Annotated in this window: 53 protein-coding genes, 2 tRNA genes and 1 riboswitch (1 of these 56 cut by a window edge); of the genes, 34 read left to right on the top strand and 21 right to left on the bottom strand. The window is 58.2% G+C overall.

Translation table 11 applies throughout. The features are described from left to right. Together VGK48_04605 and ilvA are read right to left on the bottom strand one after the other, a co-directional pair. Positions 1–1,224, bottom strand: partial view of a sigma 54-interacting transcriptional regulator gene (locus tag VGK48_04605; GenBank protein HEY2380443.1) — the 5' portion only. The gene continues 819 nt to the left of window position 1, outside the view; only the first 1,224 of its 2,043 coding nucleotides appear in the window; it begins with the start codon at positions 1,222–1,224; its stop codon lies off the left edge, out of view. A gap of 9 nt (positions 1,225–1,233) precedes the next feature. Then, positions 1,234–2,757: a threonine ammonia-lyase, biosynthetic gene (gene ilvA, locus VGK48_04600; protein HEY2380442.1), complete on the bottom strand. Its 1,524-nt coding sequence runs from the start codon at positions 2,755–2,757 to the stop codon at positions 1,234–1,236. A 34-nt stretch (positions 2,758–2,791) separates the two neighbouring features. Between ilvA and VGK48_04595 the strand changes: the two genes are divergently transcribed. From VGK48_04595 to VGK48_04585, 3 genes are all read left to right on the top strand, one after another. Beyond that, the gene (locus tag VGK48_04595; GenBank protein HEY2380441.1) at positions 2,792–3,865 is read left to right on the top strand and encodes a hypothetical protein; all 1,074 of its coding nucleotides are present in this window, start codon (positions 2,792–2,794) and stop codon (positions 3,863–3,865) included. A 102-nt stretch (positions 3,866–3,967) separates the two neighbouring features. Then, positions 3,968–4,822 (top strand): toast rack family protein, encoded by an 855-nt coding sequence (locus VGK48_04590; GenBank protein ID HEY2380440.1) that lies wholly within the window; start codon positions 3,968–3,970, stop codon positions 4,820–4,822. A 201-nt stretch (positions 4,823–5,023) separates the two neighbouring features. Then, the gene (locus VGK48_04585) at positions 5,024–5,500 is read left to right on the top strand and encodes a CPBP family intramembrane glutamic endopeptidase (protein ID HEY2380439.1); all 477 of its coding nucleotides are present in this window, start codon (positions 5,024–5,026) and stop codon (positions 5,498–5,500) included. 5 nt (positions 5,501–5,505) lie between these two features. Here VGK48_04585 and VGK48_04580 read toward each other — a convergent pair whose 3' ends face one another. The 4 genes from VGK48_04580 to VGK48_04565 form a co-directional block, all read right to left on the bottom strand. Further along, positions 5,506–6,900, bottom strand: coding sequence for an ankyrin repeat domain-containing protein (locus VGK48_04580; protein ID HEY2380438.1), 1,395 nt, complete (start codon positions 6,898–6,900; stop codon positions 5,506–5,508). Further along, complete coding sequence (locus VGK48_04575; GenBank protein ID HEY2380437.1) at positions 6,897–8,222, bottom strand: DUF1552 domain-containing protein; 1,326 nt, start codon at positions 8,220–8,222, stop codon at positions 6,897–6,899. The genes VGK48_04580 and VGK48_04575 overlap by 4 nt, the downstream gene beginning before the upstream one ends. Before the next feature lie 10 nt (positions 8,223–8,232). Beyond that, complete coding sequence (locus VGK48_04570; GenBank protein HEY2380436.1) at positions 8,233–10,641, bottom strand: DUF1592 domain-containing protein; 2,409 nt, start codon at positions 10,639–10,641, stop codon at positions 8,233–8,235. Positions 10,642–10,857: 216 nt separating this feature from the next. Continuing rightward, positions 10,858–11,208, bottom strand: coding sequence for a VOC family protein (locus VGK48_04565; protein HEY2380435.1), 351 nt, complete (start codon positions 11,206–11,208; stop codon positions 10,858–10,860). Between the two features lie 19 nt (positions 11,209–11,227). On the opposite strand from VGK48_04565, the gene VGK48_04560 reads away from it, so the two are divergent. Then, the gene (locus VGK48_04560) at positions 11,228–12,106 is read left to right on the top strand and encodes a TIM barrel protein (GenBank protein HEY2380434.1); all 879 of its coding nucleotides are present in this window, start codon (positions 11,228–11,230) and stop codon (positions 12,104–12,106) included. Between the two features lie 5 nt (positions 12,107–12,111). Further along, entirely contained in the window at positions 12,112–12,582 is a 471-nt protein-coding gene (rnhA, locus tag VGK48_04555) for a ribonuclease HI (protein ID HEY2380433.1), read from the top strand. Positions 12,583–12,622: 40 nt separating this feature from the next. Here rnhA and VGK48_04550 read toward each other — a convergent pair whose 3' ends face one another. Further along, on the bottom strand, positions 12,623–14,170 hold the full coding sequence (locus VGK48_04550) for a hypothetical protein (protein HEY2380432.1): 1,548 nt from the start codon (positions 14,168–14,170) through the stop codon (positions 12,623–12,625). A gap of 68 nt (positions 14,171–14,238) precedes the next feature. Continuing rightward, positions 14,239–14,577, bottom strand: coding sequence for an ATP-dependent Clp protease adaptor ClpS (locus tag VGK48_04545; GenBank protein HEY2380431.1), 339 nt, complete (start codon positions 14,575–14,577; stop codon positions 14,239–14,241). A gap of 5 nt (positions 14,578–14,582) precedes the next feature. Here VGK48_04545 and VGK48_04540 point away from each other — a divergent pair, with 5 nt between their 5' ends. The 3 genes from VGK48_04540 to VGK48_04530 all read left to right on the top strand — a co-directional run bounded on the left by VGK48_04540 (position 14,583) and on the right by VGK48_04530 (position 16,904). Continuing rightward, positions 14,583–15,566 (top strand): D-2-hydroxyacid dehydrogenase, encoded by a 984-nt coding sequence (locus VGK48_04540; protein HEY2380430.1) that lies wholly within the window; start codon positions 14,583–14,585, stop codon positions 15,564–15,566. A 122-nt stretch (positions 15,567–15,688) separates the two neighbouring features. Next, the gene (locus VGK48_04535) at positions 15,689–15,982 is read left to right on the top strand and encodes an RNA-binding protein (GenBank protein ID HEY2380429.1); all 294 of its coding nucleotides are present in this window, start codon (positions 15,689–15,691) and stop codon (positions 15,980–15,982) included. Between the two features lie 151 nt (positions 15,983–16,133). Then, a complete protein-coding gene (locus tag VGK48_04530) occupies positions 16,134–16,904 on the top strand; it encodes a hypothetical protein (GenBank protein HEY2380428.1) in 771 nt (256 codons plus the stop codon). A gap of 2 nt (positions 16,905–16,906) precedes the next feature. Here VGK48_04530 and VGK48_04525 read toward each other — a convergent pair whose 3' ends face one another. Next, positions 16,907–17,542: a hypothetical protein gene (locus VGK48_04525; GenBank protein HEY2380427.1), complete on the bottom strand. Its 636-nt coding sequence runs from the start codon at positions 17,540–17,542 to the stop codon at positions 16,907–16,909. 51 nt (positions 17,543–17,593) lie between these two features. Here VGK48_04525 and VGK48_04520 point away from each other — a divergent pair, with 51 nt between their 5' ends. Then, positions 17,594–18,106 (top strand): hypothetical protein, encoded by a 513-nt coding sequence (locus VGK48_04520; GenBank protein HEY2380426.1) that lies wholly within the window; start codon positions 17,594–17,596, stop codon positions 18,104–18,106. On the opposite strand, the gene VGK48_04515 is transcribed toward VGK48_04520, so the two are convergent. Next, on the bottom strand, positions 18,094–19,110 hold the full coding sequence (locus VGK48_04515) for a hypothetical protein (GenBank protein HEY2380425.1): 1,017 nt from the start codon (positions 19,108–19,110) through the stop codon (positions 18,094–18,096). The genes VGK48_04520 and VGK48_04515 overlap by 13 nt on opposite strands. Positions 19,111–19,231: 121 nt before the next feature. On the opposite strand from VGK48_04515, the gene VGK48_04510 reads away from it, so the two are divergent. From VGK48_04510 to VGK48_04490, 5 genes are all read left to right on the top strand, one after another. Further along, positions 19,232–19,462, top strand: coding sequence for an AbrB/MazE/SpoVT family DNA-binding domain-containing protein (locus VGK48_04510; protein ID HEY2380424.1), 231 nt, complete (start codon positions 19,232–19,234; stop codon positions 19,460–19,462). Between the two features lie 204 nt (positions 19,463–19,666). Continuing rightward, entirely contained in the window at positions 19,667–20,068 is a 402-nt protein-coding gene (locus tag VGK48_04505) for a GntR family transcriptional regulator (GenBank protein HEY2380423.1), read from the top strand. Beyond that, on the top strand, positions 20,061–20,957 hold the full coding sequence (locus tag VGK48_04500) for an ABC transporter ATP-binding protein (GenBank protein HEY2380422.1): 897 nt from the start codon (positions 20,061–20,063) through the stop codon (positions 20,955–20,957). Before VGK48_04505 ends, VGK48_04500 begins: the two co-directional genes overlap by 8 nt. A 5-nt stretch (positions 20,958–20,962) precedes the next feature. After that, complete coding sequence (locus VGK48_04495) at positions 20,963–22,603, top strand: hypothetical protein (protein HEY2380421.1); 1,641 nt, start codon at positions 20,963–20,965, stop codon at positions 22,601–22,603. Positions 22,604–22,616: 13 nt separating this feature from the next. Continuing rightward, a complete protein-coding gene (locus VGK48_04490; GenBank protein ID HEY2380420.1) occupies positions 22,617–23,465 on the top strand; it encodes a TIGR03435 family protein in 849 nt (282 codons plus the stop codon). 54 nt (positions 23,466–23,519) lie between these two features. On the opposite strand, the gene VGK48_04485 is transcribed toward VGK48_04490, so the two are convergent. Further along, positions 23,520–24,161: a fibronectin type III domain-containing protein gene (locus tag VGK48_04485; protein HEY2380419.1), complete on the bottom strand. Its 642-nt coding sequence runs from the start codon at positions 24,159–24,161 to the stop codon at positions 23,520–23,522. Between the two features lie 685 nt (positions 24,162–24,846). Between VGK48_04485 and VGK48_04480 the strand changes: the two genes are divergently transcribed. The 4 genes from VGK48_04480 (at position 24,847) to VGK48_04465 (ending at position 28,497) form a co-directional block, all read left to right on the top strand. Further along, on the top strand, positions 24,847–25,920 hold the full coding sequence (locus VGK48_04480; protein HEY2380418.1) for an amidohydrolase family protein: 1,074 nt from the start codon (positions 24,847–24,849) through the stop codon (positions 25,918–25,920). 127 nt (positions 25,921–26,047) lie between these two features. Further along, positions 26,048–26,419: a DUF6152 family protein gene (locus VGK48_04475; protein HEY2380417.1), complete on the top strand. Its 372-nt coding sequence runs from the start codon at positions 26,048–26,050 to the stop codon at positions 26,417–26,419. 17 nt (positions 26,420–26,436) lie between these two features. Beyond that, on the top strand, positions 26,437–27,174 hold the full coding sequence (locus tag VGK48_04470) for a hypothetical protein (GenBank protein HEY2380416.1): 738 nt from the start codon (positions 26,437–26,439) through the stop codon (positions 27,172–27,174). Between the two features lie 6 nt (positions 27,175–27,180). Next, positions 27,181–28,497 (top strand): hypothetical protein, encoded by a 1,317-nt coding sequence (locus tag VGK48_04465; protein HEY2380415.1) that lies wholly within the window; start codon positions 27,181–27,183, stop codon positions 28,495–28,497. Between the two features lie 13 nt (positions 28,498–28,510). Here VGK48_04465 and VGK48_04460 read toward each other — a convergent pair whose 3' ends face one another. The 3 genes from VGK48_04460 to VGK48_04450 all read right to left on the bottom strand — a co-directional run bounded on the left by VGK48_04460 (position 28,511) and on the right by VGK48_04450 (position 30,649). After that, a complete protein-coding gene (locus VGK48_04460) occupies positions 28,511–29,011 on the bottom strand; it encodes a hypothetical protein (GenBank protein HEY2380414.1) in 501 nt (166 codons plus the stop codon). Positions 29,012–29,294: 283 nt separating this feature from the next. Next, positions 29,295–29,810 carry a TIGR03435 family protein gene (locus VGK48_04455; GenBank protein HEY2380413.1) on the bottom strand — a complete coding sequence of 172 codons (516 nt, stop codon included), beginning with the start codon at positions 29,808–29,810 and terminating at the stop codon, positions 29,295–29,297. A 146-nt stretch (positions 29,811–29,956) separates the two neighbouring features. Continuing rightward, positions 29,957–30,649, bottom strand: a complete 693-nt coding sequence (locus tag VGK48_04450) for a hypothetical protein (protein HEY2380412.1) — start codon at positions 30,647–30,649, stop codon at positions 29,957–29,959. A 168-nt stretch (positions 30,650–30,817) separates the two neighbouring features. On the opposite strand from VGK48_04450, the gene VGK48_04445 reads away from it, so the two are divergent. From VGK48_04445 to VGK48_04435, 3 genes are all read left to right on the top strand, one after another. Further along, a complete protein-coding gene (locus tag VGK48_04445; GenBank protein HEY2380411.1) occupies positions 30,818–32,218 on the top strand; it encodes a winged helix-turn-helix domain-containing protein in 1,401 nt (466 codons plus the stop codon). Between the two features lie 465 nt (positions 32,219–32,683). Continuing rightward, positions 32,684–33,808, top strand: a complete 1,125-nt coding sequence (locus VGK48_04440) for a hypothetical protein (GenBank protein ID HEY2380410.1) — start codon at positions 32,684–32,686, stop codon at positions 33,806–33,808. A 7-nt stretch (positions 33,809–33,815) separates the two neighbouring features. Next, positions 33,816–34,907 (top strand): hypothetical protein, encoded by a 1,092-nt coding sequence (locus tag VGK48_04435; protein HEY2380409.1) that lies wholly within the window; start codon positions 33,816–33,818, stop codon positions 34,905–34,907. Between the two features lie 124 nt (positions 34,908–35,031). On the opposite strand, the gene VGK48_04430 is transcribed toward VGK48_04435, so the two are convergent. Continuing rightward, positions 35,032–35,478, bottom strand: a complete 447-nt coding sequence (locus VGK48_04430; protein HEY2380408.1) for a retropepsin-like aspartic protease — start codon at positions 35,476–35,478, stop codon at positions 35,032–35,034. A gap of 141 nt (positions 35,479–35,619) precedes the next feature. Between VGK48_04430 and VGK48_04425 the strand changes: the two genes are divergently transcribed. Beyond that, entirely contained in the window at positions 35,620–37,056 is a 1,437-nt protein-coding gene (locus VGK48_04425; GenBank protein HEY2380407.1) for a PLP-dependent aminotransferase family protein, read from the top strand. A gap of 6 nt (positions 37,057–37,062) precedes the next feature. Here VGK48_04425 and VGK48_04420 read toward each other — a convergent pair whose 3' ends face one another. Next, a complete protein-coding gene (locus VGK48_04420; protein HEY2380406.1) occupies positions 37,063–38,163 on the bottom strand; it encodes a branched-chain amino acid aminotransferase in 1,101 nt (366 codons plus the stop codon). Between the two features lie 75 nt (positions 38,164–38,238). Here VGK48_04420 and VGK48_04415 point away from each other — a divergent pair, with 75 nt between their 5' ends. After that, entirely contained in the window at positions 38,239–41,877 is a 3,639-nt protein-coding gene (locus tag VGK48_04415; protein HEY2380405.1) for a TonB-dependent receptor, read from the top strand. 11 nt (positions 41,878–41,888) lie between these two features. Here the strand turns inward: VGK48_04415 and VGK48_04410 are convergent, their stop codons facing one another. Beyond that, entirely contained in the window at positions 41,889–44,099 is a 2,211-nt protein-coding gene (locus tag VGK48_04410; protein ID HEY2380404.1) for a sulfatase-like hydrolase/transferase, read from the bottom strand. 29 nt (positions 44,100–44,128) lie between these two features. Here VGK48_04410 and VGK48_04405 point away from each other — a divergent pair, with 29 nt between their 5' ends. After that, complete coding sequence (locus VGK48_04405; protein HEY2380403.1) at positions 44,129–44,332, top strand: hypothetical protein; 204 nt, start codon at positions 44,129–44,131, stop codon at positions 44,330–44,332. A gap of 9 nt (positions 44,333–44,341) precedes the next feature. On the opposite strand, the gene VGK48_04400 is transcribed toward VGK48_04405, so the two are convergent. Both VGK48_04400 and VGK48_04395 read right to left on the bottom strand, forming a co-directional pair. After that, a complete protein-coding gene (locus VGK48_04400; GenBank protein ID HEY2380402.1) occupies positions 44,342–44,551 on the bottom strand; it encodes a hypothetical protein in 210 nt (69 codons plus the stop codon). A 315-nt stretch (positions 44,552–44,866) separates the two neighbouring features. Next, positions 44,867–44,940 (bottom strand) — tRNA-Arg (locus VGK48_04395). A 568-nt stretch (positions 44,941–45,508) separates the two neighbouring features. On the opposite strand from VGK48_04395, the gene VGK48_04390 reads away from it, so the two are divergent. From VGK48_04390 to VGK48_04375, 4 genes are all read left to right on the top strand, one after another. Further along, positions 45,509–46,378: an energy transducer TonB gene (locus VGK48_04390; GenBank protein HEY2380401.1), complete on the top strand. Its 870-nt coding sequence runs from the start codon at positions 45,509–45,511 to the stop codon at positions 46,376–46,378. Positions 46,379–46,404: 26 nt separating this feature from the next. Next, on the top strand, positions 46,405–48,066 hold the full coding sequence (locus tag VGK48_04385; GenBank protein HEY2380400.1) for a M48 family metalloprotease: 1,662 nt from the start codon (positions 46,405–46,407) through the stop codon (positions 48,064–48,066). A 145-nt stretch (positions 48,067–48,211) separates the two neighbouring features. Next, positions 48,212–48,916, top strand: coding sequence for an MgtC/SapB family protein (locus tag VGK48_04380; protein HEY2380399.1), 705 nt, complete (start codon positions 48,212–48,214; stop codon positions 48,914–48,916). A gap of 95 nt (positions 48,917–49,011) precedes the next feature. Further along, the gene (locus VGK48_04375; GenBank protein HEY2380398.1) at positions 49,012–50,163 is read left to right on the top strand and encodes a serine/threonine-protein kinase; all 1,152 of its coding nucleotides are present in this window, start codon (positions 49,012–49,014) and stop codon (positions 50,161–50,163) included. A 6-nt stretch (positions 50,164–50,169) separates the two neighbouring features. On the opposite strand, the gene VGK48_04370 is transcribed toward VGK48_04375, so the two are convergent. Continuing rightward, positions 50,170–50,243, bottom strand: a tRNA-Arg gene (locus VGK48_04370). A gap of 100 nt (positions 50,244–50,343) precedes the next feature. Here VGK48_04370 and trxB point away from each other — a divergent pair. The 4 genes from trxB (at position 50,344) to VGK48_04350 (ending at position 54,284) form a co-directional block, all read left to right on the top strand. Then, positions 50,344–51,261 carry a thioredoxin-disulfide reductase gene (trxB, locus tag VGK48_04365; GenBank protein HEY2380397.1) on the top strand — a complete coding sequence of 306 codons (918 nt, stop codon included), beginning with the start codon at positions 50,344–50,346 and terminating at the stop codon, positions 51,259–51,261. Then, positions 51,258–51,653 carry a DUF2203 domain-containing protein gene (locus VGK48_04360; GenBank protein HEY2380396.1) on the top strand — a complete coding sequence of 132 codons (396 nt, stop codon included), beginning with the start codon at positions 51,258–51,260 and terminating at the stop codon, positions 51,651–51,653. The genes trxB and VGK48_04360 overlap by 4 nt, the downstream gene beginning before the upstream one ends. A gap of 7 nt (positions 51,654–51,660) precedes the next feature. Next, positions 51,661–52,017, top strand: coding sequence for a dihydroneopterin aldolase (gene folB / locus VGK48_04355; GenBank protein ID HEY2380395.1), 357 nt, complete (start codon positions 51,661–51,663; stop codon positions 52,015–52,017). A 236-nt stretch (positions 52,018–52,253) separates the two neighbouring features. After that, positions 52,254–54,284, top strand: coding sequence for a radical SAM protein (locus VGK48_04350; GenBank protein HEY2380394.1), 2,031 nt, complete (start codon positions 52,254–52,256; stop codon positions 54,282–54,284). A 104-nt stretch (positions 54,285–54,388) separates the two neighbouring features. Here VGK48_04350 and VGK48_04345 read toward each other — a convergent pair whose 3' ends face one another. Continuing rightward, positions 54,389–54,907: an iron-sulfur cluster assembly protein gene (locus tag VGK48_04345; protein HEY2380393.1), complete on the bottom strand. Its 519-nt coding sequence runs from the start codon at positions 54,905–54,907 to the stop codon at positions 54,389–54,391. A gap of 59 nt (positions 54,908–54,966) precedes the next feature. Here VGK48_04345 and erpA point away from each other — a divergent pair, with 59 nt between their 5' ends. Further along, positions 54,967–55,296, top strand: coding sequence for an iron-sulfur cluster insertion protein ErpA (erpA, locus tag VGK48_04340; protein ID HEY2380392.1), 330 nt, complete (start codon positions 54,967–54,969; stop codon positions 55,294–55,296). Between the two features lie 4 nt (positions 55,297–55,300). Then, a riboswitch (TPP riboswitch) is annotated at positions 55,301–55,401 on the top strand. Further along, positions 55,392–57,233: a phosphomethylpyrimidine synthase ThiC gene (thiC, locus tag VGK48_04335; GenBank protein HEY2380391.1), complete on the top strand. Its 1,842-nt coding sequence runs from the start codon at positions 55,392–55,394 to the stop codon at positions 57,231–57,233. It overlaps the preceding riboswitch by 10 nt. Positions 57,234–57,313 lie beyond the last annotated feature (80 nt).

The following is a 57,313-nucleotide window of genomic DNA, read 5'->3' as shown; positions in this document are numbered from 1 at the left end:
TTCTTTTCCGGTTCCGGTTTCACCGAGCACAAGCACCGTCGAATCCGTCGGTCCGACAGTCTTCACGTTCTCCAGAACCGCCTTGAGCGGCGCGCTCTCGCCGATGATCTCTTCGAAATTATGCGTCGACTGGATTTCTTCATTGAGATAAACCCGCTCTACGGCGAGGTGCTGGCGTGCCTCGTCGACTTGCGAGTAGCTCAACGCATTGTCGATTGCGAGCGCGATTTGCGCCGCTGCCTGTTTCAGGAAATCCAGATCCGATTCGTCGAACGCATCGTCCTGTGTGCTTCCTATATTGAGCGTTCCGACAACCCGCCGGCAGCTGATCAGAGGCAGGAAGCAGACCGAACGAAGTCCGATTTCGAGCAGTTGATTGTTCGGCGATTCCGATCTGGCCAGTCCCGCGCGATCCAGAAGAAGCGGCTCGCCCGTCTGCATGACCTCGGCCGAGAGGCTGTTTTTTGCCTGCAGCACAATTTCCTGCTGCGAGCGTTCCACCTCCGAGAAGTTCCGGGCATACACGCGCACCTGCTGCCCGCCGGGTTCCGGGATGGTCACGCTGGTGTAGTCGCAATGCCTCACGCCGCGTACGCCGTTGGATATGGCCCTCAGCAGCGGCCGCAATTCGAGGTTCGAAATCACATTGTTGTTCAGTTCAAGTAATAGCCGGAGGCGGTTTCGTTCCTGGGCAAGCTCCTGCTGGTAGCGCTGCGTTTCCGACTGGCTGAGCGCGTTGTCGACGGCGACAGCCACCTGCCGCGCGACCAGGCGGAAGAATTCGAGATCGGCTTTTCCGTAGGCGTCGTGGCGTTTATTTCCGAAAGCGAGACTGCCGAGACGGCGATGCGCCGTCGTCAGCGGCAAAATGCAGAAGGACTTGATTCCAGCCGAACGGAAGCTCGCCATGGCTTCGGGGAAGCGCTCGTCCTGTCCCGTATCCGCCACCACGAGCGGCTGCTGGGTCTCCCAGGCAAAGCCGCTGGGAGAATCTGCGACCATCCGCTCCACCACGTCGACCCGGGCACTCCCTTCCATCTCGACGATATGAACGCGCATGGTATTGCGTTCGGGATTGTGAAGGATAAGCGAAAGCGAATCGAAGCTCACCAGTCGCGGCAGCCGCTGGAACAGATCGTGGAACAGCGCCGGCAGATCGCTATGAAGGGTGATGGATTCGGAGACCTCAAGCAGAGCCTGATATTCCGAGGCAGGGATGCTCATATCCGGGCTTCAGCGTTCGACGGTCGGCTCGAGGAATCGGCTGTAGGCATCATTGGCGTCCTCGATCTGGAACCGGTAGCCGAGCTCGCGAAGGAACCGGTCGAACGCGTCGTCCTGATCGGGAGGCACCTCGAGGGCGGCCAGAACGCGGCCAAAGTCCGAACCATGATTGCGGTAATGAAACAGACTGATGTTCCATTTGCCGCCGATCGTGTCCAGAAATTGCAGCAGAGCGCCGGGACGCTCCGGAAATTCGAAACGGCAAAGCCGCTCTCGTTTGACGCCCAGTGCATGGCCGCCGACCATGTACCGGATGTGCAGCTTGGCGAGTTCATTGTCGGTGAGGTCCGCCGTCTCGTAACCCTGCTGGACGAGTTCCGTCTTCAACCGGGTTGCATCGTCGCGGCTGCCGACGCTCACACCGACAAACACATCGGCGCGCTGGCGATCGTTCAGCCGGTAGTTGAACTCTGTGATGACTCGCCGTCCCAGCGCTGCGCAGAATTGACGGAACGACCCTGGTCTCTCGGGGATCGTCACCGCAAAGAGCGCTTCCCTCGATTCACCCAACTCGGCCCGCTCCGCGACGAACCGCAGACGATCGAAATTCATGTTCGCGCCGCTGAGCAGTGCGACAAAGTCGTTGCCGCGGACTTGCTTGCGCGAGCTATATGATTTCATTCCTGCCACGGCCAGAGCGCCCGCAGGCTCTACGATCGTTCGGGTGTCGTCGAAAATGTCTTTGATCGCGGCGCAGATTTCGTCATTGTTGACGGTGACGATCTCGTCGACGGTCTGCTTGACGATCGAAAAAGTCTGATTGCCCACCTGGCGTACCGCCACGCCATCCGCAAACAAGCCCGGATTGTCCAGGCTGACGGGTTTTCCTGCTCTGAGCGCGCGGCTCATCGCATCGGAATCCACGGGTTCCACGCCAATCACTTTCACTTCGGGGACCACCGACTTCACATAAGCGCCGATGCCGGAGATCAGCCCTCCTCCACCGATCGGCACAAAGATCGCGGCAAGGTCGCGGGGATGCTGGCGCACGATCTCATCCGCGACGGTGCCCTGGCCCGCGATGACAAACGGATCGTCGAATGGATGCACGAAAGTCAGGCCGGTCTCTTCAGCCAGGCGGTCGCAATGGACCTGCGCTTCGGAGTAGTGATCGCCGGCCAGAACCACTTCGGCATCGAGGGCCTTAACCGCCTCGATTTTGATCTCCGGCGTCGTTTTCGGCATCACGATGACGGCGCGGATCCCGAGATGCTTCGCCGAAAGCGCGACGCCCTGCGCATGGTTTCCGGCGCTCGCTGTGATGACGCCGACGGCGCGCTCGGCCTGGGAGAGGCGCGCGATGCGGTTATAGGCGCCGCGGATTTTGAAGCTGAATACCGGCTGCTGGTCCTCGCGTTTCAGCCAGACGTTGTTGCCGACCCGTTTCGAAAGCCGGGGCGCCGCGTCGAGTGATGTTTCCCGCGCGACTTCGTAAACCCGGCTCGTCAAAATCGCCCGTAAGATCTGCTCCATTCACACATAACCATAGCAGATATAGAATACCCGCATGAATACGCGCCGTGAATTTCTGCAGTTTGCAGCTCTGCTGTTTCTTCGGCCCCAGGGCCCTCAACCTCGAATAAGCACGCTTCTGGGAATGGGCGCCAATGATCCCGCGAACAATCCATTCGGACTGGTCATCGGTCCGGACCGTGGGCTTTATTGGGCCGATTTTGGCAGCCACCGCGTCTTGCGTTATGACTTCGGCACCAAAGCGATTTCGGTGATCGCGGGAACGGGCAAGGCCGGATATTCCGGCGACGGCGGGCCGGCGGCCGCGGCGCAGATGAATGCCCCTCATGAGGTCCGCTTCGACAGTAAAGGCAACATCTTCGTGGCCGAACGGGATAACCACGTCGTGCGGTACATCGACATGAAGTCGAAAGTTATTTCGACCGCGGCCGGCACCGGGATGCGCGGATTCAGCGGCGATGGCGGACCGGCAAACCAGGCACAGCTCGCGCAGCCTCACAGTATTGCGCTCGATCGCGCCGACAATGTCTACATTTGCGACATCATGAATAACCGCGTACGGCGGATCGATCCGAAAGCCGGAACGATCAGCACATTCGCGGGCACCGGAGAACGCGGAAACGCGCCGGATGAGGCGCCGCTCGACGGCACGCCTGTCGCGGGCCCGCGCTCCATCGAGATCGCGCCCGACGGCACGATGTATCTCATCCTGCGCGAAGGCAACAAAGTATTCAGCATCGATGTGGCCCGCCGCCGTCTGAAACGGATTGCGGGCACCGGCGAACTGGGTTATTCCGGCGACGGCGGGCCGGCGTTAAATGCGAAATTTGGAGCGCCGGGAAACCCTCTCAACGGTCCGAAGGGCGTGGCGTTTTCGGACGGCATGCTTTATATCGCGGACACCGAGAATCACGTCATCCGCAGAATCGATCTCAAGCAGGGAACGATCACGACGATCGCCGGCACCGGCCAACGCGGCGACGGCCCGGACGGCGATCCCCTGATGTGCAAATTCGCCCGGCCGCATGGTGTGTTTATTCAGGGGAATACGCTTTACATCGGGGATAGCGAGAACCACAGAATTCGAACCCTGCAATTAAGAGGTTAGTGAGAACCAACTTTTCTGTTGCGTATGCGTCTTTGTCCTACCTATCCTGAAATCATCACATCAATTATATTCGGCTCTAGCGTGTAGCAAGGAGGCACTACAGTGTTCGAAGAGATTGGCAGATCCCTCGACAACTTGCTTCGCGTTGTCTCGACAAACCTCAGTTTCACTCAGATTGACCCGCGAACGGACGCGATATCCGCTGATTTCCCGACGATTGAGCCGATCAAGCTCCGGTTGGAAATCGGCATTGGTACGTTGATCGTTTCCGTTGGGAACGAAAAGCTTGTTGAAGGCACGGCGACCTACGATATTCAGGAATGGGCGCCCGCCATCAACGTCGAAGGCGGCACGGTCGTCGTGAGGCAACTTCACAATCTCCCGCTCGGGCCCATCGTCGCGGATCGCAGGAACGACTGGAACCTGAAATTGGGTACGGCGCGGCCGTATTCATTGAACGTCGCCAAAGGGATCGTAAGCGGAGAGTTGGCTCTTGGCGGTCTGCCGCTCACGAGCGCGCTGATCGAGAGCGGCAGCGGAAAAACGCAAGTCACCTTCGATGCACCGAACCCTCAGCGCGCCGACAAAGTGGAATTTCGATGTGGCTCCGGAGAAATACGTGTAAGTGGACTGTTAAACACGAACTCCGCCGCGCTCCGGCTGTCGGGAGGAACCGGCAGGGTGCACCTCGGCTTCAACGGCGAACCTCTGACGCAGGACATGGACGCCAATATTTCGCTCGGCGTCGGCGAATCCACCATCGTTGTAAAGCCGGGCATTCCGACGCGGATCAGGATCAGCCAGGGCATAGGCGGACTGCACATCCCCGGCAATTTCAAATCGACCGAGGGCGGAGCATACGCAAGCGCCGACTTTACAACCTCAATGGGCCCGAAGCTCGATTTGAAGATCACCTGCGGCGTCGGCAGCGTCAACATCATGATGGAGGGCGAATAGCTGGAAAGCCGCTCGTTCCTTCTCGTTCTCGCCCTCCTGTTGGTTCTCATTGTCGGGCCGCTTTTCGGTCCAGTCGGCGCCTATCTCGTTAAGACACGGGACATCCAGTCTGCCGCCGCCTTGGAAATGGGTCTTTTCCTGATTACTGTATCCGTAGTGTTTGGAATCGTCCGCATGTGGATGAGTCGGAATCATAGGACGATGGCCGACCTGGGTTGGGGAAAGACCTCGCGCCCCCTCGCGATTGTCCTCGGTACACTTCTTGGCGTCCTTTGGGGGGCGTTTGGCTCGTTCGGCTACCTGCAATTTGTCAAGGACGCAAACATTCTTGAGATGAGCCTGTTCCGCCTGTTCATGGCTGTAGCCGGAGCCCTGGTTGCCGTTTTGGAAGACTGCATAACGCGCGGCCTGGTTATGAACGAACTGCAGCGAATGGGCTCCTCGAAACTGGTCCAGGTGCTGGCCTCGAGTGTCCTGTTTTCTCTATATCACTCGATTTGGAGATTCAACATGATCAGTTTCACTGTGGGACTGATCTATGGATTGATGCTTAGCGGTTTATTCGTGCTGGGCCGGCGTAGTCTAACGCCGGTAATCCTGGGACATGGTCTCGCTTTGTTGCTCGGCGAGCCCTTCCTGACGATGTCGCTATTGCAGGCGATCAAGCTCGGCCGTTAGTCCGGCTATTGCCCCTGGAGCAGTTTTTCGATCAATGCGGCAGTTGAGGGGTGCGGAAGGCTCGAGCTTCCATCAAAGCCGACACCGCCTGCCAGGCCTTTTGCCGAGTCCAGCGGTGTCTTGCCTTGCCGATCCTTGACGTCAAGTTTCCCGCCGTGCGCCGCCAGGAACTGCACGACGTCGTCGAAGCCTTGAAATGCGGCGCCGTGGAGAGCGGTTTGTCCGCGGCTATCAGCGGCATTCACATCGATGCCGGCAGCGAGACACAACTTGATCGCTTCGATGGCGTCCGCCTGGGTTTTGCGGCGGCCGGTGGTGTCCTCTTCTTTCGTGCCGAGACCCGCAGCCGCCATCAGGGGATTGATCCCGTTCCGTGTCGTGAGCTTGGCGTCGGCGCCCTTGGCCAGCAGGATTTTCATGACCGCTACATCGCCGGCCTTTGCGGCACGCACCAGAGGCGTGGTACCGCTGGTCAGCATCGTGTCGTCGCCGCGATCGAGTTTTGTCCGGTAAGGCTGCTGTTGTTTCAATTGGACGTTGATGTTTGCGCCCTTGGCTACCAGTGTCTTGACGAGATCGAGACTGCCCGTCTCGTTGTCGATTTCTTTCGGCGATGGCCGATTCGACGCCGGCATGGTGTGGAAGTCGACGGCGGAATAAAGCGGCGTCCGGCCGGTCCGATCGGCCAGAGTCGGGTTCGCGCCGTTTTCCAGCAATACGTTCGCCACGTCGTAATGCCCGTTGATAATCGCGGACAACAGCGGAGTGATGGCGTCCTGATCCGGGGCATTCACGTCGGCGCCGCCTTGCACCAGTACGGGAACACATTCGACACAACCCTGGCGCGCCGCAAACTCGAGGACGCTCAACCCGCCCAGTGGCAGCCACTTCTCGCGCGGCTCTGCCGAGTTCTGCCGCTCCCACTTGTTTACAGTGGAGCGCGCGTTGACGTCCGCGCCTTTGGCGATGAGTTCGCGCGCAACGGCGGCATGCTTTTGCGATACCGCCCACATCAGCGCGGTTTCGCCATGCCAGTTCTCCTTCGCGTTGACGTCGGCTCCGTGGGCAAGCAGCACCTTCACCGCATCGACGTTACCTGTGTGCGAGGCGGTCATCAGCGCCGTTTCACCTTCCGTGCTGACGGCGTTCGCGTCTGCGCCGGCTTTCAAAAGCTTTTCAATCATCGCCGCATTGCCGTTAACGCAGGCCAGATAGAGCGGCGTGATCCCGTATCGATTCGCGGCTTTGACATTGGCTCCCGCTCGAATCAAGCGGTCTACCAGCGCGGCATCATCGCTTCGCACGGCATAGTGTAGTGAGGTTGTGCCGTCGAGGTCGGTTTTGTTGACCGCTGCGTTCTGTTGCAGCAACGCCAGAACGATGGCGAGGACGAAGCTCATAGGTCCGCCATTTTCCCGGTGCTGTCGCCGAGCGTTTCGATATTGACACCGGATTTATCCAGCACCGACAGGAGCAGATTCGTCATCGGTGTGTGATCGGGATAGCGCAGATGACGGTTTCCTTTGAGGCGGCCCGATGCGCCGCCCGTTACCAGATTCGGCAGCGGGAAGTGATTATGCGCGTTGCTGTTGCTCATATTGCTGCCATAGAGGATCACCGAATGGTCGAGCAGCGAACCGTCGCCGTCACGCGTGGTCCGCATCCTTTCGAGGAATTGCGCGAACAAACCGATGTGATAGGTCTGGATTTTGACGTTCTTGTCCATCTTTTCCGGACGGTTCTGGTGGTGCGAAATCGCATGATGGCCGTCGGGCACGCCGACCTGTGGATAAGTACGGTTGCTGATTTCCCGCGCCACCATAAAAGTGATGACCCGCGTGATATTCGCCTGATACGAAAGAACGAGCAGGTCGTACATCAGCTTTACGTGGTCGTCGTACGAATAAGGAATGCCCGCCGGCGCTGCGGGCACCGTGACATCCGTGTTCGTCTGCTCGACGCCGGTTCTTTCGATGCGGCGTTCGATTTCCCGTACGCTCTCAAGATAGTCGTTCACTGTCGCGCGGTCGCGTGGTCCGAGCTTCTTCTGAAGGGTTGCGGCCTGCTGCATGAAACCGTCCAGGATGCTGCGGTCCTGTTGCTTGCGCGTCAGGCGTTCCGCGGCGTTCGAGCCCTGGCCGAACATGCGCTCGAAAACCTTTCGCGGATTGATTTCCATCGGCAGCGGAGTCGTCGGAGTGCGCCACGAAAGGGTGTTCATATAGATGCAACCGTAATCGCGGTCGCACTCACCGATAAGCCCCGAATGATCCTCTGTAGCGAGTTCCAGCGACGGAAGCTGCGTGTCCTGGCCGATGGCTTGCGCCGCAATCTGGTCCGCCGTAACGCCGGCGTAAGCGTCCGGACCCTGCGTCGGCTTCGGACGAACACCGCTCAGCCACGTTGTCGGGCTGAGTGAATGCACGGCTGTGGAATCCGCGGCCTTATGGCCCAGTCCGCTCACGACATTGACGTACTGCCGGTACGGTTCGAGCGGTTTCAGGATCGGTGTGAATTCGAAGTCCGCGCCTTCCGTTTTGGGGGTCCAGCGGTCCATGATCGCGCCGTGCGGGACATAGACCAAAGCCAGGCGGGTCCCGGAGTTCGTTGCCGCTTGCGCGGTCATGGCTGGAATCATCGATTCCAGAAAAGGCAAAGCGAGCGTGGTTCCGGCGCCTTTCAAGAAGGTGCGCCGCGAAAGATGTCTCTTGCTGATGAACATATTCACGTCCTCAATTGAGTTCGGCTGCTGCTTGCGATTTCCTCATTTGAAATGGAGTGCTCTTCACGATATCGATAATGATCGAAGACAATCTGTAATCGTTTTTGGCCGAGTCATGCACGATGCTGCGCACGACCGGCATGTCGTAGTACTCGAGGCCGCGGCCCAGCGCGTACGTCATCATTTTTTCCGTGACGGTTCCGGCAAACTGCTCCGGGTGTTTCATCAAAGCCTGGCGCAGCGTTACCGGGCCTTCGACCTTGGTGCCGTCGGCCAGCTGGCCTGACGCATCGATCGGTCCCGACTGATCTTTTGTGCGCCACTCGCCGACGCCGTCGAAATTTTCGAGCGAAAAGCCGAGCGGATCCATCACGGCATGGCACCCGGCACAAGCCGGATTCCGGCGATGGTCTTCCATCAGTTCCCTCACCGACTTCGGTTTCGTGCCTTCTTCATTTTCCTTCAAAGGCGGGACATTCGGTGGCGGCGGTGGCGGCGGTGTGCCGAGAATGTTTTCCAGAATCCACTTTCCACGGAGCACCGGCGACGTTCGGTTTGGATATGACGTGACCGTCAGAACACTTCCCTGGCCGAGCAATCCCATTCGCGTCTGGTCCGTCAAGGTCACTCTGCGGAATTGCGTTCCATAGACATTCGGAATCCCGTAGTGCTTCGCAAGCCGCTCGTTGACGAAGGTGTAATTCGCATTGAGCAGGTCGAGAACGCTCCGATTTTCGCGCAGGACGCTGTCGAAAAACATTTCGGTTTCCTGGCGGAAAGCCTGCCTCAGATTGTCGTCGAAGTTGGGATACTCGTGACCGTCGGGCTTGGAACTCTGGAGATTTCTCAAAAAAAGCCATTGGCCGGCGAAGTTGCGAACGAGCTCTTTGGATTTCGGATCGGCGAGCATCCGCTTGACCTGCTGATCCAGGACTACCGGGTCTTTGAGCTTGCCCTGGCTCGCGACATTCAGAAGTTCGTCGTCTGGAATGCTGCTCCACAAGAAAAATGAGAGGCGCGATGCCAATTCGATGTCGCTGACGCGATAGGCCCCGCCTGCCGTGGCATTGGGCGGATCGGATTCCGTCCGGAACAGGAACTTGGGAGCCGTCAGAACGAACGCCAGAGCGTTCTCAATGCCGCTTTCGAATGTTCGATTCCTGCGGCCCAATTCATAGAACTTCATCAGGACGTCGCCATCGGCATCGCTGACCGGCTGGCGATAGGCTCGCCGCGCCAGCGCCGAGAGTATTTTTCTCGCGCACGCCGTTTCGGCGGCGGCGGCTGCAGTCGCAGGCCGGCAAATGAAGATGCGGCGGCGGCTTGGTGTATCGCCCGGGCCTGTGGGCTCCAGTGGACCGGTCATATCGACACGCTCGATGATCGGCGTTCCATTCATGTTCTGAAGGTCATGATCACGAGTGTGCGGCTCGAGCGGTTCGTCGTACTCCGCCGAATTCTTGCGCAGAAATGCGACGCCGACGTTGTGCGGTCCCGCCTTGACAGCAATGCGCGTTTTCAGTCGCGCATCGATCGTATCGGCGGCGGCCGCGAAGTTCGCGTCCGACATTTTGTTATCGTCTTCGCCGCCCACCGGCGCGATGAAGACGCGCTCGCCGTCGATGGTGATCTCGAGCTGGTGCGGCCACTCCAGGCCCTTCATGTAACCGACGATATTGCGAAGCAGGAACACCCGGAAGTCGTACTGCCCGTCGAGAGGGAAATTCTGATGGATCAACAGGCCGCCCCGCGTGCCGAGAGGCAGGCCTTCGACGTGTTCATCCTGCGCCAGATCCGGCGCTGTTCTGAAAACCTGAGTCACGGCCGGCTGGGCAGGATCGCCCACTGCCAGGCTGCTGATTTTTCGCGACGCCGTCAGATATTGTTCGAGCAGAGAGGGCGAAAGCTTCAAGACATCCGCTATGTTGTCGAAGCCGTTGCTTTCGTCGTCTGCCGGTAGCAGATCCGTGACGTCGACGTCCAGCGCAAGCAGATCGCGGATCGCATTGCCATACTCGGTCCGGTTCAGCCGATGGATGGCGGCCCGGCCGGGACTGGGTTTGTTCGCTTCGGCTCGGTCGAGGGACGTTTCCAGGTATGAGACCAGCTTGTAGACGTCGTCACTGGAAGGCCGGGGACGGCCCTGCGGAGGCATCATTCCGCCGCGGAGTTTGCGGATGACTTTTTCCCAGGTTTCCGCACCCACGCCGGGGTGGTCGACGTCCATTTTGTCGAGCATGAGACCGGCGGTCTTTGCGCGATCGTTATGGCAGGTGACGCAATACTGATCGAGCAGGGCGCGATAAGGCGCAGCCGCCGCGGCTGCAGCTGAAGACGAAGCCGGTGCCTGCTGCGGCATGGCTGACACAACGAGACAACACCCCAACACGACAAATAAGGACCGTATTATGAGTCTCATTTGCGCCTAAGCTTATCAAAGAGGGACCGGGCGCAAAAGCGGCAAAAACATCGATTTCACGATGGTGTGTGAGCGACCCCCTGCCCGGCTTGCGCCGGGCTGTCCCCCTGTATCAGGGGGACAGGTAGACTCTCCCCCTGATACAGGGGGAGAGCCGCCGAAGGCGGCAGGGGGTCGCTCGCACACCATCGTGAAATCGAGTTTTTGCCCAATGCCCTATTTCGGGCCGAAAAGCGTCAGCCAGTGCCCGTCCGGATCCGTAAACGTTGCGGCCCAGGAATCGCCCGTAACCGGCCGCGGTTCATTGATAAACGTGCAGCCCCGGTCGGTCAGTTCCTTATGTTTGGCCGTGACGCTTTCCGCCGCGATGACCAACTCCATGGCACCCGTGAGCGGGGCATTCGGCCTCCGCAACCCGCCCTTCAGCATCAGATTAATGGCACCCGCGCCGAAGAACGCAAACTGTTCCATCTGCCCCTGAAGGTCAAATCCGGCCTTTTCCCGGTAAAAAGCAACAGACCGGGCGACATCGCTAACGCCCAATGTAACCAGTGTGATTTTTGACATGTCTCAGTATAATGCGCACATGAAACGCAGAGAATTTCTCTCCACTGTGGCTGGCGCCAGCCTTGTTGCGGCGTCTCCGATCACGTTATCCGCCCAGGCCCCGGCAGCAACTGCCAGGCGTGGCCGTCTCAAGCAGAGCGTTATGAGTTCCGTCTGGGGTACCTCGAAACTGTCGTTTGAAGAACGCTGCAAAACGCTCGCTCGCATCGGCTTCAAGGGCGTGGATCTTCCGACGGCCCAGCAGATCTCGATCCTGCGGGATAACGGCTTGACGCCGGCGCTGATGACCGGCTCGGGGACGAATTTTCAGAATGGTCTGATCCGCAAAGAGATGCACGACCAGTTCGAAGCGGAGTTCCATAAAGGTATCGATTTGTGCGCCCAGGTCGGATGCCCGACCCTCATCGCGATTCCCGGTGAACGCCGCGGCATGTCCGCCGAAGAAGGCGCCGACAACGCCGTCGCGATTTTCAACCGCGTCAAGGGCTACGCCGAGCAGAAGAACGTCACTCTCTGCATGGAGATCACCAACGCCAAAGTCGCGGCGGATCAGCGCACCGACCAGATCTTCAACCACCTGGCCTGGGGGCTGGATGTTTGCAAAAAGGTGAATTCGCCGCGCGTGAAGATTCTGTTCGATTGCTACCACGTTCAGATCGCCGACGGCGACCTGACGCGCAACATCAAAGACAATTTCGACAAGATCTGCCACTTCCACGTCGCCGGCGTGCCCAGCCGCAACGAGATTGACGACAACCAGGAAGTCAACTACCGGTTCGTAGCGAACGCGATCGCGGATCTCGGATACAGCGGATTCATCGCCCATGAATTCAGGCCCACTGCCGGCCGCGATCCGATCAAGAGCCTGGAAGCCTGTTTCGAAATCCTGAACGTCTAGGCCCGATGAAAAAAGTAACGATATACACCGACGGCGGATGCTCCCCGAATCCCGGCCCCGGCGGTTACGGAATTGTTCTCGTTTACGGGGAACAACGCAGGGAATTCTCCGGCGGATTTCGTCACACAACAAATAATCGAATGGAACTCACCGCCGCGATTCAAGGATTACGGGCACTGAAGGAACCTTGCGACGTCACGCTGTTCAGCGACTCTCAATACGTCGTCAACGGAATCAGCAAGGGATGGGCCCGGCGGTGGAAATCGAAAGGCTGGATTCTCAGCAACAAACGCCCCGCCGAAAACGTCGATCTGTGGGAAGACCTGCTGAAGCTTTGCGACAACCACGCCGTGAAGTTCGAATGGATCCGCGGTCACAACGGCCATGCGGAGAACGAATGCTGCGATCGCCTCGCCGGCGAAGCGCTACGCGGGCAGGGCCTTCCGATCGACTCCATCTTTGAAAAAGGGAAGTAACCACAAGAATATTGGATCATTGCATCATTGGCGTAATAGATTACTTCCCCGCCGGCGCCCAAGGCATATTGCCGATTTCTTTGATGAAGCGCGCAAGCGCCCGCTCGAAGGGTTTCCCGTTTATCGATTCCTGGATGTGATCGGGCAGTTCCGTCCATGCAAATGGGACGACGACATGAGGTCGATAGCTATATAGAAGTCGGAGCTGCCGATCGTAGTAATCGAGATCACTGCTGGGTGGAGTGCCCGTTTGCAAAGGCATCGAGGGGTTATATTCCAGTACAGCCCAGTTGCGGCTTCTTTTGGCAAGCTGGGAGAATAGCAAGGGCGTGGCCGTTCTCAGGTGCCGTTTGCCGTCGAAGATGTTATAGGCCGTCACTCCGGAGCCGCCGAAGGGCGCGATGAATCCGCTTTCAGCCGGACTTGCGGAGGTGCGGAGCCGGATGTTGTCCGGCTGCTCGAACAGGTAGTCCGCCGGAATCTGGTGCGAATAATAACGGTCGGACGGAATCTTGAAGCCCGACGGGCTCGCCGCCGTCGTCACCCACTGCGCGAAGTCGCGAACATAATTGCTGACCATCTGTCGGCGGAACGCGATCCACGCTTTCCAGAAAGGATCGCCAGGGTTTGCCGAGCGCGGAGCATCGAATCCGCCGGCTTTGAAGTATGGAGCCGATATCGGCAGCTTGCTCGAAAGCGCGACATACGCTGCAAACGATATCGGACCGCTGTCGTTGAAATACTTCAGGTCCCAGGTTGTAAAGTGTTGCCGATAGTCGCTGTTGAGCGTGTGGCCATTGTGGTCGTCGTCGGTATCGGGCGTGTGATCGCCCGCATACTTGGGAAATCGGAGCGAATCCCTGAACTCCGCGACAGCAAAAGGACTGTAATCCGTGTACAGAACGTCGGTGGTGTTTTGCCCGACGGCGCCCTCTCCGAGATTCCGTTCCCAGCTCAGTTCCACTTCGCCATCGCCGCTGACGCTGACCAGCGTAGCGGGCGCCGCTTCCATCACACCCGCAAGATGGCTTGCCACGATGCGAACGCTTTCTTCCATCCGGCTGTGGAGCTCGCGCGCGTAGCGTGATGGAGTCAACCAGACGGAACGCGGGACAACTTCAGGATTGGTCAGCTCTGCCGGGCGGCCGATCCAGCCGTCCGCGAACCATTGCGCGTTGCGGACGTCCTGCCGGATCGCGGCCTCCCGCAATCCGTTCCAGCCGTGAAAGAAACCGGTCGTGAGGGCCACATGTGTGATCAGGCCGTTCTTCAAGGCTCGTTGCACCACAAGATCGGTTTCTCGGAGGGTCGGCGCGAGAATCGATTTGTCGATCGCTTGCCGGAGGTCGGGTTCGGCGTTGTATTCGAGAGACAGAAACGCGGAAAACCCAAGCAGCACGTGCGGCGCCTGGCCAAGATCGCGGCGTAATCGCTGGGCCTCGGCGGCAAACTTCTGATCCGAGACCTTCGCGTATTCGATGTACAGCGGCGCGATGACGATCGAGTCGCTATAGGATGCGCCGGGCGCCTGCGCCAACACCGGAACCAGCGCAAGGACCAACGCAACGACGATGAGCGCGGGACGCATGGACGACAGTATACGTGAGCTGTTAATCGTACTGCGTCGCGAGGACCCTGGCCTACAGGCCAAGCCGTTTAATCCGCGGGTTCAACCAGGGCCGCCACCGACCCGCGGCTGTTCGGCATGCGCCAGTCCGGGCCGTAGGCGTGAACCTGGTCCCGCTTCTGTTCGGCTTCCTCGAGGTTTGTGGTGAGGACGATCGCGCTGCCGGTCGTATCGGCTTCGGCGGTGCGTGCCATCGCCGTGCCGTAAGGCATGTTGAAAACGGCCTGCAGCATTTCGATAACGTAGTCGAAGCTGTGCTCGTCATCATTGAGAATGATGACGTGGTACATCTTGCCAAGTTCGTCTTTTGTCGTGTTCTCGAGTTCGGTATCTAGCGCTTCGCGGCCCATTTCCATTATTTTACTCATCGAGCATGAACGTTCTTGTATTTACAGTGTGGCCGGTTGAATTTTGGCGGGTTCCCGAGTCGCAGATCCGGCGTCTGCGGGAACGGTTTCCGGAATTCACGTTTACACATGCGCTGACCGACAACGACGCAGCAGAGGCGATTCAAACGGCAGACGTGGCTCTGGCTTCCCGGTTGTCGGCCGCGATGGTCGAGCGGGCGCCGCGATTGCGATGGGTTCATTCGACTGCCGCGGCGGTCGGTATCCTGCCGCTGCAGGAACTGGCCGCGCGTCGAATCGCCGTGAGCAACTCCCGAGGGATTCAGGCTGCGCCGATTGCGGAGCACGTGATGGGCGGCCTCCTTCTGCTTTCGCGCCGCTTCAATCTCATGTTGGAAGCCCAGCGTGAGCGCCGCTGGATTCAGAATGAGCTTTCGAGCGCCGCCTGGCCGTGGAGCTTGAAAGGCCGCAAGATGACGATCCTTGGCTTCGGCACCATCGGTCAGGAAGTGGCGCGACGGGCCCACGCCTTCGGCATGAGTGTGACGGGAATCCGCAGGCGTCTCGATCAGCCGGTCCCGCCGTTCGTGGATCGGATCGTGAGTGGAAAGCAACTGGACGAAGCTTTGCGCGGCTCGGATGTCCTGGTTATCTCGGCCCCATTCATTCGAGAGACGGACCGGATGATCCGGGCGGAACATCTCGCGCTGATGAATCCGGGCGCCATACTTATAAATGTGGCGCGGGCGAAGATCGTCGATGAATCCGCTATGATGACGGCCCTCCAGAGCGGCCGTCTCGGCGGCGCCGTCTTGGATGTTTTTGAGCGCGAGCCGCTGGATGCGGCCAGTCCGTTGTGGGACCTGCCTAACGTCATCGTTTCGCCGCATTCCTCTGGCCTCCGCCCGGACCACTGGGATGAGGTCATTGCTCTTTTCAGCGAGAATCTTCTGCGTTTTCAACGTGGTGAGCCGTTGGTGAATGAAGTGGATTGTAACGCTGGATATTGAAGTGGTAGTTGAGTTCCGCCCGCAGGTTCCTCTTTGGGGCACAGATTAAAAGTAGGTAAATCTCCCGGGTCATTAGTCCTACACGCATCTCGGAGGATGCTCGATACCCGATAAAACGTGAGGTGTTCATATTCAAATCTCATTGGAGGTGCGATTTGAACCGACTGTTTGTGGGCAACATACCTTTTAGCAAAACCGAGCAGGCGTTAGGCGAGTGGTTTGTTTCACAAGGATTCAGGACACGGTCTGTGGAGATTATCCAGGACCGCGCAACCAACAAACCACGCGGATTTGGTTTCGTCGAGCTCGAAGAAGACGGGCTTGCAGAGATGGCCGTACGGTCATTGAATGGAAGGGAATTCGCGGGCCGCGTCTTGACCATCAGTTGGGCTACCCCCGTTCGCCAAACGGCCTGAATGTGGCGTAGCGTGCCAAACGCCGAGTGCCGCGAGGCCACAAGTGGAATGAGCGTAACCGCTGATCTGTCTGCGGATTTTCAGATCCGCCTGAGATCAGCGGTTGCGGCTCCTCCTTTTCCTGGTATCCCGCGTGCTCGTTTCAGGCTTTATGTGGAAGCGGTTGGCGGCAATCGTTGGAGGTAGCGCGCTTACTCTGATGGGCTGGGCGTTTGCCGGCGTCATTGGATATCCAATCGAAGCGGATTCCATGCCGCAAATGCTCGCGAACGCGAGCGGCAAAACGCAGTTATTTTTGAGCGAGCTGTTGTCGCGCATGATGGCTCACCGCAAGTGGCAGGATACGTCGCTTAGGGAGTATCAGGCTCACCGGCTCTTCCATGCCACAAACACACGTTTCAATATCGACTCCACTCTCGAGGTCGAGACGACATTTCGTTCGCCTGGTCCGATGCAGTCGATCGTCGTCCGCCAGGACGGCTCCGCCTTCATTCGTGAGCACGTGTTCGAAAAGATTCTGCTGGCCGAGTCCGAGCTTTCTTCGAACGATCAAGCCGACCTTATCCCCCGGAACTATCAATTCACGCTGATCGGCTCCGACGCCTGCGACGGGCGTCCGTGCTGGCACATGTCTGTGAAACCGCGGCGCCCCGACAAGTTTCTGATCGAAGGCGATGTCTGGCTGGATGCCGAAGATTACGCTGTGAGCAGAGTTCACGGCATTCCTTCCAAACACGTCTCGATGTGGATTTCTCACGCCGAAGTCGACTGGCACTTCCGGCGCCTGAACGACGCCGGCGTTTGGTTGACGGATAAGGTCGAGTCTTCCAGCGATGTACGGCTGTTCGGAACCGTGGTGATGCAGATCCGCTACGACTACAACACCGTCGGTGTGGTCACCGTTGCCAAGTCCGGGCTGTAACGTTATTTCGGCTTCGACGTTGAAAAGACGAAGGGCCTCGCCCAAAGATCCCCGAGGTTGACGGTGAGCATGAACTTCTTTTTCTTCGGCGGATCGAAGTAAATCAGACCATCCTTTACGCTTCTCGGCGGAAGCGTGCCGCTCAGGAGAGCGTACCGGGCGACGTCCTCTTTGATCTGCTCCGCCGTTACCTTGTTGCCGGCTTTCCCGAACGAAATCCCTTTTAAGGTTTTACTCGCGATCGTAGGTTCTGTCGTGGCCACGCCTGCCATGATGCGGTTGAATGCTTCATCCGCAGTGAGAGGTGTGTAGGTTTTCCCCGTGTCATCGGTGCTGATGAATTTGCTGACGTCCAGCTTGAGCGGATTATCGGACTCGTTTTCGACTTTCAGCCACAACACCACCAGCCGCGTTTTCGTGCCCGGAATAAACCACGCCTTATCCATCGAGGGGTAACCGAACGTCAGCTTGTATTCGAACGATCTCTCGACAACGAACGCGTAGTGATCCTCCGTCAGCAGGGCCGGAGGATCGGAATTCGGCGGGATCGGATAGACGGTTTCCTGGGCCACTGTTGATATGCTTGTGGCCACAACGAAGAACACGAACACGATGGCGATAAATATTTTGGGCTTCATAGGTCGCACGAAGATTTTAGGCATAAAATGCCCCAAACGGATGTCAAAAGAATGCTGAATGGAATTGTTTCCTCTTTGATGGCCTCAACAACGCTGAGCGTTCTGTTTCTTGTACCGCAGTCTTCGCTGCAGCCCCGGCCGGCCACCGCGCCCGCCGTGGATGAGTTGATCTCGAAGGGATTCCCCCTCGGGCGCGAAATGACCCGAGCCGAGGCCGAAAAAGTCCTGGGGAAGCCGGTTTCCGTTTCAGAGAATCAGGTGAAAGGCCACCGCCTGACGACGCTCCGTTTTGCCGGCCTCGTCGTCGAATTACGTCAGGACACGGACGGCAGCCATAGCGTGATTTCCAGCATCGAACTCAGTGACAATCGTTGGCAGTTCCCCGCAAAATTACGGATCGGCAGCACTCGCGACGACATGCTCCGGCTTCTGGGCAAGCCGGATATCGATCGTCCCGCGGAATCCGTCTACGGGTGTTACGAGTGCGTGTACGACGACAAAATCCATGTCATGTTCGATGGCAACAAGATCAAGAGCATGAAGTGGGATTTTTATCTGGACTGAGTAAACCCCGCCTGGATTACGAATCCGTTCCTGTCTCCACCATATTGATTTACCGGCCGGCGATAGCCTCCGCTGACGATCATTCGCGGGACCACCTCGACACGAAATCCGAGCGTCAGGTCTACCGGATCCGCTGCGCCGAATGTTGTATTGGACGTGTGTTCTCCGATTAAGACCTCGGCTGTGGCTTCACCCACGAACTGAATTCGGCCGGTCCTTGGAACGTTCCAACCGAAGCCCAGTGGCGCCTCATCCGCGAGTTGAACCACGCTGTTGTGGACCGGCTGGTCGATATGCCGATATCCGAAATTCCAATACAAACCGGCGGCATCAGCCAGACGCCTGCTGAGAATGCCGTCGAAGCCGAACTGCAAGTCGGCGGTTCCGGCCGGGTGAGTCAGCAGGTAGTCGATGCCTTTGCGGATCGGAATATCCAGATGCGCATGCACCGCCAAGCCGAGCGGCGCGCCCGTGGCTTCAGAAAGCAGTCTCCACTTTCCGCCTGCTGTTATTTGGCCGACGCCGCTGCCTTCCCGCACGAAACCGGCAAACGGCAGCAGATCGTAGTATCCCGCCGCGCCCGTGAGCGGACCCTGCGTTGTTGCAGGTGAACGCAATTGCGGCATGCGGCTGCTTCCAGCGGCGCGTTCATTTGGAAGAGGCGGCGATCCAGGTGTCTGATCGCCGAAGAGGCCAAGCGCCTGCTGGCCAAAACTCAGTTGATCCTGCCGTCCGGCCAGGACGTGCTTGTTCACTTCGAATGCGGCTCCGGCTTCGAAGTTTCGTCCGATGCCCACCGCCGCCGAAAAACCGGTCGTGCTGATGGTCAGATCGCCGGGATTGCGATTGATTCGGTCGTACCAGGTTCCGAACGCTGCCTTGCCGGACGGCAGTGTGTCCGTCGTGAGGACCTTCCATAGCCCGGTGTTGCCGAGGATTCCCACCGTTTCCTGGGCGGATGCCACGGAGGGGAAAAGAAGGAATACAAGAAGCGCAAGACGCACGGAATTTGTTATACCATCACCCGCCGGACAAGGAGTTTTCCATGCAGGGCCGCCGGGTTTTCATTCATATTATTTTTCGGTAATCGGCGGAAACAATGGAAGACATTTGTTTTTTACTTCCGTGAAGACAACCATCTCTTCGAAAGGGCAAATCGTCCTGCCGGCTGAATACCGGCAGCAGGATGATGTTCAGGCGGGCCAGGAATTCGAAGTAGAGCGGCTGGACCGCGGGGAGTACAGGCTCGTGCGAACCACTCCAGTACCCAACGAGGGAATCGTGGATTGGCTCCTGGCATGTCCAGGAAAGGGCTTCTTTGTCGCGATCGAGTCCGAGACCACCGGTTCCCTGTGAAGTACCTTGTGGACAGCGATATCCTGGCGAACCGACAAAGCGCTCGCCGAACCGCGCGATAGCCCAAGCCGCGCAATGAATTTGCGCAATTATCCCAAGGCTCGGAAAGAATCGAGTAGGCGGTCCTCCCGCATACGCTGCAGTGAACTCTAAAAACAAGTCTCTTGACCCTCATCTGTATACTGTGTTATCTGAGCATACAGTATGAATCTGCAATTGAATCCCGCTTCGGGCGTACCGCTTTATCTCCAGTTGATGGAGCAGGTGAAGCATGCCATCGACACCGGCACGATACGGGCCGGAGAGCAGCTTCCGAGTGTCCGTCAGATGGCGGAAGACTTGTTGATCAATCCCAATACCGTCGCCCGGGCTTATCGGGAGCTGGAGCACGAGGGGATCATCGATCTGAAGCACGGTTCGGGCGCTTTCATTCAGGATTCGATGGTCGCCCGCGCGAAGCTCATGCAAAAGGCCCAAGGTGTGGTGGACTCCGCGATGGACCGGCTTGAATCCTTCCACCTCACTGAAGAGGAAATCCGCCGCCTGGTGGAGAACGCGCTGGGGTTCCGGCGGGCGCGCAAGCCGACCGGGAGGAAACGTGCCTGAATATCCGGTGTCGATTACAAATTTGTCCCGCAAGTTCGGAGCGAAGCCGGCCTTGAATCAGGTTTCATTCGATGTGCCTCGCGGCAGCGTGTTCGGCCTGGTCGGCGAAAACGGGGCAGGAAAGACGACTCTAATCAAGCACATTCTTGGTTTGCTTCGAGCGGAACACGGTACCGTGCGGGTGTTCGGCATGAATCCGGTGGCGGAACCCGTGCGAGTGCTCGGAAGCATTGGTTATCTGTCGGAGCAGCCGGACCTGCCCGATTGGATGCGCGTCGACGAGTTCGTCCGCTATATCCGGGCGTTTTATCCCAAATGGGATGACGGATACGCGGAAGAACTGCGCCGGCAATTCGGCCTCGATCCGGCTTCCCGTGTCCGGACGCTTTCGAAAGGCCAGCGCGCGAAACTCGGATTGCTTGCCGCTCAGGCCCATCGTCCCGACCTGCTTCTGTTGGACGAGCCGAGTTCCGGTCTGGATCCGATTGTCCGCAGCGACATTCTGGCGGCGATCATCCGCACCGTCAGCGATGAGGGCCGCACGGTGTTTTTCTCATCGCACTTACTTGAAGAAATCGAGCGGGTGTCCGACCACGTTGCGATGCTGCATCAGGGAAAGCTCGTTTTGTGCGGACGGCTCGACGATGTGAAAGCGCAGCACCACCGCATCGCGCTTCGTTTCGATAGGCAGCAGGCCGAACCGCCGGCCGTGCCGGGCGCGTGGAGCGTCACGGGAGCCGGCAGAGAATGGACGATCATCTGCGATCCGGCGCGCGTCGCACATCTCGGCGCGACCATCGTCGATGACGAAGCCGCTTCGTTGAACGAAATCTTCGTGGCGCATGCGGGCGTGCCCTTGCCGGCAACCGTGGCGGCGCTGCAGGGCTGAAAATCATGCGCTCACCGCTGACGGCATTGGCATGGGAAATCTGGCGGAAAAACCGCGGCTGGGCCTGGCTGATCATTGGGATGATTCTGTTCGGCCGGATCTGGATGGCTGTTGTTCCGAACGTGTATGTAAACGGCGGGGTCCCGACGCTGCTTTTCCTGATCTCCCACCTGTTTGTCTTCGGGCTACTCAACTACACCGAAACGAACCCGCAACGGCAAGCGGCCGGTTTTCCGGAGCGGCTGTATACATTGCCGGTTTCGTCGGCCGTATTGGTCGCCGTCCCGACGGTTTTCGCAGTCGTCTCGATTCTGCTGGTCCGCTTCGCATGGACCTCCTTCAATGGTTTCGAAGTGAACGGCTTCAATACCATGAAGCTCATTACGTTCGTGGTGCTGTATCAAGGCATACTCTGGGTTCTCGATTCATTCGGCGTGATGCGGATTGTCGTTCTCGGTATCGTGGCGATCTGGCTGATTGCTTTTGGGTTTCCTCTGGTGCCCGAGGCCAATGCTCAGGCACTCGAAAACGTTCGGATTGCCGAACTCCTGCTTGTAATGACCGCTGCTTTACTTGTTTCGTGGGGACACGTTGCTCGCCGGAGATCCAGGGCCGCCAACGCCGGTGAACTTCGGGAAAGAGAAGTGTTCGCGCGCCGATTTTCGGACCGGCGGCAGCGCCGGTCCACGCCTTTCGATTCGCCCGCGGCGGCTCAATTCTGGTTCGAATGGAGAAGGTCCGGCCGTGTGTTGCCGTTTTATGTAGGCCTGCTGCTCCTGCTCGTATTCGGGCCGATTGCGATCTACGCAGGCCGTGAGGCGGAGAGCACCTTGCGGATTCTGGCCGCGGCTCTGGCAATGCCGATCCTTCTGGCCCTCCCGATCGGAAAAGGATTTTCCAAACCCGACTTCTGGTCCAAAGACATGACGCTTACGTCTTTCCTGGCCGTGCGCCCGCTGACTACCCATGATCTGGTGATGATCAAGGCCAAAGTAGCCGCATGCAGCGCGTTAATTTCCTGGCTCCTGGTCTTCGTCTTTCTTTCGATCTGGATTCCTGCCGGGGCAAACATCGAGTCGTTGAAGCAGCTTCGGGTTCGTATATACGCGATAGCGGGGTCCGAATATTCCGGATCTGTAATTCTGGTCCTTTCGGTCGCTGCTGGATTGTTCCTCACGTGGAGATTTCTGGTGGACGGGCTTTGGCTGGGCCTCTGGGGCAACCGAATGTTTTATGCCTCGTCGGCGATACCTTATGCGGTATTGCCGGTCGTCGGGCTCATCGGTCTGGCCGTGATCGGACAGAATAAACAGTCTCTGTTCGCATGGATCTTCCAGAAACGCGAAGACGTTCTGACGGCCGGGTTGTGGATCGCCGTCGCAGCCCTGATCGTTAAATTCGGTTTGTCTGTTGTGGCCTGGCGCGGCGTGCCGGCGAAACAGCTCCGGCAATACCTGATCGTCTGGATTTGCGGCACGTGTTGCCTGATCGCCCTCGCCATCCTGATATGGAACGGGCTTCGGCCGCTGCTGCCTCCCGACGTGAATCGTCTTCGGCTTCTGCTGATTCTTGTCGCTGTTTCCACTATGCCGTTAGGCCGGCTGGGCCTGGCCTCGATGACGCTGGCCAGAAACCGGCATCGTTAGTCGGGAGATCTTCATGAAATTCATCATCGTTATGGTCGCTGCCGCAATTTCTGCGTTGTCGCAAACGGCCGCTCCAGCGAGGCCATCGTTTGAGATCGCATCCATCAAAGGCAATTCCACCGCGCGGCCACATGTTGGTGACGAGCCAGGCGGACGATTCGTCGCGACCGGCGTGCCGCTCACCGTCCTGATCGGATACGCCTATCCTGGAACGCGAGTCGACTTTTCGGCGAAGCCAGCCTGGGCCGATACGGACCTCTGGGACATCGAAGCAAAAGCTCCCGAAGGTTCTGTGCCGCCGCGAACAAAACTGCCGGATTTCACTAAACCGGACACGATCAATCTGATGGTCCAATCCCTGCTGGAGGACCGGTTCCAGATGAAGGTCCATCGAGAGATCCGCGAGGTGCCCATGTATGAGGTCACAGTTGCGAAGGGTGGACTGAAGATGAAGCTGTCCGAGGATCAAACGCCGCCTGCGCCTGGCGACGGACCGCCGCGCCCCGGAACTGCTCCCCGCGGAGGTATGCGAATGGCGCGAGGCGATTTTCAAGGCGCAGCGGTTTCGATGGAAAACGCCGTTTTGACGATTGGTCAGCTCGCGGGCAGACGGGCGATCGATAAAACCGGACTGCCGGGACTCTATGACTTCCATCTCCAGTGGACTCCCGACGTATTCAGCACTCCACTGCCGTTTGAACCGCGCGGCAATGCAGCGCCACCGCCTCCTCCGCCGGGCGATCCCGCCGGCCCTTCGCTCATCACTGCGATCGAGGAACAGCTCGGTTTGAAATTACAGTCCACGAAAGGGCCGGTGGAGATGCTCATCATCGACAGCCTTCAGAAACCTTCTGCAAACTGACTTTGCATGGGGGATGGAGGCACACTCCCTTCCCCCTGCAATGGTCAAACGGATCTAAGTGGCGATCCGCGTGACGGAGTCACTCCAGTCGGAATAACCGGCCTTCGTGACGGCACGAACCTGAAAAACGTAGGTCGTGCCCGGGATCAACCCGGCTACCAGCGCCGGCGGACGAGTGTTGCCCACCGGCTGCTCGATCCAGGTGCCGAGCGTTCCGCCCGCCGCGGCCGGAGCCCAGCGCAATACATAACTGAACGCGGCGGCCTGGGCCACGAGCGTCACCAGAATCTGGCCGCTGTTGCCGCCCGGAACGATCTTCCGGAAGGCTGCAGACAGCGGCACAGCCGGAGTACGCGTCGAAGAGACCGCGTTGTATCCGCTCTTCAGAAAGATCGTTATCTCGTCCTTGCAGTTCGCCTCGGCGTACTGTCCGATTTGACGCAAGGACTTGATGACAACGGCTTTCTGATGTTCCCGTTCGGCAATGGCTTTCTTGCCGCCGTCGAGCGCCGCCGAAATGCCGGCCGACAGTGCGTCGGCTTGCGATTTCAGTGTCGCCTGATCGATGGGCGGATTCGGGTAGTCGTCCGTATCCGTGAAAATCCCACCGAGGACCGCGTTCACACGCGCCAGAACATCCTTGGCTGAGTTTTTCTTGAAACCCAGCGTGGCTTTGATCGGTGTCGTCTGTGTCATAGCTTTCTCCTTTCTGCGGGCCGCAGCCCGCGATTGAATTCCAACGAACGGCATCCTAAGGGCACGGGCCGTACCAATCGCCCGTTCGAATGCCAGTCCTTGAAAATCAGCAACTTGCAAATGTCGACAAGAAGAGGCCCGGCGAAAAACGCAACCTATAGGTTGCGGTGCGCAACTTACAGGTTGCGGTCGCTCTGCTGTAGGCGCGATTTCGCTGCTGTGCAGGAAATGCCGGAGCAACACTGCTGAGTCCTTACCAGGACTGCTCCCGCCGGAATAGCACTGCTAAATCGTTTCCAACGCTGTTCCGGCGGGAGCAGTGCTGCTCACGCCTTTCCAGGACTGCTCCCGCCGCAGCAGTGCTGCTCCATCGTTTGCAAGACTGCTCCCACCGGAGCAACACTGCTAAATTGTTTCCAGCGCTGGAAACACCACAGCAGGACTGCTTAATCGATTCCAAGACTGGAGTTCAGACAGCAGCGCCGCTGATTCAACTCCAACGCTGCAACCGAAACAGCAGCACTGTTAACCGAATTCCAGCCTTGGAAGCGCCGAAGCAGCACTGCTGAATCGATTCCAGCGCTGGAGTCGCCAGAGCAGCACTGCAGCCTGATCCCGCTCAAACGCGACTACGTCGTCGCACGGAATTTGTTATACCATCAGCCCGCCGGACAAGGAGCCTTCCATGCAAAGCCGCCGGGATTTCATCCAAGTTGCCGCTCGCGTGATGTGCGGAGCTGTCTTCGCGCAGGGCCTTGCACCCGTGCGGCGGCAGGTGTCGGTCGGCAGGAAGCGTGTCAAGGTGGTCGATATCCACGGCCACTTCATTGCGCCTGAAGAATTGAATCTCATCAAGGATACGAAACTCGCTCCCAATATCACCGACAACATGAACGGGCCGCTGGTGCTGGGACCTCAGCGGCTGCAGGTTCTCGATCAGCAAGGGATCGACATTCAGGTTCTCAGTCATCAAGGCGCGTGGTGGTACGAAACAGACCGCGAGCTGGCGCGGCGGATCATCCAAACTCAGAACGGGAGACTCTCCGACTGGTGCAAAGCACACTCCGAGCGCTTTGCCGGTCTGGCATCCGTCGCCTTACAGCATCCCGATATGGCGGCGGAGCAACTGGATGAAGCGGTCACGAAGCTTGGGCTGCGCGGCGTCGGTATCGGCGGCCACGTGGCGGGCGAGATTCCGTCGTCGCCAAAATACGATCCTTTCTGGACAAAGGTGCAGGAACTCGGAGTTCTGGTCTTCGTCCACCCTCAGAATGCCGCAAATATCGTCAAAGACCGCGCGCTGGGCGATTTCGGAAATGTCATCGGCAATCCGCTCGAGACCACGTACTTCCTCTCCCGCATGATTTTCGATGGCGCTCTCGATCGCTTTCCCCGCGTGAAGATCTGCGCCGCCCACGCCGGCGGATACCTGACTTCATATCTGGGCCGCACCGATGTCGCGTGTGACGTCCAGCTGCCGGGAACCGGCCGAACTCAGATCGCCAATTGCGGGAATAAAAGACACCTGCGGGAGTACTTCAAACAGCAGATTCTCGTGGATTCCATGATTTTCAGCGATGAAGGCTTGCGGCATCTGGTTGCGGAAGTCGGATCGAGCCAGATTGTCTACGGAACCGATGTTCCCTACAACTGGCCCGCGCCGGTCGACCTGATTCTCCAGGCCACATATCTGAAAGACACTGAAAAGGAAGCGATCCTCGGCGGAAACCTGATCAAGCTTTTGCGGCTGGCTGGTTAGAGAAGGAAGCAAACGGAGAAATTATTGCAAGTTGCATCATTCGAGGTTTTTTCATTTTAAATTTGAAATGCAGAAACCTCTAATGATCCAACTTCCAATAGAATAAACGGCACGGAGGCATCCTTATATGAAAGCGAGACTTTCTTTTATCGCCGGCAGCCTTTTTTTGCTTCCTGCGTTCCTTCTGGCCCACCACTCGGCCGCGGCCTACGAAACCTCGAAGCAGATCACGGTGACCGGCAACGTGACGGAGTTCCATTTTGTGAATCCTCATGTGCTGATCTACATGACTGCTAAAGATGAGAGTGGCACGGTGCGGAAGTGGCAGGGCGAATTGACCAGCCCGAATCGTCTGGTTCGTGTCGGCTGGAACAAGGACATCATGAAGTCCGGAGATGCCATTTCGCTGACCGGTTATCCGGCTAAAGACGGCGGCAATGCGATCCGCATTACGAAAGTCGTTCTGAAGGGACAACCGTTGCCGAGCGATCTCGAATAACGGTAATGGAGTTGAATATGCGTCAACGGGCCATCGGGTTTGTATTCGTCATTGCTGCGGCGGCAGCCAGCGCCTTCGCCGCCGAGCCGGACATGTCGGGAGTCTGGTTTATCCGGAGCACGCCGGCCACGCGATATCTCAGTTCGACGTTCATGGCGCAGATACCTCCGATGACGCCGTGGGCTGTTGAAAAAATGAAAGGCAACAAGCCGTCGTTCGGACCCGACGGCGTCGCGGATTCCAATGACCCCGTCAATCCCACGACGGGTGACACGATCGGATGCTTCCCTCCCGGCGTTCCGCGCATCTACCTTCACCCGTTTCCGATGGAAATCATTCAGACGCCGGGACGCATCCTGATGGTCTACGAGTTCAATCACTTTGTCCGCCAGATCTTCACCGACGGAAGAAAACACTCCACCGACCTGGGGCCGACATGGATGGGAGACTCGATCGGTAAATGGGAAGGCGATACGCTCGTGGCCGACACCATCGGCTTCAACGACAAGACCTGGCTCGATCGCGCCGGCCATCCCCACAGCGAAGACATGCATGTTGTCGAGCGTTTCCGCCGCGTCGATGCGAACACCTTGAAGATCAATCTCACGATCGAAGACCCGAAGGCCTACACCAAGCCGTGGACTTCCGAGCTGACCTTTCAGTTGCGCAAGGGCTGGAACATTACCGAATTGATCTGCGAGGACAACGGCACCTTTAACGACTTCCTCAAGACCGAAGAGAAACCGGCAAAGTAGAAATCGATGACCCGCCGCGAGCAGATGAAAACAATGTTCGGTCTCGCGGCGTCTTTGTATCTTCCTCAGTCCGGACGTTCCGTGGAACAGACGCTGGTGCCTCCACAGGGGATCGGACGCGGCATCCGCCACATTTCGTACAGCGACATCAGCGGCAGGCCGGACAGCGTGCAGATCATGCTGAACCGGAATCATCTGTATGTCGGGCACATGTTCAGCAACGGCCTGACGACTCTCGATGCGAGCGACCCACGGCATCTCAAGCCCGTCGGTTTTTTCACCGGCGGCGATTACACGCGTACCCACCATTTGCAGGTTGCGGAAGATCTCTTGCTGCTGGCGAACGGCGCCAATATTGTCGCCATGCAGTCGTACGACAATCTGCGCGGCTATTTTGAAAATGCGCTCGCGGACAGCATTACGAACCGGAAGAAATTCCGCTCCGGCTTGAGCATTCACAATATCTCTCGACCGCCTGCGATGAAGGAGATCGCCTTCCTGGAGATGCCCGGCCTCGGCATCAACAGACTGTGGTGGCCGGGAGGGCGTTACGCCTACGTCGCGGCACATTTCGACGGTTTCACGGATCACATCCTATGCATCGTGGATCTTCAGAACATCACGAAGCCGGAAATTGTTTCGCGCTGGTGGCTGCCGGGAATGAACCGGGCCGCGGGAGAGGCCTCGACGCTGGCGCCCGGAAAGCGTGTCGCGCTGCATCACATGCTGACCGCGGGGAACCGTGGCTACGGAGCCTGGCGCGACGGCGGGCTGACCGTGCACGATCTGACTGATAAGGCGAATCCGAAACTGCTCGGCCGGGTCAACTGGTCGCCGCCGTTTCCCGGGGGCACGCACACGGCGCTGCCGCTGCCGGGCCGCGACCTGGTCATCGTCGCGGATGAAGCCAATGCCGAGATGTGCGCCAAAGGACTGTTTTATACGTTCGTGGTGGACGTTCGCGCACCGGAAAATCCGGTTCCTATTGCCACGATGCCGACGCCTAAGGAACGAGACTTCTGCGCACTGGGCACCTTCGGCCCGCACAATCTTCATGAAAACCGCCCCGGCAGTTACCAAAGCGAGCAGACGATCTTTGCGACGTACAACAATGCCGGCGTTCGCGTCTTCGATATCAAGGATCAGTTCGCTCCGAAAGAGATCGCATCCTGGATCCCTCCGGCGCCGAAGAAGTTGATTGATCCCCGCCCGAATGTCGCCCTCGCCGCCAAAGCCGCGGATATATATGTCACGACCGACGGTTTAATCTACGTCAGCGACTGGAACGCCGGTCTGAATGTTTTGCAGTACGATGGTGGCTGAGCTCGCCAGGCTGTCAAACGTCAAATGTCCCATGTCGAATGTCAGATGTACTTGTCAAACGACCAGACGACCAGATTACCCAATTGAATTTGGTCATTTGCCTCGCCGTCGACTTCCGTGAAGGCAAGATCTCGATTGGCTCCGGGCGCATGGCGCCGACGTCAATGGCCGCGCCAACGTTGATGCCGACGGTTTCGGCGGCCACACAGCACTGTTCAATGGTTTCCGGCCCCTGGCGGATAACGGCATAACCGCCACCCTGTTGCAACACGGCGCCGCGAAAGATGTGCGCGCGAACCTGCGAAAATTCCTGGACTGGATCGAAAAACCTCATTGGCACGAGGTTCGCCGTGTAAGTCCCCCCGAATGGGCGCGTGGATTCCCTGATCAGGGTTGGGTGAACGCCGAAGCTCTCCGGCTTCTCGACTAAGGATTTCATGGGTTCGGAGTCACGTTGGAAAATCTCAGCTGCGCTGCAGGACGGGATTGCTTCCTGAACGTTGAAAACTGCCAACTGCAGGGCCGCATTGCAACCTGAAACTTGGAAACTGTCAGCTGCACGACCGGATTGCAACCTGAAACTTGAAAACCGTCAGCTGCACGGCCGGATTGCAGCCTGAAACTTGGCAACTGTCAGCTGCACGGCGGGATTACAAGCTGAAACTTGAAAACCGTCAGCTGCACGACCGCATTGCAACCTGAAACTTGGAAACTGTCAGCTGCACGGCCGGATTGCAACCTGAAACTTGAAAACCGTTAGCTGCATGGCCGCGTTGCAATCTGAAACTTGGCAACTGTCAGCCGCACGACCTCATTGCAACCTGAAACTTGAAAACTGTCAGCCGCACGGCGGGATTACAACCTGAAACTTGGGAATTGTCAGCCTCGACTAAGGATTTTCGGCGGGCTCTGGGACACGTTCGACCACGAATACTTCCGTTACCTGGCGCTGCGAATCGAGCCTGGCGCTGCGAATCGAGCCTGACTCCCAGTTGTTCCTGAATCGCGGTAAAAACGGTCTGCACCTCATCGACATTCCCAATGCCCAAACGGCCCGGCACGGCCTCTCCCGGCAAAGAGCTGCGCACGGCGCTGAATTGCAAATCCAGATCGAACGTCCCCGTCAGGCCGGTCTCATCGACCAACGGGCGGTCGAGAAAATCTCCAAGAAACCTCGCGAATTCGGTAATCGTTGTTGCTCCGGCTCTCAGGCTTGCGCTGGTTGGCGTTTGGCTCACGAGAACGCCGCATTCCACGCGACCGCCCGCCATTCGGGGGCTGTTCCCTGGACAATTTGTGGTCGACTCGCGCAAGTCGGGGCCCAGCTTGCGATCCGCTCGAATGTAAGACTATTACGGCAGGTGGCGCGGACGGAACGGGCTGAAAGGCGGTCATAGTATGGATTCGGCTCCTTGTGCTTTTTGTGGTTCGGTCCCCGTCAGAACCGCGAGCCGGAATATTAAGACATGCCGTTTATTCCGCTAATCCTTTCCTTTCGTTGTGCTTTGATGTTCAGCGCAAAACACTTCGGACAAAAGCCTACGTCATAGTAAATCGGGGTATTCTTCATGTCACTCCAGTACGACGTCCCATTCTTGTATTCCGCTTTGATTGTTAGTTCATGCCCGCAGGCATATTTCGTGACGATAGTCTTTTGCTTCGACCTTGGTGATTTGCTTTTGATTTCTTCGCCGTCTCCCGACGGCATTAGTTCGCATGGCACGCCATAGACATAACCAATCCAGCCAGCCAGCGGCTCGATTGCCGGCGTGCACCAGAGCCGCCGGGGATAGCCGAACTGCGCACGATAGCCATCCTCATGCTCGATGACCTTACCCCATAGGTTAATCTCGCCGTAGACGAGCCTGCGAGACGATTGGGCAGCCCATCCAGAATAGATGTTTCTTATCTCACGTAGGAGTCTCGGCTTCTCCTTGTAGGCATAGATGCCACACGTACAAGTCAGGTGTGGTGCCTGCTGCTCGCTGTGAGCCTTCCGGAGGACCAAGCTACCGATGGTCGCATACGGTTCACAGTGCGCTTCGATCTTCTCACGAGGCACGTAGATCGTGTCGTTGCCAAGATTCGCAAGAAAGTGCGGATACATGAAGTTCCATTGCCGCCAGCCGACGATGGGTTCTCGGACGATCACTAGGCTGGCACCTTGACTGGATCGGCTGGCTGCTCGAATGGTACTTCTTTCTCGGGTACCGGTTCTTCCAGCGGCTCAACTTCGATGATTCTCAATGGTTCACCTATCTGAGACATGCTGTACTCCTTATCAGGGGGGCCGTGACGTGTCCCGAAGGATTTGTTAAGATTGGCCGAAAATTCAATGGCTGTCCCGGAAGTATTTCATTTCGAAGAATTTACGCTGGACGTGGGAGAGCGGCGGCTGCTGCGCGGCAGCGAAACCGTTCGCTTGTCACCGAAGACCTACGATGTGCTGGTTTTGTTGGTGCGGCAGTCGGGGCGGCTGGTCACGAAGGACGAATTGCTGGCGCATGTCTGGCCCGAGTCGTTCGTCGAAGAAGGTATTCTCAATGTTCACGTGGCCGCACTGCGCAAAGCTCTCGGCGACGACACGCGGCCTCCGGCCTACATCGAGACCGTCGTGCGGTCAGGGTATCGCTTCATCGCTGCAGTCCGGTTTGATTCGGGCGGCGAGAAGCCATTCGCATCGAGCGCCGTGACACGTCCCGTCGAACTTTATGAGCTTGTCGGACGCGGCCGGTCTCATCTGTTGTCCGGCTCGTTCTTCGAGATGCCGGCCGCCGTGGACGCCTTTCGTTCCGCGATCGAGATCGATCCGACCTATGCACCTGCGCACGCCGGCTTGGCCCGCGCATGGTGCCTGCAGGCAGTGTTTCGCGCAGTGCCATACCAGGAAGCGTTTACAGAGGCGAAAGCGTCCGCCTTGCGCGCGCTGGCGATGGACAGCGGATCGGCCGACGCGCAAGTTGCCCTTGGCACCGTCCTACTTCTGGGCGAGTGGGACTGGACGGCGGCGCAACGCAGCCTGTGCCGTGCGCTCGAGATCAATCCGGACCACACCGAGGCGCTCCTGCAATATGGGTCGCTCCAGGAAGCGCTCGGGCGGCTTGACGAAGGGCTGCGATGCAAGCAGCAGGCGCTCGCACGCGATCCGCGGTCGCCCGGCGTTCTGGCGCAGATCGCCATCTCGTATTGGCATCAGCGGAAGTACGACGAGACGCAAGTCTGGGCTCGGCGAGCTCTTGAGATCGACCCGAAGCATGTGCTGGCGAGCCAATTCATTACGAAGGTTTATTGGAAGATCGGTGATGTCGATAGTTTCGCGGCCTGGACCGTCAGCCAGGTTAACCGGGCCATGGCATGGGGCTTTCCCGAAGAGAGAGTGGCGGTGATGAAGCAGGTCACCGCGGACATGCAGCAGGTGTACGCGACCGCCGGCCTCCCTGGCGTGAGCCGGTTCTGGGTGGATCAGATAACGAACCCGCAAATGGACTTCGACATCTTGTTGAAGATGGCATCCTTTCGCGCCGTTCTGTATGGGGCAGCAGACCGGCTCGATGAAGCGTTCGGCTGCCTCGACCAGGCCATCGCGCTCCGCGATCCAGCACTTGTTCACCTGGCGGTCGCACCGGATTGGGACAGCCTGCGAGCGGACCCGCGGTTCGCAGAACGCCTCCGATCGATGGCGCTTCCTTCGGTCGCCTGGGACAAGATCGGCAACGTGTAGCGCATGCGTCCGCTACGAATTCCGCACCGGCCGCTTTTGCGTATACTCATCGCGGTGCTTCAACCCGACAGGGATTGATCGACGTCAGCGACTGGAACGCCGGCCTGAATGTGCTGCAGGATGAGGGTATTTGAGAAGTTAAGACGAGTTGAGAGACTGCTCCATTCCCCTCCGTTTTCAAGGAGGGGTGCCCGAGCGATCAAATCGTTAGAACGAGAGGGCGGGGTGGTTAGTCACGAACTGCGCAGCGCACCTTATTTTGATTTTGAAGTTACTAACCGCCCCGTCTGCGCCGCTAAGGAGCGGGCCGTTTTATTGATGGCGCAGCCACCCCGCCTTGGAAAGGCGGGGAATGTCCTCAGGCAACTCGTTCGTTACGACTTCCCGCTTTAACGGATTATTGACCCTTATCCCCGGTAGTGTTATATGGTTAACCTTCCGCAACCCTTACACATAGGAGATACAATGCGTCGAACAATGACTCTCATCAGTTTGGCGGTGGCCGTTTGTTTGACCATCGCACTCGGACTGACGTTGACCGCAGCACGCCAACCGGCTCCCGCTGCTGAGTTGATGTCGGGCAAAGTCCCGCTCATGTCCGCAGGTGCACTGGCTTTCGGGCCGAACGGCATTCTGTTTGTCGGGGACTCCGTCGGCGGATCCATCGTCGCGATCGATACACAGGACAATAAAGCTCCGGCTGCACCGGTAAAAATCAACGTCGACGGCGTGGACGCGAAGATCGCAGCCATGGTCGGCATTACGCCGGATCAGATCGTGATCAATTTCGTCGCGGTCAACCCGGTATCCAAGAACGTCTATCTGTCGGCTTCGCGCGGCCGCGGCCCGGATGCCATGCCTCTCATCATGAAAGTCGATGCCTCCGGCAAAGTTTCGGCGCTGCCGCTCGACAACGCGAAATATGCCTCCGTCAGCCTCGCGGACGCGCCGGTTGCAAATGCCAGCGCCCGCCAGAATCCGCGCATGCAGACGATCACAGACATGTCTTACATCAACGGCAACGTGATGGTGGCCGGCCTGTCGAACGAAGAATGGTCTTCGGCTCTGCGCTCGATTCCTTATCCGTTTAACGCTGCCCCGAAGGGCGCCACTCTCCAGATCTGGCACTCCTCCCACGGCCGATATGAAACGGCGTCGCCGATCCGGACTTTCGTTCCTTACACGATCTCCGGTCAGCAGTACGTTCTCGCCGCCTATACCTGCACGCCGCTGGTGAAGATCCCGGTGAGCGAGTTGAAGCCGGGCGCGAAGATCAAAGGCGTGGAAATCGCTGATCTTGGCGCGGGCAATCAGCCTCTCGACATGGTTCCTTATAAGAAGGATGGCCACGAGTACATTCTCATCGCCAACAGCGCTTTCGGCGTCGTGAAGCTCAAGGCCGATAACCTCGAGAAGTATCCTGCAATCGTCGAGCCGACGGTGACCGATGTTGCCGGCGTTCCTTATGACAAGATTTCCGGCCTCTCGGATGTGCGCCACATTGCCCAGATCGACAATTCCAGCGTGCTGCTTCTGACCGGCAAAGCCGGAGCCGGACCGGTCAATCTATCGACAACCGCTCTGCCGTAATTTGCCCGTGTTTCGCTGTAGACCTTCGCTTGCCGCAGCCGCAGTCCTCCTCCTGATGGGGATGACTGCGGCGGGGCAGGCCGTATCCCTCCAGTTCGACGGCGCAAGCTTCAAAGTCGCCGGCTGGAAGGCTCCCGCCGTGCCGCCCGCCGCTGGTTGGGCTTCCCTTTTTGCTGTATACGCAGCGGTTGGGGACGTGCCTCCACTTCTTGGTACATACTCCGTACAACAAGGCACTCTCGCCTTCCGTCCGAATTTTCCAATTTCCGCAGGAGTCCGGTACCGCGCCGTTTTCCATCCGCCGGCCGGCGCGCCCGTCGAGAAAACTTTCGACGGCCCGCCCAAAGAAACAACTCCGATCACCCGCGTGGTGCAGATCTATCCCTCCGGGGATGTTCTACCGAGCAACCAACTCCGCTTGTACATCTATTTCTCGGCTCCGATGAGCCGCGGTGTCGCTGCGCAATATATGCATGTTCTCGATGAGAAGGGCAAAGTTCTCCAGGGCATGGACAGTGTTTTTCTCCGCAGCCAGGAGTTATGGGATCCGGGGTTTAAGCGCCTCACGATGACTTTCGATCCCGGCCGCATCAAACGCGGGCTGACCTCGAATCAGAAGATCGGGCCGCCGATCATGGAAGGAAAACAGTACACGATCGTGATCGATCGCGAGTGGCCGGATGCGCGTGGCGTTGCGATGGTGGAAGGATTCCGCAAGTCTTTCCGCGGTGGCCCCGCGCAGAGAACGCCGCCGGACCCGAAGCAATGGCGTGTGACGGCGCCGAAGGCCGGAACGGCTGACCCGATTGTGGTGAGTTTGCCGACTCCGATGAATTATCCGCTGCTGCAACGGATGCTCCAGATTTCAGGCCCGCAAGGTAATGTGACGGGCACCGTGTCGATTGCGCGGCAGGAAACAGAGTGGCGCTTTACGCCGCGTGAAGCCTGGAAGGCCGGCGATTATCATCTGAATGTGAATACCGGAATCGAAGACCTCGCCGGAAACCACGTCGGCCAGCCATTCGATATCGACACGTTCGAAAAAGTCACCGAGCAGATCGTTACGGAAACGATGTCGCTGCCGATTCGCATCAGATAGGAAAACGGGGAAATTAGCCGCAGATGACGCGGATGACGCGGATGGGGGCGCAAAAACGAATTTCATGATGCGCCCCCATCTGCGTCATCCGCGTCATCTGCGGCTAATTTCCCCGTTTTCCAGGTTAGCGCCGGATACTCAACTCCCGGTGCTCGTAATCGATCGAGACCTTGAACCGCCTCAAATAATCCGCGCCGATGATCCCATCGACCTGCAGCGTCCTTAACAGCTCAAAATCCGCGACGGCAATCTGCATCTGCATGATGCGGACGCCGCCGATCTGCACTGTCTCCATCGTGCGAATGGTGACCGGCACGTTGCCCGCTGCCGTAATTAGAAATTCACTCCGCCCAGCCGGAATGTTCAGCCGATCGGCCACCCGGCTCGAGAGGATACTGTGCGTCGCGCCCGTATCCAGAAGAAACCGGTACTCGCCGTGTCCATTCAAAATGACCGGAATGACCACGAGAGAATCGCGCACGAAACTGAACGGGATACGAGGTTCATCGACATCTGTGGATGCGAAGGACACCTGTGCCAGCATTGCCGCAATTATGATTTTCGTGATCATGACGATAGCGTAGGCGGGCCGCCCCGCTTGCAACAGATTCAGGTCTGCTGCGGGCCGGCGGGTACAACCGGAAACTGTACTCCTGCGATTCGCATATTTCTGAATCTGTACGAAGCCCCTGCTTGCGCGTACAGTAGGCCTATGAAATCGATGCAAGCGCTGAAGCCACCGCTCTATTTGAAAGTCGCCCGCCAGATCGAGCAGCAGATCCGCAAAGGCGCCCTCCAGGCCGGCGATCGCGTTCCCTCGATCCGCGGCTTGCGGCGCCAACAGGGAGTCAGTGTCTCGACCGTGCTGCAGGCGTATTTCTGGCTGGAGAATCAGGGCTGGATCGAGCCGCGGCCCCAATCGGGTTTTTACGTTAGGGTGCCATACGCGGAACTCGTGCCCGAGCCCGAGTTCCAGCCCAAAGCCGGCGTGCCCACGGACGTTGGCGTGAGCGGAGTTCTGGATGAAGTGGTGAAGTGTCTCGGCGATCACACTATGGTTCCACTGGGCGCCGCGTCGCCGAATCCTTCGTTGTATCCGAACGCGAGGCTCAACAAAATCATCAACCGGATCGCGCGGAATAACCCAACCCACAGCGCCAGATACGAACTGGCGACCGGCCTGGAGCCCCTGCGCCGTCAGATCGCGCGCCGGGCGACCGGCTTCGGATGCACCTTTTCTCCCAATGACGTGATCATTACCTGTGGCGGGATGGAGGCCTTGAATCTGGCGATGCGCGCCGTCGCCCGTCCCGGCGAGGTGCTGGCGATCGAGAGCCCGACGTACTTCGGGATCCTGCACATCATCGAATCGCTCGGAATGAAGGCGATCGAAATACCGACGCATCCCCGGACGGGCATGGACCTGGATGCGCTCTCCCGCGCTATCCGGAAGCATTCGGTGCGAGCGTGCGTCACGATTGCGAATGGCCACAATCCGCTCGGATTCATTCTGGATGACGAATACAAGAAGAACCTGGTGGCGCTGCTGACCAGACATAACGTTCCGCTGATTGAGGACGACATCTACGGCGATCTGGCCTTCAACGGCACTCGCCCGAAGACCGCAAAGGCATTTGACTCCGAAGGGCTCGTTCTCCTGTGTTCTTCTTTTTCGAAAGTGCTTGCCCCCGGCTTTCGCATCGGCTGGATTGAAGGCGGCCGCTATCGCGACGAAGTCAGGCGCTTGAAATTCATCAACACGCTGGGATCGCCGTCGTTGCCGCAGCTGGCAATTGCGGAATTCATCGATTCCGGCGGCTACGACCGGTACTTGCGCAGTCTTCGACAGACACTCGCGCAGCAGGTCCAACGCCACAGCCAGGCCGCGGCCAGGTACTTCCCGGAGGGAACGAAAATCTCTCGTCCTGCCGCAGGGCACGTGCTGTGGGTGGAGCTGCCACCTGCGATCGACTCGTGGAAACTGTTTCGCGCCGCGGCGTCACAGAAGATCAGCATCGTGCCCGGAATGACCTTTTCGCCGACGCAGCGGTTCGGGAACCACATCCGGCTGAGCTGCGGCCATCCTCTCAATGATTCCATGGAGCGCGCCATCGCGACGCTCGGCAAGCTGTGTGATAAGCAGATGTAGCGCGGGTCAGACTTCGACAATCCAGCCGGCTGGCGCCTCTGCCTGTCCATACTGGATTCGAACGATTGCGTCGTAAAGGCGCTGCGTCAGCTCACCCGTCGCATTGTTGTGAATGGTGAGCGCCGAGTCCTTGTACACCAGCTCACCGACCGGAGAGATCACGGCCGCCGTGCCGGTTCCCCATACTTCTTTGAGCGCGCCTTGATGGTGCGCTTCGACGACTTCGTCGATGGAAATCTGCCGCTCCTCAACGTCCATGCCCCAGGAGCGCATCAAGTACAGAACGGAATCGCGTGTGACGCCGGCAAGAATTGTTCCGCCGAGCGGAGGCGTGACGATCCGGTCGCCGATTCTCACCATGATGTTCATGGTGCCGACTTCCTCGAGATACCTCCGGTGGATGCCGTCCAGATAAAGCACCTGCGCAAAGCCGTCATGTTTCGCCCGCTCGCCGGCCCGCAGCGTTGCCGCATAGTTGGCCCCGGCCTTCGCGCCACCCAGTCCGCCTTCGACGGCCCGGACGTCGCGCTCTTCCACGCGAAGACGCACCGGCGCCATCCCGGTCGAATAGTAGGCGCCGACCGGAGAAAGAATCACGAAATAGGTGTAGGACTTGGCTGGCCGCACTCCCAGAAACGCTTCTGTCGCCACCATCGTCGGACGGATATAAACGGCCGTGCCGATATTGTGAGGCACCCAGTCGCGATCGATATCGACCAGCTTTTCGATCGAGGCCAGAGCCAGCTCCGGATCGAGCTGCGGCATGCAAAGGCGTTCGGCGGAACGATTCAGGCGCCGCACGTGCATATCCGGGCGGAAGAGACGGATTTTGCCGTCGACGCCGCGAAAACCTTTCAGCCCGTCGAAAACTTCCTGCGCATAGTGAAGAACCGCCGCGGCGGGATTGAGCCTCAGTTCGCCATAGGGCTCGACCCTGGCATCATGCCAGCCCTTTCCTTCCTGGTAATCACAGCGGAACCAATGGTCCGTGAAGATCTGCCCGAATCCCAACGCGGTTTCGTCGGGCTTGTTTGCCGGCTTTGTGCTTTTCGTAATCTGTATTGAAATCATTGCAGCGGGCGTTTTTCCGATTTTTGCCTTTGCCACAGCCAAGGCACCCGTTTACTTTACAATACGGGGAACGTTGTTGACCGCAATTAATCCGATTCAATTGGAGAGTTCATGAAACTGTGGTCTTGTCTCGCCAAGTCGCTGTTGATATTGACCTTGACCCTGCCTGCATTCGCACAGTCCCTGTCGACGGGCGGGCAGCTGAGCGGCACCATCTTTGATCCAAAGGGCGGGGTTGTGCCGGGTGCAATGATCACGCTGCATTCGGAAGCCAGCGCGTTTGAGCAGAGCGTGGTTTCCGACGCATCCGGGACGTACCGATTTCTTTTCGTTCCGGCGGGCCAGTACACGATATCCGTTCAGGCTTCCGGTTTCAGCAAGCTGACGGGTAGAGGCATCACGGTGACGGTCGGCCAGGTGGCGAACCTGCCGATCACGCTCCAGCTGCCGGGCGTAAATGCGGAGGTCACGGTGACCGCCGACGCCTCGATCATCGAAACCCAGCGGACGTCGCTGGCGACAACCGTAGATGAGCTGCGCATCGACAACCTGCCGATCAACGGCCGCAATTACATCAATTTCACATTGACCAACTCCCAGACGGCCAGGGATACGACGCCCTCGATCGGCGCCGCTCCAACCTCGGGATTGAACATCGGCGGCCAGCGGGCGCGCGCCAATCTCGTCAACGTGGATGGCGCGGACGCGACGGATAACTCCGTGAATGGCGTGCGTTCGACGGTTTCGCAGGAGGCGGTGCAGGAATTTCAACTCATCACGAACGGTTACGCGGCGGAATATGGCCGGGCATCCGGCGGCGTGGTGAACATCGTGACGCGGTCCGGGGGCAACGCCATTCACGGCACGGCTTTCGGATATCTCCGCAACCGCAATATCCAGGCAGTGAATCCGTTCTCAACCGTGCCGAATCCGGCATACACGCGGGTGCAGAGCGGTCTCACCTTCAGCGGTCCGCTCAAAAAGGATAAGACGTTCTACTTTTTCTCGTTCGAGAGCACCCGCCGGCATGAAACGGGATTTTCCAGCATCGGCGCCGCCAATTTCGGTCTGACGCCGCTGTCGCTTCCGGGCCTCGGGACACTCCAGGTGACGCCGGATCAGGCGGCCTTCATCGGCGCAAACGCCGCCGCCCTCGCGCTTCCTTCAACGAATCCGGCAAATCAATTCCTGAGCTCGTACCTTTTTCTGGCGGGCGCATCGTCTGCTGTGGCGACAACCGGAACACAGCCGATCGCGTTCGGAGGACGGCAAGGGTTTGCCAGCACGTGTACACCGCAAACGCCGGTCTGCGCTCCGCTGCCCGCTTCATTCAGCAGCTTGAATTCCGACCGCGGCAACTTTCCCGTCTTCGAAGGCACCAGTATTTACTCGCTGCGTCTGGACCACCATTTCGACAACTCGCACCAGCTGACGCTGCGCGGGGGCGCCAGCCCGAGCACGGTGACGGGAATACAGGTGAATGCGCAAGGTCCTTCCGAAAATTTCGGACAGAATTCGTTCTCCCGCACCTCGCAGCAAACGTTCCGCGACGCCAGCATCACGGCCCAATATTTGTGGACGATCTCGCCGTCGAAGGTCTATGAGCTTCGTTTCCAGTACGCCCGGCGCGGCCTGCTGTACAACTTCTCGCCGGATCCGCATGGCGGCGATGTCGCTGTGAACATTCCCGGGTTCGCTTTTATCGGCCGCGAACCGTTCAGTTATGTCCGGCGGACCGAGGAACGGTATCAGGTCACAGATAGTTTGTCCTGGCAGCACGGACACCACACCGTAAAATTCGGGGGCGACATCAACCACCTTCCACTGGCGGCCGACTTCACCGTGAACTTTGGGGGCGTGTATAACTTCGGCCAATTGGCGCCGGGGTCGTTCGGATTGCCTTCAACGTTCGGCGGACAGGCGGTTCCGAGCTTCAGCCCGGTGCAGGCTTATGGCCTGGGCGTGCCCCAGGTGTTTATCCAGGGCATAGGCAATCCGCATCAGGCTTTCAGCGTTACAACGTATGCAAGCTTCGTGCAGGACTCGTGGCGCCTCCGGCAGAACCTGACGCTGAATTACGGCGTGCGATACGACGTCGAGCTGACTCCGACATTTCCGGCCGTCAACACGATCTCGCAAAATGCGCAGAACGCGCTGGGAATTGTCAAAGGCGTGCCGCAAGATACCAACAATTTTGCGCCGCGTATCGGCCTGGCGTGGGATCCCGGGAATAACGGCAAAACCGTCGTCCGTACCAGTTACGGTATTTTCTACGATCATCCGCTGCTGGCGCTCATCTTCAACTCCGCTATTGCCGATGGCGCAGGCACCCCGCAGTTTGCCTGGACCGGAGGTTCGCCGGCTCCTTGCACGAACTCCAGCGCTGCGGCCGCGAACGTCAACGCGACCAATATTTTTCAGGGCTTGCTGGGCTGTTTGCCTGCGAGTTTCGGTTACCTGCCGAATCAGCAGCGGTTCGATTCGTTTCTGCCCAATTCGATATTCGTCAACGAGAACTATTTGAGCGCGGGAATCCCGCTCTCGATTCTGCCTTTCGGCCTTCCGACGGGGAAGAATTTCGAGTACGCGTATTCTCAACAGGCGAACTTCAGCATCGAGCGGGACCTCGGCCACAACTTCGCGCTGGATCTCGCCTACAGCTTTAACGGCGGACACCACCTGAACCGGCCGCGTGACTTCAATCCGCCGATATACAGCGCGCTGATATCGAACTGGCAGGCGGCGATGTCGGATCCGGCATTGACGGCCGCACAAAAAGCGGATTTTGCAACGAACCCTCTTCTGGTCGATCAGTTTGGTGTCAGCCCGACGCTGGGCCCGTATGTTGCCGCCGCCGTCACCAACTTCTTCAGACGTTCCGGAGCCAATCCGACATACTGCGGCGCGGCGACGAATGGCGTCACGTGTACCGGCACGATCCTGCCGCCGTTAGCACAGCAGCTGGTTTCGGCCGTGGAAACCAGATATGGGCTTGGACTCGGCGTGCCGGTCCCTTTCAGCGGGACGACGCCGAATGTATCGGACGGCAACTCGGTCTATCACGGATTCACGGCCAACCTGCGCAAGCGCTTCAGCAATAGATGGGAGATGCTGGGATCCTATACCTGGTCTCACGCGATCGACGACTCGACGGACCTGGAGACGCCGCTTTCACCGCAGGACAATCTTCATCCGAGCGAACGGTCGAGTTCCCTTTTCGATCAGCGTCATCGGTTCGTGTGGAGCGCGGTTTATCAATCGGGCAAGGTCACCGGCAATCTGCACGCTGTCCTGAGCGACTGGACGGTCGCGCCGATTTTCGAAATCAGTTCCGGCCGGCCTTTCGCGATCCTGACCGGCTCCGATACGAACTTCGATTTCGGAGCCAATACCGACCGGCCCAATGTCGTGTCTGCAGGCACAGCCACGGATTCCTGCGGCGATGCGCCCGTCGTTTCAAAATATTCGCCGACCGGATTCTTCCAGGCTTCATGTTTCATCGATGGCACGGTTCCCGGAAATCTCGGCCGCAATGCCGGAACGAAACCCCACACTATCTTTACCGATATGCGCGTCAGCAGGCGGCTCCGCATCTCCGAAACGGTGCACGCCGACGCCATATTGGACGTCTTCAACCTTATCAACCGGTTTAATGTTGCCGATGTGAATCCGCTGTATACGCAAGCCGGCGTCCCGACCTCTGCATTTGATCCACGGCAGCTGCAGTTTGCGTTGAAGCTGAACTGGTAACGAACTGCAGGCTACGGTGTGACGATCACCTGGCCGTGGACCAGCTCGCGATTGCCGTCCATGATGCTGATTTTCCACAGACCCGGCGTCATCTTGAAGGATTGCTGCGGGTAGACGTATACGTCGCTCCAGTCCGGTTCGTGGAAGAAGCTGAAGTGATGTTCGGAGCCGTCGGGAGCCTCGAAGTGATAGAGCAGGGTCTTACCGTCTTTGTAAGGAAAGTCCTTCGTAAATACCGCAATCTTCGCTTTGGCGGATATGCTGTCGGCTGGAGTAAAGCTGTCGTCCCTGGCAACTGTGCCGAAACTGAGCCGCTTCGGCCCTTCTTCGTTGAGGTCGTTGGCTTTCAGGGTTTCGCCGCCTTCGAAGCGGTAGTCTTCGAGCCTGGCAACGAAATCGTTCTGTGACTCGATATACCACTGCGTGGCGAGCTTGCGGTACTCGTTCATGCGCGCCGGATATTGCGTGGCGAGGTTGTGCGACTCGTGCGGATCCTGGTCGAGGCGGTAAAGCTCCTCGTCCTGCCCGGGCAGCACGGACTCGATGAATTTCCACTCTCCGTCGCGCAGGCCCCACAGCTCGGGATACGTGTTTTTATAGAAGTATTCGATCTTGCCCTTCGGTTCGAAAAGCGAGCCCGGCGTTCCTTCGGCGTCGAGCATGTCGAGCGTCGTCCAGAGCACATCGCCGTGGCTTGCGGGAAAGTCCACAGTGAGCGGCGAAAGTCTTTTTTTGAGGTCGGCGATGAGGAGAAAAGACCGCACATTCTCTTCATAAATAAAATTGCGATGCGTGAAGTTGCCCGGATGAAGCTCTCCGAAGCTTTCGCCGTGATCGCCGATGACAAGAAACAGCGTATCGTCGAGCCCGGCTTCGTTCAGGCCCTGGACCAGCCCGCCCAGAACCGAATCGGTAAAGTGAAGCGCGTTGGCGAAGCGGTTCTCGTTTTCGTTGTTGGCCTCCACGAGCGGGAAGCCGTCCGGCACATCATAAGGATGGTGCGTCGCGTCCAGATTGATGGTCATGAAGAACGGTTCGTTGCCTTTCTTCGCCCACGCCACGGCGCGATCCCCGACTTCGCGATCATCGATGCCCCAGCTGTTGAAGGCATGTTCATTCCGATACGACTCCGGCATGCGCTCGGGAATCAGTTTTTCGTCGAAGGGCAGCCGGTCGTAAAAGCCGTCCATGTTTTCGCTGTCGAGAAAAGCCGCGGAGAAAAAGCCGGTCCGGTAGCCGCGATTTTTAAGCTCGCCCGGCAGCGTGGGGCCGAGATACCGGTGCGCGAGTTCCTTGTAGACGCTGCCCCAGGTAATGATCTTGCCGCCCGTCATCACCGAGAGATGAGCGCGGACGGTGCCCGGGAAGGGCGCATAGACGGTGGTGAAAAGAACGCCATTACGGCTCAGCGAATACAGCGAGGGCGTCACCGTTGGATTCCAGTTTCCGCCCGGCTGGATCTGGCGATAGCCGGTTGACTCCATGAACACCAGCACGATGTTCGGATGACGGCCTTTCTGCAGCAGCGTGGCGCGAGACTTCTGCAGCGCAGCGCGTATGTTTGCGGGAATGTCGACCACGCCGTAGCGCAACGACCTCACATCCGCGACGGCATCCACCGTGGTGGGCCGCAGTGCCGCGCCTTGTCCTTTCAATAACGCGAGCAGCGGACTCTCAAGCCGCGGATCTTTTGGATGAGGCAGGGCCCCGGCCGTCAGCAGCACGCCGGCAGATGCGGCGATGATGGCGCGGTAAGGCACCGGTTTCGGTTTGAACCGGAATGATGCCGCGATCGTCAGCAACGCCAGCAGCGCGTCGAGAGCGAGGTATCGATCCGCTTCCGCTTCGGCCGAACTTCGGAGCATTTCCCATCGCGTCTTTCCGGATTCGGTCGTGAGAACGTGAAACGTGTCGCCTGTCGTCCGGGCGGACCAACCGGCCAGCACCAGCACGATCGCCAGCACGGCCACGGGAATCCGGACCAGTCTCGCCGCTGTCAGGGACGAACGCGCAAGGAGCGCGAGCATGACCACCAGACCCAGAAAAAAAATCTGTCCGGGGGCCCAGCCCTTCAGGTCTGCGAAACCGGTATAAACCAGCCCCGCCCACGTCGCCCGCACATGCAGTGCGATCAATAATATCCACGCCATATCCGCCGCATGATTGTACTCGGGACGGGCGCCTGACGGCAGGATTTGTAAAAGGACGAGAATCTGGTCCATCCGCGCGATCTGAGGCTAGAATGTTAGATATGAGCAATCCAAAGTTCGAAATGGGCGACAGAGTCGAGAACATCAAGAACAAACGCATCGGCTTTATCAAGAAGCAACGCGGGGAAAACGTTTATCTGGTCAGCATTCAAGGACTTGGCGAGCGCGAATGGAACGAGGCCGATATCGTCAAAGCCGACGAACCTAAAACCAAGCTCAGTCAGAAATACAACCGCACCGCCTGATTGCGTGTTTCAATTTCCGGCAGCCTGCAGCGCCGTTTTCGGCGCTCCTGCCGGCCGGACGAAAAGCCAGACCGTATCTGCATTGCAGCGCGCGCAACGGGGAAACCTCTGACCTTCGAGGATCGTGCGCTCTTCCGAGTGACACTTCGAATGGTAGATGCCGGCTACGTGGTTGATGTCGCCTGTTCGTGTCGGAGAATCGCGCATGTCTGGCGGCATGGTACTTCATTGGCGTTCCCGAACCTGACCGTGATTCTCCTACACGCCTTTGCAGAAAATTGATGTGGACCGTGTCGCTAAATAGCTTGCGTCCATGCTTGCTACTATCTTCAAGTGAAGAAGTCCAGTAAGGGAGCGCCACGCAGCGAGAAAGATTGCGAAAATGTACGGCACTCCAATTATCGTTTTGGAAAACGGAAAGATCGTCGCAAAAAAGCCGTAGTCAGCCTGCCCTCTTTGCAAGAACCAGCGATTAGCCATTGGGGCTATCTGGAACCAAAAGAAAGGAGGTCACCCTGTTAGTGACCTCCTCAATACGCCCGAGACGATTCGAACGTCCGACCTTTGGTTTCGGAGACCAACGCTCTATCCATCTGAGCTACGGGCGCATGCTTTGGATTCTAGCAGTTAGGCCCGGGGTAGTGGAGGGGAAAACGTGCAGATGGCAACGCCACATGAAATTGTTTGTTCGAGAAACGAACAAGTACTTGGCTGTTACGAAAAAGAGTTCATGAAGCCATTGACAGCGCACGTGCATTTAATCTGAAAGCAGGCGCAGGTTTCTGCGTCTGCGCCGCCGATATTTTAGCGCGATGCACCGCATGAATCTCCAGCCGTAAGCGCTGGAGTTTCGTTTGCTAAAACGTTTCCCTCGAAGTTACCGCCAGCCGCGGCAGAACCATGCCGGGGCGGCCGTGGAATTTCAGAAGGAGGCGATGGGTGCCACCGTTTTACGAGGAGCTTCTCCGTCTTAACCTATCGGATCAAAAGGCATTGACCGATGACGGTTCCAGCGTGTGCACTGCGAGGTTTACCCGGCCCCGCCTTCGCCGAAGTGTTGCGGCCGATGGAAATCACCCGGCGGAGGCGCCGCAGACCATTGAAATTTTCCCGACTTTTGAAAAGTCCGATCCGAGAGCCGGCGCTTTCGGCATAAGCGTCCTGATACATATCGGAATGCTTCTGCTCGTTATCGTTCTGCCGCTGATATTTACAAGTTCATTGAAGGTCCACCACGACGTTGTTCTGGTCGCGCCGCCAGTCGAAAAGCCGGTAACGCTTGTCGAAACGACGTCCGCTTCGCGCCGTCTCGAGCCGCCGCGCGAGCCGGCGCCTGCTGTCATCGAACCGCTTCGGAAAGCAGAGCCGGAACCGAAGAATGAAGTTCCGATTCCGAAGGTCCTGAAAGTCGAAGATCCTGCCGCCCCGGTGCCGGCGCCGATAGCGCTGCCTCATATCGATGCGCCGCCGGCGGCCATCGCTCCTCCGCGGCTTGCTGTCCAGACCGGAGTCTTCTCGACGAAAAGCGATTCCGCTGCAGCTATGCCGAATGCCCCGGCCCACGATGTTCAAACGGGTGGATTCGGCAATCCGAACGGAGTTCCCGCGAAGAATTCCAACCGTGCCGCCGGTATTGCTGTTGGCGGAAGCTTTGCTGCTGCTGCTCCCTCCAGTTATCCGGGCGCCGTCATTCGCAGCGTGCGGCAGGGCGGATTCGATGCGGTCGCGGACGCTGCTCCGCTGCCGGCGCCGAAGAAAATGAATGCCGGGCCTCCCGATAAACCCGTTGAGATTGTCTACAAGCCCAAGCCCGAATACACCGAAGAAGCCCGCAAGCTTCGGGTAGAGGGCGAGGTGCTCGTTCATGTTTTATTCAAGGCGACCGACGAGATTTCCGTACTCGACGTCGTGCGTGGTCTCGGGCATGGCCTGGACGAAACTGCGATGCGAGCCGCCGGACAGATTCGATTCAAGCCTGCGATGCGTGCGGGCCAGCCGGTGGACTCGGCCGCAACGGTCCACATCATTTTCCAGTTGGCTTTTTGAGCAGCTGTGTTTTTAAGAGGCCTTACATGAAATTCAGATCCATGACGATTCTCGTGGCCGCGCTCGCTTTGTGCGCCTTCACCGCAATCACCGAACTGGCCCAGGCTCCGGCGGACTCGAATTCTCCGGCTTTGACGGCGGACCGCGTTGTGGACCGGGCTCTTCAGCGCGAGCGGGAGCTGATGAAGGCGCTGACGAAGTTCACGCCGATGGTTGAAACCTACATCCAGAACCTGGCGCCGGATCGTGATCTCGGGGCCGTTCCCACAGGCGACAAATACTTTCTCTCCAAACTGGACATGAAGCATGGCGTTCAAGACAATTCGCTGCTGCCGGTTCCCGGCTTCATGTCGAGGACCAGACAGCTGATCGAGTCGCCCTTCAAGATCGAATATCTGCCGCGTGGTTTCGCGAGCATGATTTTTATCGACGAGAAGAACTTTGATCGTGCGAACTATGACTTTGCATATGTGCGTCGAGAATTCCTCGGCCAGGTGCGCTGCTTCGTTTTCGATGTGAAACCAAAGCGCGGAGCGCACCGGACAGCATTCATCGGCCGGATCTGGATTGAAGACCGCGACTTCAATATTGTCCGTTTCAATGGAACGTACACGCCGTCGTCGGGCTCCAATAACTATTTTCACTTCGACAGCTGGCGGGAGAACCTGGCGCAGGATTTATGGCTGCCGACATACATCTACACGGAAGAGTCGGATTTTGCGTACCTCATGGACACCAGGAAACTTCGCTTCAAGGGGCAGACCCGGCTTTGGGGCTATGACGCGGCGGGTGCCAATCAACAGCAAGAGTTGACGGAGATTTCCGTAGAGTCCGATCGGGTTCAGGACAGCGCCGACGCCGGCGACACGCCGGCCCCCGTTCAGAACCTCAGATCCTGGGAACGCCAGGCGGAGGACAACACGCTCAACCGGATCCAGAGCGCGGGATTGCTTGCGCCGGAAGGCCCCGTCGATCAGGTGATGGAGACTGTGCTCAACAATCTTGAAGTCACGAACAATCTGGATATCGAGCCCGGCGTGCGGGCGCGCGTCCTTCTAACGACGCCCCTCGAGTCATTCACCGTCGGCAACACGGTCGTGGTCAGCCGCGGCCTGATCGATGTTCTGCCGGATGAAGCCAGCCTTGCGTCGATACTGGCGCATGAACTCGCGCATATCTCGCTTGGTCATCAGATCGACACGAAATATGCGTTCAGCGACCGGCTGCTGTTCGACGATACGCAAACCTTCAAATGGCTGACGTTGAAGCGCGACGAGAAAGAAGAAGCAGCTGCGGACGCCAAAGCCGCCGAATTCATGAAAGCGTCGCCTTACAAAGACAAACTCGGCAACGCCGGTTTGTTTCTGCGGGCGCTGCAGAACCGTGGACCGCAACTGCCGAATCTCCTGACACCCCACCTGGGCAACATGATCGCGAGCGGCGGGAAAGTGCGCCGCATGGCCGACCTCATGGCCGGCTCTCCTAAATTGGAAACGAAAAAGATCGACCAGGTCGCAGCCTTGCCGATCGGCAGCCGGCTCCATATCGATCCCTGGGACGATCATGTGGAATTGATTCAGGCGAAACCCGCAACGCCGTTGTTTGCGCGGGAAAAGATGCCGTTTGAAATTGCGCCCGTCTTTCTGAACCTGAAACGGCGAAGCGTCGCGCAGGCCGTCGCGAAGTAGACATCCGGCACGAAAGGGGCCCAACGGGGGACAGGTCACTTGTGTTGGTCAAAATGTTTCCAAACGAAACAGTTTGGGCCTTAAAAAGTGACCAGTCCCCCGTTTGGGCCCCTTTCGTGCCGGATGTCTTTAAGGGGTTCGAGCTGTGCCCACCGAGATTGGATGGACGCAAGTCGCAATCCGGCTGGCGCTTACCGTCCTCGCCGGAACACTGATCGGGATCAACCGGAGCTCGCGCGGAAGGCCCGCCGGCCTGCGCACGACGCTTCTGGTCTGCCTTGCGGCCTCCATTTCGATGATTCAGGCCAATCTGCTGATGGACACAGCGGGCAAATCATCCTCCTCGTTCGTGGTGCTGGATCTGATGCGGTTGCCGCTGGGCATCCTGTCCGGAATGGGCTTCATCGGGGCAGGCGCCATTCTGAGGCGGGACAATATGGTGGTCGGCATTACAACCGCCGCGACGCTGTGGTTTGTGACGATCATCGGACTCTGTTTCGGTGGCGGACAACTCTTTCTCGGCTTATGCGGGTTGGCGCTGGGTCTGGCGGTGCTGTGGGGATTGAAGTGGGTTGAAGAACACTCCATCCGGGAGCACATCGCTGAACTGGTCGTCGTCACTGCGGCGGAAGGTCCGTCGGAAGAAGAGATTCGATCGCGATTGACGGCGCAGAGCTGTATCGTGGCATCGAGCTCCGTTGCCTACAGCCGCGATCCGGACGTCCAGCGCTTCGAATATGCCCTGGAGTGGCGGGCACGCCTCCCGGATGCCCGAGTTCCGGGTTTCCTGCCGGCGCTTGCACAACAGCCCGGCGTGATTCGAGTGGAATGGAAATCAACCGCCTCGTGACACAGTGCAGTGCAACATTGCATCATTGGAAGTTTTTTCATTCCAGATTTAGAAATGCAGCAACTTGCAATGATGCAATGATGCATTCTTACTAAATGATCGGGCAGACGGTCTCGCACTATCGGATAGTCGAGCAGCTCGGCAGCGGGGGCATGGGCGTCGTCTATAAAGCGGAAGACAGCCGGCTCGGCCGTGCCGTCGCCATCAAGTTTCTTCCCGAAGAATGGTCGAAGGATTCACAGGCGCTCGAGCGATTCCGGATCGAAGCCCGCGCCGCTTCGGCGTTGAATCATCCTCAGATCTGCACGATCTACGACATCGGTGAGTACAACGCCCGGCCGTTCATCGTTATGGAGTATCTCGATGGACAGACACTGAAGGAACGGATTCATGGTCAGGCGCTTCGGCTCGAAGAACTCCTCGACATCGGCGTTCAGATTTCAGGAGCGCTCGAGGCGGCACACGCCAAGGGAATCATCCATCGCGATATCAAGCCGGCGAACGTTTTCGTGACGCGGCAGGGGCAGGCCAAAGTTCTGGATTTCGGTCTCGCGAAGCTTGCGCCGCAGAATGCGGCCGGCCTTGAGATCTCGACAACCGCGGGCAAAGACCTCACGTCGCCCGGCACAACCTTAGGCACCGTCGCGTACATGTCGCCGGAACAGGCCCGGGCCGAGGATGTCGACGAGCGTACCGATCTCTTTTCCTTCGGTGTTGTTCTTTATGAGATGGCAACCGGAACTCAAGCCTTCCCGGGGCCGAGCGCCGCGGTTGTTTACGATGCCATCCTCAACCGGAACCCGACTCCGCCAGGGCGCTTGAATCCCAGCCTTCCGTTCGATCTCGATCGAAGCATCGACAAAGCTCTGGAAAAGGAGCGCCAGTTCCGGTACCAGCACGCATCGGAAGTTCGAGCGGATCTCGAACGCCTGCGGCGCGACCTTCATTCAGGGCGCGGCGTTCGAGTCATTACGCCGGAAGTGCCGCCGCCTGCCGCGCGGCCTCAGGCCGCCGTGCGGCCGCGCAGTCCGCGGAAAGCCTTCTGGCTGGGTCTGATTCCAGGCCTGGGAGCTCTGTACAATGTGGAATACAAGAAGGCGGGGATTCACGTCGCCATATTCGGCGTTATCACACTGCTACTGAACAGCAGTCCCCAATCGATGCAGGGCTTCTTCGAGCTTCTGCGATTCGTCTTCATCGCATATATGGCATTCGAAGCCAGGAACACGGCGGAGAAGAATCTGTAATCTGAGCGCGCCCGGAGGGATTCGAACCCCCGGCCACCGGATTCGAAGTCCGATGCTCTATCCAGCTGAGCTACGGGCGCGTCCCGAAGATCTTACTACGCATATGCATCATCCGCGCCATCCGCGGCCGATCCCAGCTGTGGTAACTTATGGGATTCTTTCTGGAACGAGGTTTCTGACATGCGAAACATGGTCATTATCGGATCGGGCCCGGCGGGTCTAACCGCGGCGATTTATGCGGCTCGCGCCAATCTTCAGCCGCTCCTTATCGAAGGCAAGGAGCCGGGCGGTCAGCTCACGTTGACGACGCTGGTCGAGAACTATCCCGGATTCGCGGAAGGCATCATGGGCCCGCAGCTCATGGAAGAGATGCGCAAGCAGGCGCAGCGCTTCGGCGCGGAAATCGTGAACAGTTATGTCCATGGCGTGAAACTGAAAGAACATCCGTTCCGCGTCTATTACGGCGATCAGGAGATTCAAACGAAGACGGTCGTGATCTCGACCGGCTCGTCCGCAAAACTGATCGGCATCGAAACCGAAATTCAATTGATGGGCCACGGTGTGTCCACCTGCGCCACCTGCGACGGTTTCTTTTACCGCGGCAAGGAAATCGCGGTTGTCGGCGGCGGCGATTCCGCGATGGAAGAAGCGACATTCCTGACCAAGTTCGCCACCAAGGTTTCGCTCATTCACCGGCGGGACACATTTCGCGCGTCCAAAATCATGCAGGATCGCGCCCTAGCCAATCCGAAAGTCAATTTCGTTGTCGATACGGTTGTCGAGGAGGTCGTCGGGTCCCGGGAAACCGGCGTGACGGGCCTCCGGCTGAAGAACGTCAAAACCCAGAGGCCTTCCGAAATGAAGATCGACGGGTTGTTTGTCGCTATCGGCCACAATCCCAACACCGACATCTTCAAAGGACAGGTCGACCTCGACGAAAAGGGCTACGTCAAAACCCATCCGGATTCTACTCGCACGAACATCCCCGGCGTTTTCGCCTGCGGCGATGTTCAGGATCCCGTTTTCCGCCAGGCCATCACAGCGGCCGGCAGCGGCTGCATGGCGGCGATCGAAGCCGAGCGTTGGTTGGAACATTGAGTGACGAGCGGATATTCACCCTGGCGGAGGCCGAAGCTCTGCTTCCCACTCTGCGCACGCTGCTCGGCGAGATCGGCGAAGCCTGGGGGCACGTCCGGGAACTGAATCCGGAAGTCCAGAAAGCGCGGGACGCGTCCGCTTTCGATGGTTTCAGCAAGGCAGGGGTGGAGTACGTCGAATCGGTTTCCCACCTGATGTTCCTGATTCATCAAATCAAGGATATGGGTGTCATTCTAAAGGATGCTGAGAAGGGGCTCTGCGATTTCCCCTACGTCCGTCAGGGACGGGTGGTTTATCTCTGCTGGCAGTTGGGCGAAGAGCGGATCGAATACTGGCACGATATAGAAACCGGTTTTGGGGGCCGGGAGCCGTTGGATGACACGGACAGGTGAGCGACCCATGGACAAAATTCTGATTTCCGCCATTGATTGCGTCGCCAACATCGGGGTCACCGCTGAAGAACGCACGATCGAACAGCGCCTTTCCATCGATATCGAGATCTGGGTCGATTCGGCCAAAGCGGCCAGAACGGATTCCTTGAAGGATGCCCTCGATTATTCCAAGGTCGCCGTTCTAGTCATGGAGGTTTGTGGAAGCCGGCACTTCCACCTTATAGAGACCCTGGCGGAGCTTCTGGCCGCCGGGATCCTCGACGGATTCCCGACTCCGCAGGTTCGTATTCTGGTCCGGAAAATCTCCCCAGTTGTGGAACCCAGGGTCAACTACGTCTCCATCGAGATCGTTCGTTCCCGCTAATTCATTCAAAATTTGGCAGTTGTGCCGATTTGTCTTGAAGATTTCAAATTTGTTGCGTTATCCTTACCCCCTTGTTTTAAAGGCCAGCTCCAACGGCCTCCCGACGTTCTCATCCGGTAATTGCACCTGTTATTCAAGGAGGTAGCTTGTCTAGTTTGGAACAGACCGTAGGTGAAACTCCGCAAACCGACTATAGCGCCCGAACCCAAGGAAAGGCGAAGCTCGGAAAGCGCGCCATGAAGTATGTGGATGCGGCCGTTTGTTACGGCGCCGGTGTTGCCTTCGATACCATCCAGTACTTTAACCGGTTCAATCCCAATCCGGCTTTCACGCCGAAGTGGACGGAAAAGCCGTTGCTGAAGTCGTGGCAGAAGACCAAGCCGGTTCTCGGCTGGCCTCGCCAGACCGACTCGCTCTGTCCGGAATGCGTGAAAGAAGCGCGTGAAGCGATCACGAACGGCAAGGCGGACTGGACGAAGCTCCTTCATGAGAAGGTAGGAGAAGTCAAAGCCTCGATCATCGAGCGCGACGGTCAGGTCTGGATGGTCAAGGAATGCCCGCAACACGGGAAGACCGAAGACCTGATGGCCATCGACGTCAAGTTCCTCGAGTGGATCGAACAGAACTTCCCCGGCCGGGACATTCCGGCACACAACGACAAGGACCTCCACAATCACGGCAGCAGCACCATCAAACATGGCCGTGGCTCCGTATTGACCGTTGATCTGACGAACCGCTGCAACATGATGTGCGACCCCTGCTTCATGGACGCCAACCAGGTGGGCTACGTTCATGAACTGACCTGGGAAGAAATCATGGAAATCATGAACAACGCCATCCAGATCAAACCGCGGCGTCAGATGTCCATTCAGTTCTCCGGCGGCGAGCCAACCATGTCGCCCTACTTCCTGGATGCGGTGGCGTATGCCCGCAAGATCGGATATTCCAGCGTCCAGGCGGCGACGAACGGTATCGAGTTCGCCAAGAGCAAGGAATTTGCGAAGCAGGCCGCCGAAGCCGGCCTGCGCTATGCCTACCTGCAGTTCGACGGTATCGGAAACGATGCCAACAGCCATCGCCAGATCGGCAATCTCTTCGATGTGAAGCTCCGCGCGATCAACAATCTGCACGAAGCCGGCGTCGAAATCATCCTGGTTGTGACGCTGGTTAACGGCGTCAACAACGATCAGGTCGGATCGATCATCCGTTTCGCGATGGACAACCCGAAGAAGATCGCGTTCATTGCCTTCCAGCCGGTTTCATTTACCGGCCGCGACGAAGACATTACTCCGGAACGCCGTCTGCGCCAGCGCTACACACTTTCGCACCTCGCGAACGACGTGAAGACACAGGTCGGAGTGACCGAACCGACGCGCGACTGGTTCCCGCTTTCGATGATGGGCGCGTTCGCGGACTTCGCGGACCTCGTCCATGGACCCGGCGCGGACTGGGGCCAGGTCAGCTGCGGCTGCCATCCCAACTGCGGCGTCGGCACGGCGATGATGATCAACAAGGAAACCAAGGAGTTCGCTCCGGTTCCTCAGTTCCTGAACATTCCCGGCCTCGTTTCCGACATGCAGAAGATCACGGATTCCGGCCGCAGCAAGTGGTTCTCGAACGCCATGATGGCGCTGGCGCTTCTGAAGAACTACAACCCGTTCGGCGGACCGCCGAGCCTGACGCTCTCGGACATCATGAGGAAGTTCGACAAGTCCTTCGGTTTGTCCGGCAAGAGTTACGGCAAGGTGTCCGGCGATCGCACGATGGAAGACATCCAGAAACGCCGCAATGATCCCTGGAACTTCCTGTTCGTCGCAGGAATGTGGTTCCAGGATCTGTTCAACTATGACTTCCGCCGCACCGAGATGTGCATCATTCCGTACGCGACGCAACTCGGCGAGATTTCCTTCTGCGCGTACAACACCGGAATCGGCTGGCGCAAGATCATCGAGAACATGTACAAGACCGCCAGCGTTGCCGAGTGGAACAAGAAGTACGGCAAGCACGGCGTTTATGCCGGCGGCCATGAAGTTCCGTTGGAGAATTTCGATCACAACCTCGTTTTGAACCAGGTAGATGTGGCTCGCGTCCGTGAGCATGGGGAGGCGCCGGAAACTGCCGCGGAAGAAGAGAAGATGGCCCGGCAGCAAGCGCGCGAGGCTCAGAAGGTGAAGCAGATGGTTGACGAACTCACCTTCGGTAAGAACCTCGGCGATAGCGAGAAGTCAGAGTTGGTCAAGATCGAGTTGGCTCACCGCGGCAGATAGTAATTAGCCACAAAAAGCACAAAAGGCACAAAAGAGACCTTCTCTTTTGTGCCTTTTTGTTTCGCGAAGCGCAAGCGCGGTAGCGCGCAGCCTAAAGTTTGTGGCTAATTGATCCCCAGGGTTTTGCGGCCCGCTTCCGAAATCCGCTGCGGCGACCACGCCGGTTCCATCACAATCTGAACATTTGGATTCGGGAATCCCGCATTGCTCAGTTTCGAGCGAATGTCTTCCGCGATCGTGGCGCCGGAGGGACAGGCCGGCGACGTTACCGACATCTTGACATCGACGGCGTCGGTGCCGGCCTTGACTTCATAAATCAATCCGAGGTCCACGACATTCAAAGGAATCTCCGGATCGAAACATTCCTTTAACACTTCATAGACGAGGTCTTCCTGAGACATCTCCGCGAGGCGCGGATCCCGGGCTTTGGCGGCGAGCGCCTCGGCTACCGTAGCTTCCATAACCTTGGTGGACTCTGCGAAGACGCGGGCGTCCTCATCTCGGGCTTGTTTGGAGTAGGAAGGCGTCATATTCGATTGCCGCCGGACGGCGTAAATCAATATGAGGACAATCATGCTGACGGCAAAGAGGGAAACGATGAGCCACACGAATTTGATTTTCACCGTTAACCCCCTATACTTCAAGGGTATAATTTGTACGTAGATATTAGGAGAAGAACAACATGCCAGTCCTATTAACCAAGAAAGCGGAAGAGAAAGTAAGAGAGATCATGTCCGAACAGCCCGAGCCCTATGCCGGCCTGCGCATTCAGGTCGTCGGCGGCGGTTGTTCCGGCTTTCAGTACCGCATGGGCTTCGATAAGAATTTCAACGATCAGAGCGATGCGGTGTTTGAATTCGAGGGTTTGAAAGTGTTTGTGGACAAGCAGAGTCTTCTTTACATGGAAGGCGCCGAAGTCGATTATGTCGAAGGGCTACATGGCGCCGGCTTCAAGTTCAATAACCCGAATTCCACGGGTTCATGCGGCTGCGGCAGTTCGTTCTCGGTGTAAATTTGTAAACCAACGGGGGAGCTTCTCGCTGAGAGGATCCGTCAGGATCGACCCCTTGAACCTGATTCGGATAATACCGACGAAGGGAGCGTAAAATGAGCACGTCCAAACTCGAATTCAAAGATTCCGCCTACCTCGATACAGCATTTCCGGCTAGCGAACGGGTTTATGTCCCGGGCAAAATCCATCCTTCAGTGAAAGTCCCGCTGCGTGAGGTCTCGACCCGGGATGGCGCGCACCTGCGGCTGTACGACACCCGCGGTCCCTGGGCAGATCCGCGTATGGTCTGCGACGTTCGTCAGGGTCTGCCGGCCTTGCGCCTGCAATGGATTCTCGATCGCAAGGACACCGTCGAATACGAGGGCCGCACGGTCAAGGCCGAGGACAATGGCTATCTCAGTTTCCAGCATGCGGCGCAAGCTCAGGGCCGGGTCCGGCTGGAATCGTTTCCGGGACTGAAACGACAGGCCCGCAAGGCGGATAAGGGTGTTGCCGTCACTCAGCTTGCCTATGCCAGGCGCGGGATCGTCACTCCGGAAATGGAGTTCATCGCCATCCGCGAAAACCTGGGCCGCGAGCAGGCCTTCGAAGCCGCCAGCGACAGCCGTTCGAATGTCCACTTCCAGCATCCCGGCGAATCCTTCGGAGCCGGCATTCCGAAATACATCACACCGGAATTTGTGAGAGACGAAGTCGCGCGCGGCCGCGCGATCATTCCTGCGAATATCAATCATCCGGAAGCCGAGCCGATGATTATCGGCCGGAACTTCCTGGTGAAGATCAATTCGAACATCGGCAACAGCGCCATCTCCAGCTCGATCGAAGACGAAGTCGAGAAGATGCGCTGGAGCATCACCTGGGGCGCCGACACGGTGATGGATCTGTCGACCGGCCGCAACATCCATGAAACGCGCGAATGGATCATGCGGAATTCGCCGGTGCCGATCGGAACGGTGCCGATTTACCAGGCGCTCGAGAAGGCCGGAGGCCGGCCGGAAGAGCTGACGTGGGAGATGTATCGGGACACGCTCATCGAACAGGCCGAGCAGGGCGTCGATTACTTCACGATCCATGCCGGCGTTCTTCTGCGCTACATCCCGCTGACGGTCCAGCGCCGGACAGGCATTGTCAGCCGGGGCGGCTCGATCCTGGCGAAGTGGTGCCTTGCGCATCATCAGGAGAATTTCCTCTATACGCACTTCGAAGAGATCTGCGAAATCATGCGCGCTTACGATATCTCGTTCAGCCTCGGCGACGGCTTGCGGCCGGGCTCCATCGCGGATGCGAATGACGGCGCCCAGCTCGGCGAGCTTGCAACGCTCGGAGACCTCACGCAGATCGCATGGAAATACGATTGTCAGGTGATGATCGAAGGTCCCGGTCATGTTCCGATGCATCTCATCAAAGAGAACATGGATCTTCAATTGAAGCTGACGCATGAGGCTCCGTTCTATACGCTCGGGCCTTTGACCACAGACATCGCTCCGGGCTATGACCACATCACGAGCGCGATCGGCGCGGCGATGATCGGCTGGTACGGCACGGCGATGCTCTGCTACGTCACGCCGAAAGAACATCTCGGCCTGCCGAATCAGAAGGATGTCAAAGACGGCGTCATCGCATACAAGATTGCGGCGCACGCCGCCGATCTCGCCAAAGGTCATCCCGGCGCGCAGGAGCGCGACAACGCCCTCAGCAAGGCGCGTTTCGAATTCCGCTGGGACGATCAGTTCAACCTCAGTCTGGATCCGACGACAGCCAAGGATTTCCACGATGAAACGCTTCCGCAGGATGGCGCAAAGCTCGCGCATTTCTGCAGCATGTGCGGCCCGCAGTTCTGCTCGATGAAGATAACGGAAGAGGTCAAGGAAGCGATGGATCAGAAGAGCGTGGAATTCGTGACAGCCGGCGCCGATATTTACGTAAAGAAAGATTAGCCAGAAAAGTGTGAGCCGCAGATGACGCGGATGACGCAGATGGGCGCAAACAAAGAGATTTGATGCGCCCATCTGCGTCA

It is taken from the genome of Terriglobia bacterium (assembly GCA_036496425.1).
Classification (GTDB): Bacteria; Acidobacteriota; Terriglobia; order 20CM-2-55-15; family 20CM-2-55-15; genus 20CM-2-55-15.
Note: the sequence above shows the minus strand (reverse complement) of the source record. Positions and strands in the feature narration are given on the sequence as shown.

Excerpts from the sequence above, each read along its gene's own strand:
- VGK48_04540 (HEY2380430.1), top strand. The coding sequence starts at position 14,583 with ATGAACGTTCTTGTATTTACAGTGTGGCCGGTTGAATTTTGGCGGGTT.
- VGK48_04415 (HEY2380405.1), top strand. The coding sequence starts at position 38,239 with ATGAAACTGTGGTCTTGTCTCGCCAAGTCGCTGTTGATATTGACCTTG.
- VGK48_04350 (HEY2380394.1), top strand. The coding sequence starts at position 52,254 with ATGAAGTATGTGGATGCGGCCGTTTGTTACGGCGCCGGTGTTGCCTTC.
- ilvA (HEY2380442.1), bottom strand. The coding sequence starts at position 2,757 with ATGGAGCAGATCTTACGGGCGATTTTGACGAGCCGGGTTTACGAAGTC.
- VGK48_04440 (HEY2380410.1), top strand. The coding sequence starts at position 32,684 with ATGCGTCGAACAATGACTCTCATCAGTTTGGCGGTGGCCGTTTGTTTG.
- VGK48_04375 (HEY2380398.1), top strand. The coding sequence starts at position 49,012 with ATGATCGGGCAGACGGTCTCGCACTATCGGATAGTCGAGCAGCTCGGC.
- VGK48_04585 (HEY2380439.1), top strand. The coding sequence starts at position 5,024 with ATGGCCGACCTGGGTTGGGGAAAGACCTCGCGCCCCCTCGCGATTGTC.
- trxB (HEY2380397.1), top strand. The coding sequence starts at position 50,344 with ATGCGAAACATGGTCATTATCGGATCGGGCCCGGCGGGTCTAACCGCG.
- VGK48_04595 (HEY2380441.1), top strand. The coding sequence starts at position 2,792 with ATGAATACGCGCCGTGAATTTCTGCAGTTTGCAGCTCTGCTGTTTCTT.
- VGK48_04430 (HEY2380408.1), bottom strand. The coding sequence starts at position 35,478 with ATGATCACGAAAATCATAATTGCGGCAATGCTGGCACAGGTGTCCTTC.
- VGK48_04390 (HEY2380401.1), top strand. The coding sequence starts at position 45,509 with ATGCTTCTGCTCGTTATCGTTCTGCCGCTGATATTTACAAGTTCATTG.
- VGK48_04425 (HEY2380407.1), top strand. The coding sequence starts at position 35,620 with ATGAAATCGATGCAAGCGCTGAAGCCACCGCTCTATTTGAAAGTCGCC.
- thiC (HEY2380391.1), top strand. The coding sequence starts at position 55,392 with ATGAGCACGTCCAAACTCGAATTCAAAGATTCCGCCTACCTCGATACA.
- VGK48_04530 (HEY2380428.1), top strand. The coding sequence starts at position 16,134 with ATGTGGAAGCGGTTGGCGGCAATCGTTGGAGGTAGCGCGCTTACTCTG.
- VGK48_04485 (HEY2380419.1), bottom strand. The coding sequence starts at position 24,161 with ATGACACAGACGACACCGATCAAAGCCACGCTGGGTTTCAAGAAAAAC.
- VGK48_04400 (HEY2380402.1), bottom strand. The coding sequence starts at position 44,551 with ATGCCGCCAGACATGCGCGATTCTCCGACACGAACAGGCGACATCAAC.
- VGK48_04505 (HEY2380423.1), top strand. The coding sequence starts at position 19,667 with ATGAATCTGCAATTGAATCCCGCTTCGGGCGTACCGCTTTATCTCCAG.
- folB (HEY2380395.1), top strand. The coding sequence starts at position 51,661 with ATGGACAAAATTCTGATTTCCGCCATTGATTGCGTCGCCAACATCGGG.
- VGK48_04480 (HEY2380418.1), top strand. The coding sequence starts at position 24,847 with ATGCAAAGCCGCCGGGATTTCATCCAAGTTGCCGCTCGCGTGATGTGC.
- VGK48_04410 (HEY2380404.1), bottom strand. The coding sequence starts at position 44,099 with ATGGACCAGATTCTCGTCCTTTTACAAATCCTGCCGTCAGGCGCCCGT.
- VGK48_04570 (HEY2380436.1), bottom strand. The coding sequence starts at position 10,641 with ATGAGACTCATAATACGGTCCTTATTTGTCGTGTTGGGGTGTTGTCTC.
- rnhA (HEY2380433.1), top strand. The coding sequence starts at position 12,112 with ATGAAAAAAGTAACGATATACACCGACGGCGGATGCTCCCCGAATCCC.
- erpA (HEY2380392.1), top strand. The coding sequence starts at position 54,967 with ATGCCAGTCCTATTAACCAAGAAAGCGGAAGAGAAAGTAAGAGAGATC.
- VGK48_04405 (HEY2380403.1), top strand. The coding sequence starts at position 44,129 with ATGAGCAATCCAAAGTTCGAAATGGGCGACAGAGTCGAGAACATCAAG.
- VGK48_04490 (HEY2380420.1), top strand. The coding sequence starts at position 22,617 with ATGAAATTCATCATCGTTATGGTCGCTGCCGCAATTTCTGCGTTGTCG.
- VGK48_04545 (HEY2380431.1), bottom strand. The coding sequence starts at position 14,577 with ATGAGTAAAATAATGGAAATGGGCCGCGAAGCGCTAGATACCGAACTC.
- VGK48_04465 (HEY2380415.1), top strand. The coding sequence starts at position 27,181 with ATGACCCGCCGCGAGCAGATGAAAACAATGTTCGGTCTCGCGGCGTCT.
- VGK48_04525 (HEY2380427.1), bottom strand. The coding sequence starts at position 17,542 with ATGAAGCCCAAAATATTTATCGCCATCGTGTTCGTGTTCTTCGTTGTG.
- VGK48_04580 (HEY2380438.1), bottom strand. The coding sequence starts at position 6,900 with ATGAGCTTCGTCCTCGCCATCGTTCTGGCGTTGCTGCAACAGAACGCA.
- VGK48_04475 (HEY2380417.1), top strand. The coding sequence starts at position 26,048 with ATGAAAGCGAGACTTTCTTTTATCGCCGGCAGCCTTTTTTTGCTTCCT.
- VGK48_04385 (HEY2380400.1), top strand. The coding sequence starts at position 46,405 with ATGAAATTCAGATCCATGACGATTCTCGTGGCCGCGCTCGCTTTGTGC.
- VGK48_04520 (HEY2380426.1), top strand. The coding sequence starts at position 17,594 with ATGCTGAATGGAATTGTTTCCTCTTTGATGGCCTCAACAACGCTGAGC.
- VGK48_04565 (HEY2380435.1), bottom strand. The coding sequence starts at position 11,208 with ATGTCAAAAATCACACTGGTTACATTGGGCGTTAGCGATGTCGCCCGG.
- VGK48_04550 (HEY2380432.1), bottom strand. The coding sequence starts at position 14,170 with ATGCGTCCCGCGCTCATCGTCGTTGCGTTGGTCCTTGCGCTGGTTCCG.
- VGK48_04575 (HEY2380437.1), bottom strand. The coding sequence starts at position 8,222 with ATGTTCATCAGCAAGAGACATCTTTCGCGGCGCACCTTCTTGAAAGGC.
- VGK48_04560 (HEY2380434.1), top strand. The coding sequence starts at position 11,228 with ATGAAACGCAGAGAATTTCTCTCCACTGTGGCTGGCGCCAGCCTTGTT.
- VGK48_04495 (HEY2380421.1), top strand. The coding sequence starts at position 20,963 with ATGCGCTCACCGCTGACGGCATTGGCATGGGAAATCTGGCGGAAAAAC.
- VGK48_04470 (HEY2380416.1), top strand. The coding sequence starts at position 26,437 with ATGCGTCAACGGGCCATCGGGTTTGTATTCGTCATTGCTGCGGCGGCA.